Genomic DNA, 57,671 nt, shown 5'->3' with positions numbered 1-57,671 from the left:
GCCCGCTCTTAGCCCTGGGCTTCCTGGTAGATTCCGGCCATCCAGGATTCGACGTCGTCGGCCTTGCGCGGCAACGCTGCGCTGAGGTTCAGGGGACCGTCTGCGGTCATGAGGATGTCGTCTTCGATGCGGACGCCGATCCCGCGGTACTCCTCGGGAATGGCGAGGTCTTCATTCTTGAAGTAGAGCCCCGGTTCGATGGTGAAAACCATGCCTTCGGTGAGGACTCCATCGAGGTAGAGCTCCCGTTTCGCCTGCGCACAGTCGTGAACGTCCAGGCCAAGGTGGTGGCTTGTGCCGTGCGGCATCCAGCGACGGTGCTGCTGGCCCTCCGGGCTGATGGCTTCCTCCACGGACACCGGCAGCAGGCCCCATTCGGCGAGGCGTTCGGCCAGGACCGTGGTCGCAGCGGTGTGGATGTCGCGGAACTTCACGCCCGGCTGGGCAGCAGCAAATCCGGCATCGGCGGCGTCGAGCACGGCCTCGTAGACCTTGCGCTGGACATCGGTGAACGTACCCGTGGCCGGCAGCGTGCGGGTGATGTCAGCTGTGTAGAGGGAGTCTGCCTCCACACCGGCATCGAGGAGCAGGAGCTCGCCGGCGTTGACAGTTCCGGAGTTGCGGTTCCAGTGCAGCACGGTGGCGTTGTTGCCTGACGCGGCAATGGTGTCGTAGCCGAGTTCGTTGCCTTCCTCGCGGGCGCGGGCAAAAAAGGCGCCCTCCACTACACGTTCGCCCCGCTTGTGGGTCAGTGCGCGAGGGAGGGCCCGCACCACGTCGGCGAAGCCTTCCACGGTTGCTGCCACAGCGATCTTCATCTGCTCGATTTCCCACTCGTCCTTGATGAGGCGCAGCTCTGACAGTGCTTCGCTGAGCTTCTCATCCAGGGCGTCGAGTTCGCCGAGGTCGAGGTTCTCCGGGTCCTTGGCCGTGTTGTAGCGGGCGGTGTCAACCAGTGCATCAATGTTCTCGTCCACCTTGCGGACCAGTCGAATGGAGATACCGCCGATTTCCGGAGCGCCCACATTCTTGGTGATGGCCATCTCAAGCTCGGAGATGTGCGCGGTGGGGAGGCCGAGGCGGGCTTCGAATTCGGCCAGTGTGGGACGCGCACCGATCCAGAACTCGCCGGCGCGCGAGTCCGCGTAGAACTGCTCTGTATCCCGGCCAGCCAGTGGACGGAAGTAGAGGGTGGCAGTGTGGTGTCCGCCGTCGTCGCCCTTTCCTTCAGCAACAGGCTCAAGGATCAGCACGGCTTCGGGCTCGTGGTCGAGGCCCAGGCCGGTGAGGTGGGCGAACCCGGAGTGCGGGCGGAAACGGTAGTCGCAGTCGTTGGAACGGACCTTGAGCGGACCTGCCGGGATGACGAGCCGTTCGCCTTTGAACAGTTCGGAAATAGTACGACGGCGGCGTGCAGCGTGGTCTGCAACGGCGTCGCGCGCGGGTGTCACCTGCGGGGCGGGCGCCCAGTTGCTGGCCATGAAGGCCTTGAAGGCATCGGATGTGGGCCGTTGCGAGCGGTTGTTGACACGCTCTTGCAGTGGCTGGGAGGACGAGTTCTGGGTGTTTTCGGCATCGTTCACCGTTACATCGTCCCACCAGTTAGGTGAGGAGGCCAACGGCGCAACACTCCAAGGAGGCCGGCATCCCATAGGCTGGGAAAGTGAGGATAGACCTGCATGCGCACTCAAATGTTTCCGACGGAACCGAGACCCCGGCCGGCGTGATCATCTCCGCCGTCTCCGCCGGCCTGGACGCGGTGGCGTTGACTGATCACGATTCGACGGACGGCTGGGAATCTGCCGCCGCGGCTGCCCGGGAACATGGCATTGCCTTCGTTCCCGGAATGGAGATTTCCTGCCGGACCGAGCAGGGAATCAGTGTCCATTTGCTCAGTTACCTCCACGACCCGGCCCATGCGGGCTTGTTGGAGGAAATCACCAAGTCCAAGGATGCCCGACTCACCCGTGCCGAGCACATGGTGACTTTGTTGTCCGAGGATTATCCGTTGACCTGGGATGACGTCATCCACCACGTAGCTCCCGGTGCTACGGTGGGCCGCCCCCACATTGCCGATGCCCTGGTAGCCGCTGGTGTGGTTGCGGATCGCACGGAGGCCTTCACTTCCATCCTCACCTCACATTCGCGGTACTTCGTGCAGCACTATGCGCCCAACCCGGCGGTCGCCGTCGAGCTGGTCCGCGCGGCTGGCGGCGTTCCGGTTTTTGCGCATCCTGTGGCCTCGTCGAGGGGACGCATCGTGGGGGAGCAGACATACCGGGACATGATTGATGCGGGACTGCTTGGACTTGAGGTTGAACACCGCGACAACCCGGAGGAGGGCCGCACGTTCCTGCGGGGTCTGGCCGCCAAACACGGTTTGCTCATGACAGGGTCATCTGACTACCACGGAGCGGGCAAGCCCAACGTGTTGGGCGAGAACACTACCTCGCCCGAGGTCTTGTCACGCATCGAGGAGTTGGCAACAGGCAGCACGGTCGTTCGCTGATGGATCTGCAATTGCTTGCCTCCGTGATCGTCACGCTGTTCGTGATCATGGATCCACCGGGTACCGTCCCGATTTTCATGTCACTGACTGCACAGATGTCGGCCAAAGACCGGAACCGCTCCGCATTCCAGGCTCTTTTGGTGGCCACCGGTGTGATCGTAGTGTTCGCGATCTTCGGGCAGTCCATCCTGAACTACATGCACATCTCGCTGGCGGCCTTGCAGGGGGCCGGGGGGCTGCTCTTGGTGCTCATTGCGCTGCAGCTGCTGACGGGTTCCACCAGTGGCGAAGAGAATGCCGCCAAGTATAAGAACGTGGCGTTCGTGCCACTGGGCACGCCGCTCATGGCCGGCCCCGGCGCGATTGTCGCCGTCATGGTGTTCGTCCAGCAGTCCAGCCAGTTCTCCGAGTACTTGGCGGTTGGCCTAGGCATTGCTGTTGTGCTGGGCTCGCTTTACCTTGCCATGCGCTTCGCGGGCGTCGTGCAGCGGGTGCTCGGTGAAAACGGCGTGGAGCTGGTCACCAGGATCGCCGGCCTGCTGCTGTCGGCCATTGCCGTCCAGATGATCGCGGACGCCGTTCAGGCCTTCGTGAAAGGCGCTGCCTGATCCAGGCTGGTGACCGGTAGGGAGCCGGTCTGGTGGAAATCTGCCTTGCTGCCCAGCCGTTTCCGCATGACCTCGATAGCCTGTTCGTTCTGGTCTACGCACACAAAGTTGCGCCCCAGTTTGGCTGCCACGGCGCCGAGGGTCCCTGAACCCGCGAAGAAATCAAGGCACCAGTCGCCCTCGCGGCTTGATGCAGAGACAATCCTGCGAACCAGGCCTTCAGGTTTTTGGGTGGGGTAACCGGTCTTTTCGCGGCCTGTGGGCGAGACGATGGTGTGCCACCAGACGTCCGTGGGCAGCTTGCCGAGCTCGCGTTTGGCTGGAGTGACCAGGCCAGGCGCCATATACGGTTCCCGGTCCACTTCGGCGTTGTCGAAGTGATACTTGGTGGGGTTCTTGACGTACACCAGAATGTTGTCGTGCTTGGTGGGCCAGCGGTTCTTCGCGCGGGCGCCATAGTCGTAGGCCCAGATGATCTCGTTCAGGAAGCACTCCCTGCCGAAGATCGAGTCCAGCATGACCTTGGCGTAGTGGACTTCCCGGTAATCCAGATGCAGGTACAGGGTGCCGTCGTCTGCCAGCAGTCGCCACGCCTCCACAAGCTTTGGTTCAAGGAAGGACCAATAGTCGCTGAAGGCGTCGTCGTAGCTGTGCAGGGCGCCCTTGATGGTGTCGTAGGAGCGGCCCTTGAACCCGACGCGGTCGCCGTCGCCGTCCGCGTTGCGGACCATACGGGTTTCCTGGCGGCGTTGGACCCTGCCCGTGTTGAAGGGCGGGTCCACGTAAATGAGTGTGAAGGCGCCGTCCGGCAGCGTAGGGAGGAATTCCGCGTTGTCCGCGTGCACCACCAAGTTGCCGCCGTCCGGCGCCCAAACAGAATCAGTCATTGAGGTTTTTAGGCCTCGGTGCTGCCGGACTGGGCAGCTGCGGTCTCACCGGAAACAACTTCGCCGTTGCGACGACGAGTGCGGGTCCGACGCGTACGTGACGGCTTCTCCGCATTGTCCGCAGTGGCGTTGCGGGTCTCCGAAGCGCCGGCAGCGGGGGCTGACTCGCCATCAGAAGTACGACGGCGGCGCGTACGGTTGCGACCACTCTCACCCTTGGAGTCGCTGGACTCGGCGTCACTGGACCTGGCTGAGCGGCCACGGCCGCCGTCGCGCTTGCCGTCACGGCCGCCGTCGCGGCCTGAATTGCCGGAGCGGCCGTTCTTCTTGCCTGTCTCGCCCAGGTCCTCGAGGACCTCGGCGTCGACGCCCGCGAGAACGCGTTTGTTGCGCGGCAGGCGGCCCTTGGTGCCCTCGGGGATGTCAAGATCGGAGTACAGGTGCGGCGAAGAGGAGTACGTCTCAACGGGCTCGGGAACGCTGAGTCCCAGGGCCTTGTTGATCAAGCCCCAGCGAGGCATGTCGTCCCAGTCAACAAAGGTGACTGCAGTGCCCTTGTTTCCTGCGCGGCCTGTGCGGCCTACACGGTGCAGGTAGATCTTTTCGTCTTCCACGCACTGGTAGTTGATGACGTGGGTGACGTCATCGACGTCGATGCCGCGGGCAGCGACGTCGGTGGCCACCAGGACATCGACCTTGTTGTTGCGGAAGGCGCGGAGCGCCTGCTCGCGGGCACCCTGGCCAAGGTCGCCGTGGATGGCTGCAGCTGCGAAGCCGCGGTCAACGAGTTCCTCGGCAACCTTCGCGGCGGTGCGCTTGGTCTTGGTGAAGATGATAGTACGGCCACGTCCGCGCGCCTGCAGGATGCGGGCCACAACCTCGGTCTTGTCCATGCTGTGTGCACGGTAGATGAGCTGGCGGATGTCGCGCTTGGTGAGGCCTTCATCGTTCGGGTCAGCCGCCCGGATGTGGGTAGGCTGCGTCATGTACCGGCGGGCCATGGCGATGACGGGGCCGGGCATCGTTGCCGAGAAGAGGAGCGTCTGCCTGACGGCGGGGGTGCCGGCAATCAGCGTCTCGACGTCAGGGAGGAATCCGAGGTCCAGCATTTCGTCGGCTTCGTCAAGGATGACCATCTTGACGTTCTTGAGGCTCAGGTGCTTCTGCTTGTACAGATCGATCAAGCGGCCAGGTGTGCCGACTACGATTTCGACGCCCTTCTGGAGGGCGTCAACCTGCGGCTCGTACGCACGGCCGCCATAGATGGTGGCGATGCGGGCATTGCGCTTGCGCGACGCAGTCTGGAGATCGTTGGCAACCTGCACGGCGAGCTCACGCGTGGGGACGATCACCAAGGCCTGGGGTGCGCCTGGGACAGCAAGCTTTTCGTAACCGGCGTCGTCGCGGCCGGCTACGCGCTGGAGGGCGGGAATGCCGAAACCCAGTGTCTTTCCGGTACCCGTCTTGGCCTGGCCAATGATGTCGTGGCCGCTGAGGGCGACCGGCAGGGTCATTGCCTGGATGGGAAAGGGGTGCGTGATCCCGGCGTCGGCCAAGGACTCAACGATGTCGGCGCGGACGTTGAAGTCAGCGAACGACTTTTCTTCGATCTCGTGGGGCGTCTCATCCGAGATGATCGTTTCCTCGGGTTCGATTGATTCGGTTCCGGTGGAGTCCGTCAGGACTTCGTGGGTATGCAATTCACTCACAGGGAGTTTCCTTATTCATTTGGGCATTGGCGCTGCATGCTCAACGGCGGCGGCGGAGCCGTACCGGAGCACGAACGGGCGCGCAAGCAAGTCCAGTGGAAGCCGATCGCGGGCTATCTAAGTACTGGCACTGGTGACCAGTTGGTACATCTCAAGATCGCGTAGGGGCGGGCTTGTTGAGTTCAAAAATTAACTGAATCAACGACCGGGCATCCATTACTACAAGCCCAGTCTATCCTCTGGGGGCCGGAAAGCCCGGATCGCCGGATCCAAGGCTTCAAGGCAGCAGCTGGAACCGGATCTCCCGGCTGGCGATATCAGCCTTCAGCAGGCGCACCCGAACCTTGGTTCCTGACTCCATTTCTCCGTCGCACCGGGCCGTGACAGCGGGGTCTGCGATTTGCACGACGCCAAAGGGTCCGTTGCCGTTTCCATTGCCGTTTCCGTTTCCCCTGGCCGCTCCGTTGGCGGGCTTGGACCCGGAAATGACCACAGCTTCGAATTCCTGGCCTATGTGGTTGGCTACGAGCGCTGCTTCCACGGTGTCCAATGCCGCGCGCTCGAGGCGTCCTGCCAACTGATCCGAGGCCGCCATGATTTCGGGCAACGACGGGAGGGCTTCACGCGCCCACGCCGGGATGTCGTGGTCATTGCTGAGGGCTTCGCAGATCACCAGGACAAAACGATCGATGAGGCGCCGCAAGGGAGCAGTGGTGTGCGCATAGGGAGCCCCGATAGCTGCTTGGATCACATTGGCCGGAACATCACCGTCAAAGGGCGTGTAGCCTGCGCCGCGGAACAACATGCCGGCGGAATGCAGGATGGCCAGCTGTTTGGGATCGGATGCATCAAGGGTCCGCAGGTATTGGCCGTAGCTTACTTGTCCATCCCAGGGTTTGCCGAGGGCAGTGGTCTGCCGCTTGAAATGGAGCAGTGACCGATCATCAGGTGCGGGCATGGTGCGCAGGATGCCCACTTTTCCCTCGAGCATCATCTGCGCGGCGGCCATGCCTGTCATGAGGGAGATCTGCGCGTTCCAGTCCTCAACCGGCAGGGAGGGTGCCGCGGCGATTCTGTACCCGCCGCCGTCGGTCGCTTGGACTATTTCCTGTTCCGGCATGTTGAGGCTTGCGCCGCCCCGCTGCCGTTCCAGGTCGACGCGCTTAAGTCCCACTTCTTTGAGGAGTTGAAGAACGGGCGGGGCAGTTCCATCGTCGATCTGCTGTTGTGCGCCCTTGTAGCTCAGCTTGGCCCTGCTGCGCACAGTCGCCCGGGCAACGGTGACGGCCAGAACTTCAGCTTCCGCATCCAGGTCGAAATCCCAGACGAAAGCACTGCAGTCCTGCTTCGCCAACAGGCTTCCCGCGTTCTCACTGATGATCTCCGGGTGCAGGGGGATCCGCCCATCAGGGGCGTAGAACGTCTGCCCGCGTTGACGCGTTTCTGCATCAAGTGCGCCGCCAGGAGCCACGAAGGACGGCACGTCGGCGATGGCATAGAGGACCTTGTATCCGTCACCGGCCCGTTCAATGAACAAAGCCTGGTCCAGGTCGGTGGACGTTGCGGGGTCTATGGTCACAAAAGGGACGTCCCTCAGGTCCTGGGCGGGTAACTCAAGGGCCTCCACCGCTTCCCGTGCCTCTTCCACAGCTTCTGCCGGGTATTCGCCAGGGAGTTCCAGCTCCGTCCTCAAGGCGGCAAGGGCCGCGGCGAGCTGGTCCGACGAGTCGTCGACGTTAGGCGCAATCCGATGATGTGACACGAAAATCAGGTTAGCCCGAAATGGGCCGATAGTCTTGGATCATGGGCACTTCCCCGGACGCCGCAGCCTATGCCGGGCAACTCTCAGCGGAGTTGCTCGGAGCCATGGCGTATGGCGAACTGTCCGCCTTTGGCCGGCTCGCCTTGGATTCCCGCCACGCACCGACGCTGCACGACAGGTCTGTGCTCGCGAAGATCGCAGTGGGGGCCTACGGAAACTACGCCCTCCTCAACGACCGCCTGTCGGAGATGGGCCTGGACCCCGAACATGCCATGCTGCCGTTTCAGCGCTCCTTCGATCACTTCCACGAGCGCACCAAGCCGGGGGACTGGTTCGAATCCGTGATGAAGGCCTATGTCATCGATACTGTGTCATCAGACTTCTATAGGGCTGTCTCGATGTTCCTCGACCCAACAACGCAGCATTTCGTTGAGCGCGTCGCTTCCCCCGATCAGGCAACGGACGTCCTTCGCGTCCTCCTCAGGCGGGCCTTGGCAGACGACCCGCGCCTTGCTTCGCGATTGGCGCTGTGGGGCCGCCGCTTGGTGGGCGAAGCGTTGACGCAGGCGCAGCGCGTGGGTATGGAGCATCCCCTGCTGGGACCAATGTTGAAAAGCGGCGGGGACGCGCGGGCCGCGGTGAAGAAGCTGACGACGGATCTCGCCGATCAGCACGCCCGCCGGATGACTGGCCTCGGCCTGAGCGCCTAACCCGCGGCTCGCGCGGAACCTCCGACTTCCCTAGACGGTATCCAAGGCTTCCAGCAGCGATTTGGCAGCCGCCGTCGGGTCCGTTGCGGCGGTGATGGCACGGACCACCACGATCCGGCTGGCGCCCGCTTTTACAACCTGTTCAACGTTGCTGAGGTCGATGCCACCAATCGCGAACCAAGGGAGGGTCACCCCGTCTCCTGCGCGCTTGGCCGCTTCTGCGGCATATGTGACCAGGTCCAAACCGACCGCTGCGCGGCCGGGTTTGGTGGGAGTTGCCCAGACCGGGCCCACGCAGAAATAATCCAGTCCCAAGGGCCCATGGGAGGTGGCCACAGCTGCATCGATTTGTTCTGTTGCGTGGGTGGAGAGGCCTATGCCGGTGACGTTCGGCAGGAGGGTCCGGGCGGCCGTCAGGGGCAGGTCCTTTTGCCCGATGTGGAACACGGGAGCCCCGGAAATACTGGCAACATCGGCCCGGTCATTAACGGCCCAAAGCCGTCCGTGCCGTTGTGCGACGCTCCGCAGGACGGCCAACATCTCCAGTTCCTCGGCAGCTTCCAGAGTTTTGTCGCGGAGTTGGATGATGTCCACGCCGCCCTCGTAAGCGGCGTCCACAAAGTCCTCAAAATCGCCCTGCTCCTTACGGGCATCTGTGCACAGGTAGAGGCGGGCGGAGGCAAGAGCGTCAGGCTGTGTCATGGGAACCAGAGTAGTTCCTCTAAACTGGGCACGTACTGCGGGAGCCGCGACATTCGTCATATGACCGTCCGGCTGAGAGGGCTTCAGCGCCGACCGCTTGACCTGATCCGGCTAGTACCGGCGTAGGGAAGGAAACGAATGGCAGATCCCCGCCATACCCGCCTCCAGGCAGACGTTGCCATCATTGGCGGCGGCGTCATCGGCCTCGGCATCGCCCACGAAGTCCGGCGATTGGGCCGTTCAGTGGCCCTGATCGACCCAGCACCCGCTTCCGGTGCGTCTTTCGCAGCGGCCGGCATGCTTGCCCCCGTCAGCGAACTCCATTACCAGGAAGAAGACCTTCTTGACTTAATGCTTGAGTCTTCCCGGCTGTGGCCCTCCTTTGTGGACGGCCTGCAACGAGGCGCAGAGGACAGCGGATACCGCACGACGCCGACCCTCGCGGTGGGTGCCGACGCCGCCGACCGTAGGGCGCTAGCAGACCTAAGGTCGGTCCAGCTTGCGGCTGGCCTGGGAGTCGAACCTCTCGCTCTGCGTGACGCGAGGCAACGGGAGCCGCTCCTCAGCCCCCAGATCTCCTGTGCTTTTGACATTCCGGCCGACCACCAGGTCGATCCGAGGAAACTCGCGGCATGCCTCTTGGCAGGACTGGCAGCCCATTCGCCCCGTGATGGTTCCTGGGTGTCGGGAGCCGATGACGGATTCGCCATTGCTTCCAGGGCGCGCGGTTTGTTGTGGGAAGGCGGCCGTGTCACAGGCGTGGCATTGGAGTCCGGAGTCAGCGTCCTCGCCGGAGAAACCGTGGTGGCCAATGGGCTGGGGGCGTCCCAACTCTCCGGTCTCCCTGATGGCCTCAGGCTTCCCGTCAGGCCGGTCTACGGCGATATCCTCCGGCTTCGCGTCCCCGACCACCTGCGGCCACTGGTCACATCGACGATTCGTGGGATGGTTCGTGGCGTGCCTGTCTACATCGTGCCCCGGGACGACGGAACTGTGGTGATAGGAGCCACGCAACGCGAAGACGGGTTGTCAGCCTCTTCCGATGCAGTCTCGGCGGGTGGCGTGTACCAACTGCTGAGGGACGCCCAAGTATTGGTCCCCGCAGTGGCTGAACTCGAACTTCTTGAAGCAACAGCCCGCGCCCGCCCCGGGACGCCGGACAACGCTCCACTGCTCGGACGGGTCGGTGCTTCCAGTGGCGACATCGGCGGCCTGGTGATCGCCACCGGGTTCTTCCGCCACGGAGTCCTCCTGACTCCCGTGGCCGCCAAGATCGTCGGGGAACTCATTGTTGGTGGCTCAGCCGACCCCCGATGGATCCCCTTCATGCCCCATCGCTTCGCGGGCAACGCACCTGTTGCCCGAACACTCAAACCAGCAGCACGAACCACCACCAAGGAAACAGCATGAACATCAAAGTGAACGGAACCGACCACGCAGTCTCTGACGACGCATCCGTCAGTACCCTCGTCACCGCCGTCACCGGTCGCGCCTTGGACCCTCGCGGACAAGCAGCCGACGGCGGCAAGCTGGGAGTCGCTGTCGCACGCAATTCCGAGGTGGTGCCGCGCAGCCAATGGGCCGTGACGGCACTCGCCGACGGAGACGAACTCGAACTCGTAACTGCAGTCCAGGGAGGCTAATCATGACAACAGCAAATGTTGACGTCCGCACCGACGCGCTGGTGATCGACGGCGTCGAATTTGGTTCCCGCCTCATCATGGGTACCGGAGGCGCGCCGAGCCTCGACGGCCTGGGATCAGCGCTCCTCGCTTCGGGGACCGAGCTCACCACAGTGGCGATGCGCCGCTATTCGCCCGCCGAAACAGGCTCCCTCTTCCAGCTCCTGGTGGACCACAACATCCGCGTGTTGCCCAATACTGCTGGTTGTTTCACGGCCAAGGACGCCGTGATGACTGCTGAACTGGCTCGGGAGGCCCTTGAGACCGATTGGGTGAAGCTGGAAGTCATCGCGGACGAGCACACACTCCTTCCCGACGCCGTGGAACTGGTGGATGCAACGGAACAACTCGTACATCGCGGCTTCAAGGTATTCGCCTACACCAATGACGATCCCGTCTTGGCGCTGAGGCTCGAGAACCTTGGCGCCACAGCCGTCATGCCCTTGGGATCGCCCATCGGGACCGGCCTTGGCATCCTGAATCCGCACAACATTGAGCTCATAGTGTCCAGGGCCTCCGTGCCCGTGGTCCTCGATGCGGGGATCGGCACGGCCTCCGATGCTGCCCTCGCCATGGAACTGGGGTGCGACGCCGTCCTGCTTGCCACCGCCGTCACACGGGCGCAAAACCCGGTGCAGATGGGCGAGGCCTTCAAACACGCGGTGATCGCCGGTAGGCTGGCCAAGCAGGCGGGCCGGATTCCGCGGCGGGAGCACGCGCTCGCATCCTCGGCGATGGAGGGCCGGGCAGAGTTCCTCTGATGAAGGAGCAGTCATGGCAGGCACGGAAGACCAATTGACTGAAGCAGCCATCAACGATGCCCTCGGGGATCTTCCGGACTGGAAGTACCAGGGTGGCCTGGTGACTGTCTACAAAACCTCGACGGCGGCGGACGCGCTTGCGCTCATCGCCGCGGTTGGAGGGATCGCTGAGGATCAAAATCATCATCCGGACCTGGAATGGCGCTACAACAGGGTTTTCCTCCGCTACGTATCCCACGATGCGGGCGGCCAAGTGACCAAACGTGACGTTGCCGCTGCCTCCGCTGTGAGCGAAGCGGCCGCAAGGATAGGTGCAGCCGCGCAGCCTGAGCGGTATCCGGCGTCGTAAAGTCGCTTAAGCAGTTGTGACCGCCACCTCCAAGTGACGGTCACAATTACTAACGCCTAAAGCCGCAGGGCCTTGGTGAGCGCCGCAGTATCGTGCTTCGTTCGGGTCCGGCCCAGGAAGAGCACCACGGCAACCGCCGCGGCAGTCCCGAGCACAATTGGCAGGACCCACGGAATCCATGTCGCCCCCGGCTGGTAGCCCAATCCGGCGCTGATGAATGCGATCCAGCTCAGGGTACCGACAGCTGCTGAGACGCCGGCCGGCAGCGCGATCCCGTACTTGCCGTGCCGCTTGTCGTTGGCCCACACGATGAATCCGGTGGCAATGGTGGCCAGGACCACCACGACGAGAGAAAGCATGAAAACTCCTTAGCGGACGACGAGACGTGAAGAAAGGGCTAGAGGGCGCCGAAGCCTACGCGGCGAACTTCCTCGGCGCCGATCTCCACGTAACCCAGGACGTTGCCCGGAACGATGATCTGGCGGCCCTTTTCGTCCGTGAGGCGGAGTTCGGAGCCCTTGGTCACGGCCTCGGCCACGATCTTGGCAACCGCGTCGGCATCCAAAGCGGATTCGAGCACGATCTCACGGCCAACGTTCTGAATGCCGATCTTTACTTCCACAGCAAGGCCTCCAAGCCAATCAAGGGTTAAGTCAGTCCTCTATTTGTAGCCTAGGACTCTTTGGGGAAGCGACTGATTCCGCGCCAAGCTAAACGATAGATCAGATCGCTGGCCACATCGAGGTCCAGGTTTCCATCCGTTTCAAGCCAATAACGGGCGCTGACCTGCGCCATTCCGGCCAAACCACGCCCGAGGAGCTGTGCTTCAAGCGGGGGCAGCTTGGTGTCCTCGGCAATCACGTGGGCCACGGCGTCCGCGAACGTTTTGTTGAAAGTCTCCAAACGCGAGCTGACGTCGGGGTCGTTAATGAGGTCCGACTCGAATACCAGGCGGTGGGCTTGGTCGTCGTCGGCGATGAACCTGTAGTAGGCGCGCATGACGGCCTTGACGCGTTCCTTGTTGTCCGTGGTGGAGTTCAAGGCGTCGAGCATCAGCTGCGTCAAGGTTGCCAAGTGGCTGTCCAGGAGGGCCATATACAGCTCACGCTTGGACGGGAAGTGCTGGTAAAGCACTGGTTTGCTCACATGTGCGGCTTCTGCGATTTCGTCCATGGCCGCACCGTGGAAACCGTTGGAGACAAAAACTTCCAATGCCGCGTTCAACAGCTGTGCGCGGCGCTCGTCCCGCGGCAACCTTGGTGAACGCGTTGTACCCGCCCGTTCCAGCTTGGCCGGTGCTCCATCGTTTGCCCGTGTGCCGTCAGCCACAGTCTGCCGCCTTTCCTTTGCAGTTATGACTACTCTACCGGGGGGTAATATGACCGGGCGGCATCTGCAGGCATACATTGGGGTATGGCCTCAATTGTTGCTGCCCACACTGCTGCGCCCGCTGTCCTGCCGCCCCTGGTCGAACCTGCCGCCCAACTCACTCCCGCCGAGGTGGAGCGGTACTCCCGGCACCTCATCATTCCTGAAATTGGCGCACTGGGCCAACGCAGGCTTAAGAATGCCAAAGTCCTCGTCATCGGCGCCGGAGGCCTCGGGTCCCCGGCACTGCTGTACCTGGCCGCCGCTGGCGTGGGCACCCTTGGCATCGTGGACGACGACGTGGTGGACCTCAGCAATCTGCAGCGACAGGTCATCCATGGTGTGAAGGACGTGGGTACGCCCAAGATCGAATCCGCACGCAATGCCATTGCCGAGCTCAATCCCTTGGTCAACGTGGTCCTGCATGACATGCGGCTGGACTCTTCCAACGCGCTGGAGCTGTTTGCGCAATATGACCTCATCCTGGACGGCGCCGACAACTTCGCCACGCGATACTTGGTGAACGACGCCGCTGCCATCCTCGGTAAGCCCTATGTCTGGGGCTCCATCTTCCGTTTTGACGGCCAAGTGAGCGTCTTCTGGGCCGAACACGGGCCTACATACAGGGATCTCTACCCTGAAGCGCCTCCCGCGGGGTCTGTGCCGTCCTGTGGCGAGGGCGGGGTGTTCGGCATGCTGTGCGCAGCGGTTGGATCGCTCATGGTGACCGAGGCCGTGAAGCTGATCACCGGCGTCGGGCGTTCATTGCTGGGCCGTGTGGCGCTCTTTGATGCTCTTGGCGGCAGCTGGCGCGAGATCAAGGTCTCCAAGGATCCGGAAGCCGAACCCATCACTGAACTGACCGACTACGAAGCCTTCTGCGGCGTGACGCCACCGGCGGCCACGGATCAGGCGCACACTGTTACCGCCAAGGACCTCGCCGGGATGCTTGCCGAACGGGAGCTGGGGGAGCGGGACTTCGAACTCGTGGATGTCCGTGAGTCCGGCGAGCACAGCATCGTGAGCATCGATGGCTCGCGCCTCATTCCACAGGGCCGCATTCTCTCCGGCGAGGCGTGGGTAGAGCTGCCGCAGGACAGGGACATAGTGTTCCACTGCAAGGCCGGGACGCGCTCGGCCGCAGTCCTGGAAGCGGCGCAGAAAGCGGGCTATACCCGCGTCAGCCATCTCGACGGCGGTATCCTCGCCTGGGTGCGGGATGTGGAGCCGCAGAAGCCCGTCTACTAGACGGTAGGGTGGGCGCCCACCTAACCGCGCCGCAGCTGACCAGCGGGCGGCGACTTGGCGGCTAGGCGCTTTCGGAGCGGAGTTGCTCGTGGTCCACCGGACACTCGGCGGACGGGGCTACGGCCTGGGGCTGTTCCACCTGGATGCCGTAGAGGGCTTCGAGCGCGGCAACGTAGTCGTCCTGCTGGCCGTTTGCTGCCAGTTCACGCGCCCGGACGGTGGGGATGTGCAGCAGCTGCTTGACCATCCGGCGCAGGGCGAACTCCACCTCTTCCGCAGCGGCAGTACAACCGTGACGGGCGCGGACTTTTTCCATTTCCGCGTCAAGGACGTTCATGGTGTGGCGGCGGAGCGCCACGATGGCGGTGTCCACCGAGCGGGCTTCGCGTTCGGACTCGAACGACGTGGCAGCGCCGTTGACGATTGCGCTGGCCTGCGAGAGTGACTCCGCTTGTTCCTGCGGAGCAGCGAGCCGAACGGATTCGAGCGTCAGGAGCTCAACGCCGTCGAGTTCGCCCACTGCGGGATCAAAATCATGGGTGAGAGCGAGGTCGATCGCAATCAAAGGCTTGCCCGAATTTGCCCGGACACGGGCAAGGTCTTCCGCCTCCACCCGGTTGTCGGAGCCGCTGCAGCCGATCATGACGTCAGCTGCGGCAACAGCAGCGGGAAGAGTGTCGGCATCGAGTGCTGTCCCACCGCGGGTCGCGACGAAGCCTTCAGCACGGCCGGACGAAGAATAAACGGAAACATCCGTGCAGCCGCGCTCACGGAGAAGCGACATGGTAGCGCCGGCGTAGGCCCCGGTTCCGAAGACGACCACTTTCTTGGTGGACCAATCGTCGTTCTCGGCGAGGTCGGTGGCCAGGTCCAATGCGACAGAGACGATCGAAAGCCCACGGGAGCCGAGGGCAGTTTGCGCACCAACATCCTTGGCGGTCTTGGATGCTGCCTGGAAGAGACGCACGAGGCCGGAGCTGGCGGTGCCTTCCTGCTGGGCAGTGATCAGCGCCCGGCGAACCTGGCCTGCAATTTCACGCTCACCCACTACGGCTGAATCCAGTCCGGCGCTCACAGCGAAGAGGTGCCGGGTGACATCCGGGCCAGTGTGCGTGGCAAAGGAGCGGGAGACGAGTTGCTCATTGAGGCCGCTGAGCTCGCTGATCTGTGAAACGAGGGCGGAACGGGCTGCCTCAAGGTCTGCGCCGTTGGCAGTTTCGCCGTAAACCTCGTAGCGGTTGCACGTGGCCAGGACCACGGCTCCGGAGACCACGGAGGAGTCTGTCAGGGCTGCCGAGGCAAGCTCAGAGGAACCGTTGCTCAACTGAGCGACAGTTTCGAGGTCGATGTCGGCGTGTGTAGCCACCAATGAGAAAAGAACCACAGCACCCCAATCATAGCTTTTTCGTAGCCCGGTAGAACAATGTGGCGCCGTGGTGATCCACACGCAGGCGAGTGATCCCGGCCACAACGGCCCGGGCGGGGCGCGACGTGACAGCTTGTCGTTATCTTTTGCCCCGGATTTTCGGCACAATCGAAGGCATGACTTCTAGCGCGGCAGCATCCAACAGTACGGCCTCCAACGCCCCGGCGGGAACCCTCGACGCCAACCACCCGCTGAAAGACGGTCGGACCTCGGACTCACCGCTGATCACGGCATACCGCGGCGGCACGCCCTCCCGCCGGCCGGTATGGTTCATGCGCCAGGCCGGCCGTTCCCTTCCGGAGTACCTCAAGGTACGCGAGGGCGTGGCCATGCTGGACTCCTGCCTCCGCCCGGAACTCGCCGCCGAGATTACCCTCCAACCTGTTCGCCGCCACGATGTGGACGCCGCCATTTTCTTCTCCGACATCGTCATTCCGCTGAAGCTGGCGGGCGTCGGTGTGGACATCGTCCCCGGTGTGGGACCTGTCCTGGAAAAGCCGGTCCGGACAGCTGCTGACGTTGCCGCGCTGCCCACGTTGACGTGGGAAGCGCTGGAGCCCATCCGGGAAGCCGTTCGCCTGACGGTTGCCGAACTGGGAAGGACGCCCCTTATCGGCTTTGCCGGCGCACCATTCACCCTCGCTGCTTACATGGTTGAAGGGAAGCCTTCGCGTGACCACCTCGGCCCGCGGACCATGATGCACGCGGATCCCGAGACCTGGGCCGCGCTGGCCAACTGGGCTGCCGATACCTCCGGTATGTTCCTCCAGGCCCAACTTGAGGCGGGCGCCTCGGCAGCGCAGCTCTTCGACTCGTGGGCAGGATCGCTGGGCCTGACTGACTACACCAAATACGTGGCGCCGGCATCCACCCGCGCGCTTGACCACGTACGCGGACTCGGGGCGCCGCTGATCCACTTCGGCACCGGCACCTCCGAACTGCTGGTTGCCATGCGCGACGTTGGAGTGGACGTCGTGGGCGTGGATTACCGGCTGCCCTTGGACGAGGCCAACCGTCGGCTCGGTGGCACCGTGCCGCTGCAGGGCAACATCGACCCCGCTCTTCTGTCTGCCCCGTGGGAGGTCCTTGAAGCCCACGTCCGCGAAGTCATCGCCGCCGGTTCCCACGCCCCGGGCCACGTACTGAACCTCGGTCACGGCGTTCCCCCCGAAACGGACCCCACAGTCCTGACGAGCGTCGTGGAGCTCATTCACTCCATCCCCGCGGAGTAGGGACAATGCGCGGGGGACACGCGACGTCCAAGGCAACAGCTCCAGGACCAACCGCCGTCGTAGTGGGCGGTGGCATCTCGGGCCTGATCGCCGCACGGGAACTGGCCGCGTCCGGTTCTGCGGTTACTGTCCTTGAATCAAGCCTGGCCTGGGGTGGCTGCGTGGGCAGCCATGTTGTTGCGGGGCTGCGCTTGGACAGCGGGGCGGAATCGTTCGCTACCCGGTCCACAGCTGTAGCCGACCTCGCGCGTGAGCTTGGACTGGCGGACCGGATCGTGGCTCCGCACCCGGGTGGCGCTTGGGTGCAACTGCCGGACGGCCCGCAGGAGCTCCCCAAAACTGGAGTGCTTGGAATCCCGGCGAACCCGTGGGACCCGGAGGTGCGGCGTTCTTTGGGCCTCGCCGGAGCCATCAGGGCCTCCATGGACCGCTGGCTTCCGGCCTCCGTCGGAACGTCCGCAGACGTCACCAGCGTTTCCTCCTTGGTTCGTGCCCGCATGGGCAAAAAAGTTCTTGACCGGCTTGTTTCACCCGTAGTGGGTGGCGTTCACTCGGCCGACCCAGCCCTCTTGGATGTTGACATGGTGGCCCCCGGGCTGCGCGCAGGCATCCGCGCCCAGGGCTCATTGGCTGCCGCTGTTGCGGCTCAACGCAAAACCGCCAAGGTTTCCCCGGCCGGTTCCGGCGGGGCGTCCGGAGGTTCGTCCGGACAGGCTAAGGCGGGTTCCGCGGTCGCGGGCTTGAAAGGTGGAATGAACACCCTGGTGGACGCGCTCGTGGCGGACCTGGGGGAACGTGGAGTCAGGTTGCTCTCCGGCCAGCACGCCGACGACGTCGTGAAGACGCGGGAGGGCTGGCGGGTCACTGCCGGGAATACCACGTACGACGCCGGCCGTCTGGTGGTCGCGCTTGACGGCCCGGCCGCCGTTGGGCTGCTGGAGAAGTCCTTGCCTGGGCTGTCCAGCCTCCGCCCGGCTCCCGGACCGTTGGTGAGTCTCGTGACGATGGTGGTGGACTTGCCCCAACTCGATGGCAGGCCGCGGGGGACGGGGATCCTGGTGGCACCTGAAACCCCGGGGATCAAGGCCAAGGCGCTGACGCATGCGACGGCCAAATGGGACTGGCTGGCTGACGAAGCCGGTCCCGGCACGCACGTTGTGCGTCTTTCCTACGGTCGGCGCGAAGAAGCCGGCGGGGGCGGGGATGTTGTCCTCGATGATGAATCACTGCTGGCCGCAGCTTTGGAAGATGCTTCCGCGCTGCTGACCGTTCCCATATCCCAGGCGGACATCGTTGACTGGGATGTGGTGCGGTGGGCGGGCGCCTTGCCGTTCGCCGCCGTCGGTCATAAACAGCGCGTGGCGCAAGTCCGCCAGCTGTGCGCCACGGCGGACGGCCTTACCGTGGTGGGCGGCTGGTTGGCCGGAAACGGCCTTGCCGCAGTAGTGGCTGATACGCGGTCGCAACTCGCCGCCGTACGGGCCGACTGACTGCCTGGTTTGTGATTTACATCACTTCTACGGCTTGTAGAAGTGATCCGTTTCGACTTAGGGGCTGGCACGGGGCAAACTTGAACCATGAGCCACACTTCTGCCGAATCTGTCACTAAAACTGCTGAAACCGAAGAACAGTTCTACACACTGTGGACGGTCTTCAAGCGCTCGGCCGACGTCCTGCGCAGCGGCGATGCTGCACAGGAATTCGAAGCCCTTGCGGAGAAGCTCGCGGAGGGCGGCGTGATCCTCCGGGGCAGCTACGATGTCTCGGCCATGCGCTCCGACGCTGACATCATGGTGTGGCTCCATGGGCCCAAGCCGGAGGACCTGCAATCCGCAGTCCGCGCCATCCGCCGCAGCAAGCTCTTCGCAGGAACGGACATCGTCTGGTCCGCCATGGGCGTGCACCGCGAAGCTGAGTTCTCCAAGAGCCACGTGCCCGCCTACGCCCGCGGTGTCGAGCCCAGCACCTGGCTCTGCGTCTACCCGTTTGTGCGTTCCTACGAGTGGTACCTGCTGCCCACGGACGAGCGCGGCAAGATGCTCCGCGACCATGGCCTTCTTGGACGCGAATTCCCACAGGTCATTTCCAACACAGTCTCCTCGTTTGCCTTGGGCGACTGGGAATGGATCCTCGGCCTCGAAGCACCTGAATTGGTGGACCTCGTGGACCTGATGCGTCATCTGCGGTCCACCGAAGCGCGCCACCATGTCCGCGAAGAAATCCCCTTCTACACCGGTCGCCGCGTCACGGCTGCCGAGATTGCCGAGGTCCTGGCATGACCCAGCCCGTTATCTCCACAGCACCGAACGCCGTCACTGAGCGTGGACGGCAGGAACCCAAGCAGTACGACGCCGTGCTGCTCGCATCCTTTGGTGGTCCGGAAGGCCAGGATGACGTCATTCCCTTCCTGCGCAATGTCACCCGTGGCCGCGGCATCCCGGATGAGCGCCTCGAAGAGGTCTCGCACCACTACCGCGCTTTTGGCGGGATCAGCCCCATCAACCAACAGAACCGTGAGCTGAAGGCCGCGATCGAGGCTGAACTGGCACAGCGCGGCATCGAATTGCCGGTCCTCTGGGGAAACCGGAACTGGGACCCCTACATCGCGCCTGTCCTGCAGGACGCTTACGACGCCGGACACCGCCGGATCCTGATGCTCACCACCAGCATCTACTCCTGTTACTCCAGTTGCCGCCAGTACCGCGAGGACATTGGTATCGCGCTGACCGAAACCGGTTTGGACGGCAAGCTTGAAGTGGACAAGATCCGCCAGTACTTCGACCACCCCGGCGTAGTCCAGCCGTTCCTCGAGGGAACGGCTGCCGGCTTGGAGGAGATCCGCGCGAAGCTCGCCGCGGCAGGCGAAGCGGACCCGGATTCGAAAATTCGAGTCCTGTTCGCCACCCACTCCATTCCCACCCGGGATGCAGAAGCCGCAGGCAGGTCCGAGGATGAGCCGCGCGAATTCGCAGAGGGTTCCGCCTACGCTGCACAGCACCTTGCCAACGCCAAAGCCATCATGGACGCTGTGGCACCGAACGTGGCCTGGGACCTCGTATACCAGTCCCGCTCGGGCGCGCCGCACATTCCCTGGCTGGAACCGGACATCAATGACCACCTTGAGGAGATCGCTCCGGAAGGCGTCCGCGGTGTCGTCATCGTTCCCCTTGGTTTCGTCAGCGACCATATGGAAGTTGCCTGGGACCTCGACACCGAGGCACTGGAGACCTGCAAAAACCTGAACATTGAGGCCACCCGTGTGCCCACCCCGGGTACCCACGCGGCTTTCGTGTCCGGCCTGGTGGACCTGATCTGCGAACGCACGGTCGAAAACAACATCGCCGAGCGTCCCCACGTAACGGACCTTGGACCCTGGTACGACGTCTGCCGTCCCAACTGCTGCGAGAACTTCCGCGGGGCAAAACCCGTCATCTCCGAAGTTGGCGCCGGCATCGGTATCGGCCACGACGCCTATCCCGCTCCGGAGGCTGCCAAGTGACTGTTCGCATCGGCACCAGGGCGAGCAAACTTGCCCTGACGCAGACGCAGCAAACTGCGGACCAGTTGGCTGCCGTCGGCGGCTTCCCGGTGGAGCTCGTGCACATCAAGACCGAGGGCGACGTCAAAACCGGGTCCCTTTCCCAGATGGGCGGCACAGGTGTGTTCGTTGCCGCCCTGCGGGATGCCTTGCTCGCTGAGACCTGTGATGTTGCCGTGCACTCCCTGAAGGACTTGCCGACAGGGGCCGCGCTTGGCCTGAGCGTCGCCGCAACACCCAAGCGGGTGGATGTCCGTGACGTTCTCTGCGCCCGCGACGGTATGACTCTTGCCGAGCTGCCGGGTGGTGCCAAGGTAGGCACAGGCTCGCCACGGCGTGCCGCTCAGCTTCGGGCCGCACGTCCGGACATTGAGGTACTCGATATCCGCGGGAACGTGGACACGCGCCTTGGCCGTGTCCCGGGACTGCCGGGAAACCCCACCGATGAAGTTATTCCGGGCAAGTCCTGCGACCTTGACGCCGTGGTGTTGGCCGCCGCGGGCTTGGAGCGCATGGACCGCCTGGACACTGTCAGCGAGTTCTTCGAATCGGATGTCATGTTGCCTGCCCCCGGGCAGGGAGCGCTGGCCATCGAATGCCGGACCGTCGATGCCCCGCGCTCCGAGGGTTCAACCGAAGGGTCAAACGGCGTGCTGGCTCAGGCACTTGCGGCTCTGAACGACGACGACACCCGCCTCGCTGTAACAGCCGAACGTGCCGTCCTGGCCAGGCTGGAAGCCGGTTGTGCAGCTCCCGTGGGTGCCTACGCCTTCCGCAAGGGCAGCATGCTGCACCTTGAAGCAGTGGTCTGTGCCGTGGATGGCACCAAGACTGTGCGCGAGAAGAAAGCCACCGACGGTCTCACGGAAGTCGGAGCCACGTTGCTAGGCATCGAAGTGGCGGAGCTCTTGCTCGCTGCCGGCGCCGCGGAGATCGCGGACCTTGCGGCATCCTGAGCCGCATGAACTGAACGGGCTGACCGGTCGGCGCGTCCTGATTACCAGGACCGCCGACCGTGCGCGTCCGCTGGCGTCGCTATTGAGCGGTTTGGGAGCGGAGCCACTCGTGCTGCCGCTCATCGATTTTGAGAAGGCGGGGGACCAGGCTGCCCTTGACGCCTCCTTGGACCGTTTGGTGGCCGGCGACTTCGACTGGATGGTGATCAGCAGCATCACTACAGTGCGGGTCTTGTTGGAGAAAGCTGCTCAGCGAGGCGTTGCCCTCGCGGACCTTGTCCCAGCCGGTACGAAGGTGGCCACCATCGGCCCCTCTTCCCGTCAGGTCCTTGAATCGGTTGGCCTCACCGTCGCCTTGGCGCCTGCGGAAGTCCAGTCGGCCGAGGGTTTGCTTGCTGTGTGGAAAGCGTCCAGTGGGCGGGTTTTCCTGCCTCAAGCTGACATTGCAACGCCTGGCCTGCGGGACGGCCTGGCTGCTACCGGCGCGGACGTGACCTCCGTTGTCGCCTACCACACGGTCGATTACCCTGCCCGTGCGGAACTCCGCCTAACAGCGGAACTATCGTCCGGCGTCGCGGTTTCCGCATGTGAAGTTCCGTCAACGCTCAGCCCGGAAGAGGCACACGCCGCTCTCGACGCCGGAACCCTGGACGCCGTAGTGGCTGCTTCTCCCAGCGCTGCCCGTCGCATCGCCCAATTGTTTCCGGCATTGGGCACCTGCCGCTTCGTCGCCATTGGACGTCCGACGGCGGCAGAGGCCTCGCGAATCGGCCTCACCGTTGCAGTCACAGCCAAAGAACCGACCCCGGACGGCATCGTGGCCGCCTTGGAATCTATTTTCGCCAACGAAGGGAACCCGCAATGAGCTTTCCGAACCATCGTCCCCGCCGCTTGCGCACAACTCCCGCCATGCGCAGGCTCACCGCCGAGACCCGCCTGGCACCCGCGGACCTGATCCTTCCTGCGTTCATCCGGGAGGGACTTATTGAGCCGAGCCCCATCAGTTCCATGCCGGGGGTCGTCCAGCACACCACCGAGTCCCTGAAGCGGGCGGCCGCGGAAGCCGTGGAGTTGGGCGTCGGAGGCATTATGCTGTTCGGCGTGCCCGCGGTACGGGACGCGCAAGGCACCGCTTCGCTGGATCCTGAGGGCGTCCTGAACAAGGCCATTCGTGACGTCAAGGCCGAGGTCGGCGATGACCTGGTGATCATGGGCGATGTTTGCCTCGACGAATTCACGGACCACGGCCACTGCGGCGTCCTCGATTCCGATGGCTATGTGGACAACGACGCCACGCTGGAGATCTATGGCCGGATGGCAGTCGCCCAGGCCGATGCCGGAGCCCACGTGCTGGGGCCCTCGGGAATGATGGACGGCCAGATCGCGGTCATCCGTCAAGCACTGGAGGAATCCGGACACAAGAACACGGCCGTACTTGCCTACGCTGCCAAGTACGCGTCAGCGTTCTACGGCCCGTTCCGTGAGGCCGTGGATTCGCAGCTTAAGGGTGATCGCCGGACCTACCAAATGGACGCGTCCAACCGCCGGGAGGCCATCCTGGAAGTTGAGCTGGACCTTGAAGAAGGCGCCGACATGGTGATGGTCAAGCCTGCCATGAGTTACCTGGACATCCTGGCCGACGTCGCTGCCATGAGCCCGGTGCCGGTGTCGGCCTACCAAATCTCGGGCGAGTACGCCATGATCGAAGCGGCCGCAGCCAACGGTTGGATCGACAGGCGCGGTGCCATCACCGAATCCGTCCTCGGCATCAAGCGTGCCGGGGCCGACACCGTCCTGACCTACTGGGCCTCCGAACTGGCAGGCTGGCTGAAGGAGTCCTGATGTCCGCTGTTCCCGCAGAATCCGCTGTTCCCGCAGAATCCGCTGTTCCCGCAGAGTCCGCAGTCACGTCCGACCCCACCGCTCCCGTGGGGGCAACCGGGATCCTCCTCGGCCTGAATACTTTTGGCGACGCCGGTGTGGATGCCGATGGGAATCCGAAGGAGCATGCGCGCGTCCTGCGCGAACTGCTCCAGGAAGCAAAGCTGGCTGACGCCGTCGGAATCCATGCCTTTGGTGTGGGCGAACACCACCGCCGCGATTTCGCCGTGTCCGCGCCCGAAGTCTTCCTTGCAGCGGCCGCTGCGGTGACCTCAAGGATTCGCTTGGGGTCGGCCGTTACCGTGCTCAGCTCCGATGATCCGATCCGGGTTTTCCAGCGCTTCGCCACTGTGGATGCGTTGTCCAACGGCAGGGCAGAGGTCATGCTCGGCAGGGGTTCGTTCGTGGAGTCGTTCCCGCTGTTTGGCTTGGACCTGGCGGACTACGAAGTCCTGTTCGAGGAAAAACTGGAGCTGTTCCATAAGGTTCGAGCGCAGAAACCGGTTCATTGGGAGGGGCGCACGCGGCCCAACGTCAACGGTCTGCAGGTATACCCCAAATTGCAGCACCACTTGCTGCCGGCCTGGATTGGCGTCGGAGGTACACCTGAGTCCGTGCTGCGCTGCGCCGAATACGGGTACCCCATCATTTTCGCCATTATCGGGGGAGAGCCCCGCCGCTTCGCACCGCTGGTCAACCTGTACCGTGAGGCGATGGCCAAGTACGGCCATCCGATGCGCCAGATCGCAACGCACTCACCCGGTTTCATCGCTGACACGGACGAAGCTGCCCGGGAAGAGCTGTTCCCGCATTGGCTGGAGCAGCGCAACAGGATCGGTTCGGAACGTGGCTGGGGTCCTGGGAACCGCGGGGAGTTTGATGCCATGTGCGGCCCCGAAGGTGCCCTCTACGTTGGCTCCCCGGAAACCGTGGCGCAGAAAATCGTCCTGCTCAAGCGGAACCTTGGTGTGGACCGCTTCGACCTCAAATACAGCAATGGAACATTGCCGCATCAATCCATGATGCGCTGCATCGAGCTCTACGGCACCGAGGTAGCCCCGCGGGTTGCTGAGCTGCTGGCCACAGCATCCTAGGTGGCGGCCATGCCGCACCCTGAATCACTGAAAGAATAGGAACCATGACGTCAAACACCCCCGTGTCCGATCAACTGTTCGACCGTGCCCGGTCCCTGATGCCCGGCGGCGTGAACTCGCCGGTGCGGGCCTTCGGGTCAGTGGGTGGCACTCCGAAGTTCATGGTGTCCGCCAAGGGCGCCTACCTGACGGACGCCGACGGTAAGGAATACGTGGACCTCGTCTGCTCCTGGGGGCCGGCGCTGCTGGGCCACGCCCACCCTGCCGTGCTTGAGGCCGTTCACGCAGCTGTGGACCGCGGCCTTTCCTTCGGAGCCTCCACACCGGATGAAGCCAACCTTGCCGCGATCGTCAAGGACCGGGTGTCCGCCGTCGAACGCCTGCGGATGGTGTCCACCGGAACTGAAGCCACCATGACGGCCGTTCGCCTGGCTCGCGGTTTTACGGGCCGCAACCTGATCATCAAGTTCGCCGGTTGCTACCACGGGCACTTGGACGGCCTGTTGGCGGCTGCAGGATCCGGCGTTGCCACGTTGGCTCTGCCCGGTTCTGCCGGCGTTACGGAAGCCACCGCAGCTGAGACCCTGGTTCTGCCTTACAACGATCTCGCTGCGGTTGAGGCTGCCTTCACTGCCCACGGCCAAAACATCGCTGCCGTCATCACGGAAGCGGCTCCGGCGAACATGGGCGTCGTCACCCCCGGCGAAGGCTTCAACGCGGGCCTTTCCCGCATTACCAAGGAACATGGTGCGCTCCTCATCCTCGACGAAGTCCTCACCGGCTTCCGCACCGGCTACGCCGGCTACTGGGGATTGACCGGCCGCCAGGAAGGATGGGCTCCGGACCTGCTCACCTTCGGCAAGGTCATCGGCGGCGGAATGCCGACGGCGGCACTCGGCGGGCGTGCCGACGTCATGGACTACCTCGCTCCCGTAGGACCGGTTTACCAGGCCGGCACGCTGTCCGGAAACCCCGTGGCCATGGCCGCAGGTGTGGCAACGCTGACCCACGCAACTCCTGAGGTATACGCCTATGTTGATGCCCGTTCACTGGAGCTCTCCGCTGCGCTCTCCTCGGCCCTTGACGACGCGGGCGTGGACCACTCCATCCAGCGGGCGGGCAACCTCTTCTCGCTTGCGTTTGGTACCTCTGCCCACGGCGTGCACAACTACGACGACGCCCAGCGGCAGGAAAGTTTCCGATACGCGCCGTTCTTCCACTCGATGCTGGACTCCGGCGTTTACCTTCCGCCGTCGGTCTTCGAAGCCTGGTTCCTGTCCGCTGCCCACGACGACGCTGCGATGAACCGTATTATCGACGCCCTACCGGCAGCAGCAAAGGCTGCGGCGGCCGCTAGCGCCTAGTCTTTGGTGATGCCCCGGGCGACTGCTAGAAGCAATTGTCCGGGGCATTGTTGCGTCCGATCGGGGTAGGCTCGTAGGTGGAAACCCACCCCCAACGAATTCACGGTTTACCATGCGCAAGTCCCCGTCCATTGCATCACTGAGTGTCAGCATCGCCACCGCTGGAGTGCTGTTGGCTGCGGCTGTCGGCTGTTCCAGTGGCCCGGAAAGTTCCGGCCAAAGCTCGGGGGAGGGGACGCCGTCGGCGGCTGTTTCTTCGCCTTCCGGAACGCCCACTCCCACATCCCCGCCCGCGTTAGCTACCAAGTCAGCGGTTCCTTCCCCGCCCCCTTCCGTTTCGCCTGTGCCGGCGTCGAGCTCGCCGTCAGCCGCGGAGCAGCAGCTCGGCGCACTTAGCCTTGAGCAGCGGGTGGGACAACTGTTCATGGTGGCGGCCAAGGCCGGCGGCCCCGAACCGGGAACCATGGAAGCGCTGACCAAATATCACGCCGGGAACGTTTACCTCAGCGGACGCAGCAAGGCCGGAACTGTCCCGACGGCGTCCCTTGTGTCTTCGCTGACAGGCACGGTCTCAACTGCCACCACTGGCGGGGTGCCCCTTTTTGTGGCCACCGACCAAGAGGGTGGATACGTCCAGGTTCTCTCCGGTCCGGGGTTCTCCACGATTCCTACGGCTCTGGTCCAGGCGTCCTCCGGGGCGGCAAAACTCCGCGCGGATGCTGCTGCGTGGGGTAAGGAACTTAGCAGCGTAGGCATCAACGTGAACCTCGCGCCGGTCCTGGACACAGTGACCAGCCCACAGTTCGCACCCTCCAATGCGCCCATCGGCCATTTCCAGCGGGAGTACGGCTACGACCCAGCCAACGTCTCGTTGCTGGGCAATGCTTTTGCCGATGGTATGAAGGACGCTGGCGTGGCCCCGGTAGTGAAGCACTTCCCAGGGCTTGGCAGGGTTGTTCCCAACACGGACGTCACAAGCGATGTCCGTGACACGGCCACCACACGGAACGATCCCGCACTGGAGCCTTTCCACACGGCCATCAAGTCGGGTGCCCAGTGGGTCATGGTTTCGAATGCCTACTACGACAAGATCGACGCCGCCAACATTGCGCCGTTCTCATCGACCGTGATGGAGGCGATGCTCCGTGCTGACGCCGGCTTCACGGGAATAGTCCTCTCGGATGACCTCTGCAGTGCGACCCAGCTGGAAGCATGGTCCGATGCCGAGCGTGCCCTGAACTTCTTCGCCGCAGGTGGAACCATGCTGGTGTGTGCCGATCCCGCGAGCATTCCGGCGATGCACCAGGCGGTGGTGCAGAAGGCCACGGCAGATCCCGCCTTCCGGGCCAAGGTGGACGCCGCCGCGCTGACGGTGCTGCGGGTCAAGGCCGGTCAATAGCGGCCCCAAGGCAGTGAGAACAGCAAAACCCCGCCTTCGCTGGGAAGGCGGGGTTCTTTGTAGCGGTGTAGTCCTGCTGGGAGGGGCCCTTAGAGGACGTCCGAAAGGAAACCCTGAAGGCGTTCCGTTTGCGGATTGGTGAATAGCTGCTCCGGAGGCCCGGATTCAACCACCACGCCGGCGTCCATGAAAGTCACGATGTCCGAGACGTTGCGGGAGAAGCCCATTTCGTGGGTTACCACCACCATGGTCATGCCTCCCTGGGCCAGGTCCGTCATGAGCGCAAGGACACCCTTCACGAGTTCCGGGTCCAGCGCGGAGGTGGCTTCGTCAAAGAACATGACCTCAGGCTTCATCGCCAGCGCGCGGGCGATCGCCACACGCTGCTGTTGTCCGCCCGAGAGGTTGGCCGGGCGGGAATCCGCCTTATGCTTCAACCCAACCAAGTCCAGCTGGGCCAGTGCCTCGTCGCGCGCCTGTTCCTTGGACATGCCGCGGAGTTTGCGCAGAGCCAGCGAGATGTTCTCGGCCACCGTCTTGTGCGGAAAAAGGTTGAACTGCTGGAAGACCATGCCTATGCGGCGACGCAGTTCGTCCGGGTTGTCCTTCAGGACCGAACGACCATCCAGCAGGATGTCGCCCTGATCCGGCTCGATGAGGCGGTTCATCACACGGAGCAGCGTTGACTTGCCCGAGCCTGACGGGCCGATCACGGAGGCCGTGGTGCCCTTCTCGACGTGCAGGTCGATGCCCCGCAACACGTGGTTGCTGCCGAACGACAAGTGGATGTTTTTCGCTGTCAACGTTCCTGATGCGAATTCACTCATGCCTGCGCTCCTTTTCCTACGACTGCCGCTGCCTCGTCCGGTTCCTTCTTCTCGGGGCGTCCAGCGCGCATGCGGGCGTCAATGAAGTTCACGAAGTGCGTGAGCGGGATGGTGAGCGCCAGATAGAAGATGGCCGCTGCCACGTACGGAGACAGGTTCCCGCTGTTCGCGGCGGCGTCCTTGCCGATCTGGAAGATTTCACGCTCAGTTGCCAGGAGGCCCAACATGAAGACCAGCGACGATTCCTTGATCAACGCGATGAACTGATTGACCAACGCAGGAAGAACGCGGCGGATGCCTTGCGGTACTACCACCAGGCGCATGGATGAGCCGTAGCTGAAGCCCAAAGCACGGGTGGCCTCCAACTGGCCCTTGTCCACGCTCTGGATTCCTGAACGGAAAATCTCGCCGATGTACGCACCGGACATCAAGGACAGCGCTGCTATGGCCATGGGGTACGGGCTGGTGGAGCCCGTCAGTTCGCGAATAATCGGGCCGAAACCGAATCCGATCACCAAGATGGTCAGCACCGGAGGGAGCCCGCGGAGAATGTCCGTGTAAATGCGGGCTACCCACCGTGCTGCTGCATTCCGGGAAATCCCCATCAGGGCGAGCAACATCCCGAGCGCGGTCCCGATGATGCCCGAGACGACAGCCAGGACGATGGTGTTGGGCAGGCCGACGGCGAACATCTTGGGGATGACTTCGCCCATTGCCTCCCAGTCAAAGAAGGTCTCGGCTAGTTGATTGAGGATATCCATGGAACGCCCTGGTTACTTGGCGGGGAGCTGGACGGCCTTGCTGCCCGGCTTCCAGCCCTGGGGGGTCTGCTCGGCGGCAGTCGGACGGTCCTTGTACCACTCGGCCGTGAGCTTGGCCCAGGTGCCGTCGGCAATGACGGCGTCCAAGCCGGAGTTCAGGGCGTCGATCAGCGGCTGGTTATCCTTGTTCACGGCGTACGCGGTGAAGTTCTGGGTGTTGACAACCTTCTCGGCGATCTTGGTGTTGTCGCCGTCTTTGACCTGGCCTTCGGCCTGCTGCGAAGGAGCAACCCACGCGTCGATCTGGCCGTTCTTCACGTTGCCGTAGACCGTGTTGTAGTCAGGGAAACGGACAGGTTCGATCTTGAGGGTGTTCGTCATGTAGTCATCCTGGACGGTGCCCTGGACAACGCCGATGCGGAGGCCTTCCTTGACGTCGGCGAAGCCGGTGACCTTGGAGTCGCTCTTGGTCACAATGGCCATGTAGCCAAAGTCGTAGCCATTGGTGAAGCCGACCGTCTTGCGGCGGGCGTCCGTGGTGGAGATTGAGGAGGATCCGACGTCGAACTGCTTGTTGCCCACCTGGGACAGGAGCGCTGAGAAGTCGGTCGACGCGAACTCGACCTTGAGGCCCAGCTTGTCACCGATGGCGCGCAGGAGTTCGTTGTCGTAGCCGGTGAACTTACCGGAAGGATCAATAAAGATGTTCGGCGGGGCGTCGGAAAGGGTGCCCACGCGCAATGTGCCGTCGGTGATGAGGCCCAGCTTGGACTTGTCGATCTTGTCCAGCGGCGTCACGTCGGCAGTGGTGAACGTGTCCAGCGACTTCTGGTCGCTGCCGGCCAGGGCATCGGTAGGCGTACCGCTGGGCTCGGAGGTTCCTCCGCCGCATGCTGCCAGGGAAATCACCAGGGCTGCAGCCACGGGGGCAACAGACAGCCACTTAGGGGCTTTGAATTTCATGAAGAAATCTCTTTCATCGGGTCACGGAGACGTTTCGCGGTGGGCGGGGAATGCGGCAGCAATACGAAGGTTGGCTGCCCTAGCAGACTTCAACCCGCCAAACTTAATTATGTCACCAGCCCGCCAGCGCGCGGTGAATCGAAGAAATGACTGTCCACCCTCGGTTCTGCCGAATAAAGTTCCCGTCCGGAGTGCGTTGAACTCCGGACTATTCCGAAGGCGGAGCCTCGTATGGAATCCGCGCGCGGCCAACCCCGGATTTGGGGTTCCCGAAAGTTGCTGTGACTTGCGTCGCAAAAGGGGGCGGGCGCCTCCTCTCGGGGCTAGAAGCCGCCCCGGCTTGCGTCTTCGGGCGGAAGGACCGGCCACTCGCCCTCGATGACAGCAGTGGGCTTACTGCGCCGCAAGTACTGCTGGAAATCAGCGGCCTGGGATGCGGCCCAGTCTACTTGTAGCTGGTGCAGCGTGGACGCCGGCATCTGCAGCTTGGGGAATTTGCCGGCCATGGCATCCAATACCCGGAGCGTAGCGAGAGCGTCCGCAGCGGAAGTATGCGCGTTCGTCAGGTCCACGCCGTATTCCTCGCACAAAGCGGTAAGGGTGCGCTTTCCCTTGCGGTAACGGTCCACCTGCTTGTTCATGACATAGGGGTCAAGCACGGGGAATCGGCTGAGTTGGGGAACTCCGTAACGGGCGGACTCGGCCGCCAACACCGTGAAATCGTAGCTGGCGTTGAAAGCAATGACGGGGGTGCCGTCGTCGAACAGTCCTTGGAGTACCCCAGCCACCTCGCGCGTAACCTCTGCGGCCGGGCGGCCTTCTGCACGGGCTTTCTCTGTGGTGACGCCGTGCACCTCGCTGGCTTCGGGCGGGATTTCAACACCGGGATCTGCCAACCACTCGTGCTCTGCGATGAGCTCCCCGTGGGCATCCACGACGGTGATGGAAGCGGTGACGATCCGCGCTGACCGTGAGTTTTTCCCGGTGGTCTCGAGGTCGAATGCGGCGCGGGAGAGGGTGTTCCAGGAGCTCATGTCTTCAAGCTACCGGCTGGGTCCGACACTATTCGGGCACGACACTCCTGCCGTTACGCTGAACACATGCGGATGGAGTATGTGACGGCGGTTCTGGCCGTCGTGGACCTTGTTCCATCGGGTTCGGCGGTTGCCTACGGTGACGTCGCAGAGCTTTTGGGAGCCGGTGGGCCGCGGCAGGTCGGTGCCGTGATGAGCCATTATGGCAGCTCGGTCGCCTGGTGGCGCGTCCTACGGGCCAGCGGGGAAGCGCCTCCAGGTCATGAAGTCGCCGCCCTGCAGCATTACTTGGCGGAAGCCACCCCGCTGCATGGCGCATACGAGGCCTTCCTGAGGACGGGCGAGGGCCGTTGGCGCGTCGACCTGGCAGCGGCCCGATGGACCCCTGCCGACACCGATTTCGACCTACTGGATGTGATCTCGGACCAGTTGGAGCGTCGACTCCATAAATTGTCGGTGCCCGATGATGAAATGACTGTGTGACCGCGACTCCTGCCAAAACCCGCCAAGCACCGGCAGCCCTCCGCCTGCTCCCGCCGCGTGAGACCCACTACGCGGCTCCTGTCTTGTCTCCGGACCAGAGCGCAGTCGTTTCCCTCCCACAGGGGAGCGGCCCTGTCCTCGTGCCCGGGGGCCCGGGAACGGGTAAATCAACGGTGTTGGTGGAATCCGCAGTCCGCCGCGTCCGTGAGGACGGCTTGGACCCGGAACACATCCTCGTTCTTGCTCCCGGGCGCCACGCCGCGGCAGCTTTGCGTGACACGTTCACAGGACGGCTGGACCGCAGTCTCAGTACGACGCCGGCACGCACCTGGGCGTCCTACGCCTTCGACGTTATCCGGCGGGCAAAGGCGGAAGGCATATTGCCGCTGACGCGGCCACCGAAGCTTCTGTCTGGCCCCGAACAGGACCTCATCATCAAGGAATTGCTGGAAGGCCACACCCGTCCGGGATTCCAGCTGCCTTGGCCCGAGGATCTGGCAGCGGCACTTCCCACCCGAGGCTTCCGTCACGAGATCCGGCAGTTGTTCGATCGCATCATCGAATCGGGGCGCACCGCAGAGGACCTGGTTGGGCTGGCCTACGAATGCGGAAGGCCTGATTGGATGGCGGCTGCCGAACTGTACAGCGAGTACCGGGATGTCTTGGACCTCCGCATGCCTGAGGCCTTTGACCCTGCTGGAATCATCACCACGGCGCGTCAGGTTTTCCAGGACTCGCCGGCCTTCCTGGCTGCCGAGAGGGAACGACTCCAGCTCATCCTCGTGGACGACGCCCAGGAATCGAATCCTGCCGTGTTCGAGCTCCTCGCCGACATCGGCGAAGGCAAAGACGTCGTGGTGACCTACTCACCGGATACCGTCGTGCAAGGCTTCCGCGGCGCACGCCCGGACCTGGTGTCGGAGCTGCCGACACTGCTGGGCGGCACACAGCAATTGGTTCTCGAACGCCCACTGTCGGTTACCCACAGGCACGCGCCTGAGGTAGCTGAGGCGTGGATCCGGGTCGCGAGCCATATCTCGCAGCGCTCGGGTGGCCAGTTGGCCAGGCAAATGGAACAACCACAACATCCGGAAGGCATGCATCGCGCATCTGCCCGGGATGGTCGGGTGGAGGGCCATGTGCTGCCGTCAGCCGTCCACGAGTTGAGGTACGTTGCACAACGCATCCTCGAAGCTCAACTGCGGGAATCGCGGGAGTTCAGCGACATCGCGGTGATCGTCCGGAACGGCGGGCAAATTTCCCAGTTACAGCGGTACCTGAGCGGCCAAGGTATACCGGTACGTGTTCCAGTGGCAGACTCGGCTGTCCGTGACGAGGTTGCGGTGCGTCCGCTGTTGGAGGCCTTTGCCATTGTGCTGGACCCGGCAAAGCTGACGCCGGAGACTGCTGTTTCCCTCCTAACCTCCCGCATCGGCGGAGCCACGGCCATTGAACTGCGCAGGCTCCGCCAGTCCCTGCGCCGCGAGGAACTCCTGGGCGGTGGTGGCCGCTCCAGTGACGCTTTGCTGGTTGAGGCCCTGCTTCAGCCCGGCGCTCTGGCGTCGCTGGGCATTGAAGGCAGTTCTGCCCGTCGGCTCGCCCGCATGTTCGCAGCCGGTTCCGCTGCCGCCGCGGAACCGGGTGCCAACGCGGAATCTGTCCTGTGGGCTTTGTGGCACGCCACCGGCCTGTCTTCCCGCTGGGCAGAAATGGCACTTGAAGGAGGCAACGCCGGGGCGCGTGCCGACCGGGACCTTGACGCGATGATGGCGCTGTTCCATACAGCGGAACGCTTCGTGGACCAACTGCCCGGTTCTGGTCCCGAACAGTTCCTGGACTACTTGTTGAACCAGGAGCTTCCCATGGACACCCTTGCCGCACGAGCACAGCTGGAGGCCTGTGTGGAGATCATGACGCCAGCAAGTGCGGCTGGGCGGGAATGGCCGGTGGTGATCGTCGCGGGGCTCCAGGAAGGCGTATGGCCCAACACCCGATTGCGTGGAGAGCTGCTGGGCAGCACTGTCTATGCCGACGCAGTAGAGCATGGAGTGGACTACGCCCTTCGGCGTGGGCCCCTGAGCAGGCTCCGGGACATTCGTTACGACGAACTCCGGAGTTTTTCGACCGCCGTATCCCGAGCCCGTGAAGTATTAATCTGCACCGCGGTCTCTTCTGAGGATGAGCAACCCTCGGCTTTCCTGGACTATGTGTCTCCCCTGCGTTCCGGTGAATACAAGCGCGACTACACTCCTGTTGACCGACCCATGACATTGAGGGCACTGGTTGCGGAACTACGGCAGCACGTTCAGGCGGAAGAGGCCGGTAGCGGCGACACCCGCAGCGCGGAAGAGGCCGCCCGGATATTGGCCAGGCTCGCCAGCACGAACCCACCCGTTCCGGGTGCACATCCGGACACGTGGTGGGGTTTGGCGGCGCTGAGCTCCCAGGAAGCCGTGGTGCCGCCGGGCGGTACCGTCTCCGTCTCGCCTTCCAAAGTGGAGGCCGTGCACAAGTCGCCGTTGGACTGGTTCGTCCAAGCAGCCGGAGGGGAGGCTGCCACCGACTTCGCACGCAGCCTTGGCACCTTGGTCCACAGCATCGCGCAGGAGCTTCCCGATGCTTCAGGAGCCGAGTACGTCGCTGAGCTCGTACGCCGCTGGCCCACTTTGGGCATGAAGGACAACTGGGAAGGAAAGCTGGATTTCCAGCGGGCGGAACTGATGGTTCGGAAGTTGGCCCAGTATGTGCTCATCATGCGCGGCGACGGAAGAAGCTTGCTGTCCGTGGAGCATGACTTTGAAGTTCAGCTACCTGATGTCAACGTGGATGCCGGCGGTATCAGTGGTCCTCATGCTCCTGAAGAGGAAGTCACGCGCCATGCGGTACTTCGCGGTCAGGTTGATCGCCTCGAGATAGATTCGGAGGGAAGGCTCGTAATCGTCGACCTCAAAACCGGTAAGCGCCAACCTGGCAAAGCCGAGGTTGCCATGCACCCACAACTGGGTGCCTACCAGGCCGCCGTCCTCAGAGGTGCCTTCCAGGACGCCGGAAGCGGGGACGAAACGACCGACGTCGGTTCCCCTGCGGCGTCTACGAACGGCTTTGTTCCGGGCGGCGCAGTGCTGGCCCAACTTGGGACCAAGACCAAGAGTCCCGCGGTACAGCAGCAGGACGCGTTGGATCCCGCGGACAACTGGGCGGAGGGGTTGGTGAATGAGGCGGCCGCGCTGATGGCCGGTGCGACCTTCGAAGCACGGCACGATCCCGGCAAGGGAGGCCACGGCGGACATGGATGCCGTCTACCGGACGTTTGCCCGTTGTGCGCCAGAGGAAAGCAGGTCACCGAATGACAACCGAGCTCCTGGACGGCATTGCTTCCGGCCCCTTGGGCGTGGAGGCAGTTCCCGAGCCAAGGTTCTCTCCTTCGGAGCTCGCCAACATCCTTGGCGAGAAGAACCACCCTACGCCTGAGCAGGCCGCCATCATTGCCTCGCCCCTCTCTCCGCGCCTGGTGATAGCCGGGGCAGGTTCAGGTAAGACGGCCACCATGGCGGACCGCGTGGTATGGCTGGTGGCCAACGGGTGGGTGCGTCCCGAAGAAGTCCTTGGTGTGACGTTCACGCGAAAGGCTGCCGGCGAGCTTGCGAGCCGGATACGGTCCAAACTGGCCACGCTCCAGCGGATAGCGTCGGCGGACGACGGCAGCCTGGGCTTCCCGGAGGGACTTCTCGGCGCAGACGACCTCGAACCCAAAGTGTCCACCTACCACTCCTATGCAAGCGGCATCGTGTCTGATTACGGCCTGCGGTTGGGCATCGAGCGGGACGTCGTGTTGCTGGGAGGCGCACAGTCCTGGCAGCTGGCCAGCGAAGTCGTGGAAGCATATGACGGCGACTACGAGCACTTCACTGCCGCCAAATCAACGCTCGTCAATGCAGTCATCCAGCTGGCCGGGGAGTGCGCAGAGCACCTTCAGAATCCCGGGGAAGTGCGGGAATGGGTTCTGGAGCGCGTTCACGCTTTTGAACAGCTCCCTTACGTAGCCGGTGCCAGGAAGAACCCGACGCAGGCCGCGGGAGAACTTGCGGCCATGCTGAGGACACGCGCCAGTGTTGCCGACATGGTGGTCCGCTACCAGGAAGCGAAGCGTCAGCGCGGTGTCCTTGATTTCGGCGACCTCGTGGCGCTCGCAGCCCGAATTGCGAGTGATATTCCGCTCGCTGCCACCACTGAACGTGCCCGTTACAAAGTAGTGCTCCTGGATGAATTCCAGGACACCTCCCACGCGCAGCTTGTTCTGTTCTCCCGTCTTTTCGGTCAAGGCCACGCAGTTACTGCGGTAGGCGACCCCAACCAATCGATATACGGCTTTAGAGGCGCTTCCGCGGGCCAGCTCTTCCACTTTGTGCAGGAGTTCCCCGTCCGCCAGGCGGACCCGTCCGGCCACGCCGAATCCTACGTCGTTGCTCCCACCTCCTATCTGACCACCGCGTGGCGGAACGGCAGGAACATCCTCCGGGCCGCCAACACCATCGCAGCGCCCTTAAACAGGTCGGCGGCCCTGGACGGCCCGGCAGGGGAGAGGGAAACAGCGAGTAATGTCTCAGTCCCCGCGTTGGTTCCAAGCCCGGGTGCGGTGGATGGAAGTGTGGTGATCGGTCGCTTCGGCACGGATGAAGACGAAGCCGCAGTGATAGCCCGCGATGTCCGTCGCTACCAACGGACTGTTTTCGAGGAAGAGAAGGACGGCACTCCGGTCAAACCCACCATGGCGGTCCTCTGCCGCCGACGGGCGCAGATGGAGTGCCTCCGCCGCGAGTTCGAGCTCCAGGGGATTCCCTATGAGATCGTTGGACTTGGCGGCCTGCTGGACACACCGGAGATCGTGGATCTGGTGGCGACCTTGCGGGTCCTGGCCGATCCAGGACGTTCCGATGCCCTGATGAGGTTGTTGGCCGGGGCGCGGTGGAGGATTGGTCCGGCCGACTTGATGGCTTTCAGCGACTGGTCCCGCTTCTTGGCTCGCCGACGGTCGGCTCCGGAAGCACAGCCTGATTCCTTTGATGACAACGAAGAACCGTCAGGGAAGGTGATTGAAAGCGACATCACGGATGCCGCAAGCCTCGTGGAGGCCCTTGACTTCCTTCCTCGGCCAGGCTGGACGTCCGGTCATGGGAGGAGCCTGAGCGCTGCTGCCCTGGATCGGCTGACCCGTCTTGCTTCGGAGCTGCGCTCCCTGAGGAGCTACATTGGCGACGACCTCACCACACTCCTTGGCGAAGTGGAACGTGCGATGCTCCTGGACATCGAAGTGGCGGCCAAGCCAGGAATCAGCATCCATCAGGCGCGCCGCAACTTGGATGCTTTCCAGGATGCGGCGGCCGGGTTCCTGCAGACGTCGCAGCGCATTGACCTGTTGGCCTTCTTGTCGTGGCTGGAGGCTGCAGCTTCAGAGGAAGGCGGCTTGGATGTAGCCCCGGTCGAGACGAATCGCGAAGCGGTGCAATTGCTGACCGTCCACGCCTCGAAAGGCTTGGAATGGGACGTTGTTTTTGTCCCGGGCCTCAACGCTGGTTCGTTCCCCAGCAACCGGGATTCGCGGTGGAGTACCGGAGCCGCGGCCTTGCCGTGGCCCTTACGGGGCGATCGCGCCGACCTTCCCCAGTGGGATCTCGATCAGCCTGACCAAAAGGGATGGTTGGACGCAGAGAAGGACTTCAAATCCGAAGTCCAGCACCACGGTGAGGCCGAGGAGAGGAGACTCGCCTACGTCGCTTACACCCGCGCGAAGTTCGTCCTGTGGGCTTCCAGCGCTGCCTGGAATGGTTCCCGATCGGGAATGGCCGGCATGTCTGCCTTCCTCTCCGAACTGGCGCCGCTTGCCGGTGTTGCTGGAGAGGACAATGACGCCGGCCGGCCGCAGCCGGTCTACAGTCCGCAGTCAGCCGGCAGCGCGGTGGTCCATGCCGAATCAGTGGCTGAAGAGGCACTGCCTGAGGAAAGCCCTTTGACCGCAGTGCTCGAGGTTGCCCAATTCCCCTACGACCCCTTGGAGGGACCGTCAGATCCACGGACCGGCGCTCGGCTGAGGCTGACTCCGGGCAGGCGGCTTGCGATGGATCGCGCCGCAGCCATGGTCCGTGGATACATCGAGGAACCCCGCCCGGCCCCTTCAGATGAATTGACTGGTGTCGCCGGGAAATGGTCCCAGGAGGCTGAACTACTGCTGGATCGCCAACGGCAACTCAAGACCATTCAAGATGTCCACCTGCCCACCCACATTTCTGCCTCACTCTTCGTTGACCTCGGAGCTGACCCTGCCGCCGTCCTGTCCCAGCTGCGGCGGCCCGTTCCCCGCGAACCGGGCATCTCAGCGCGCAAAGGTACGGCATTCCATGCATGGGTCGAGGAGTACTTTGGCACTACCGGCATGCTGGACCTTGATGAAGCGCCGGGTTCGGACTCCCACATCGACGAGGCCTACGGCTTGGATGACATGGTGGCAGCGTTCAAGCAGTCTGAGTGGGCCCAGCGCGCTCCGGCGTTCGTCGAAGTACCTGTGGAAACGCGGATTGGTGACGTCGTAGTCCGTGGGCGCATCGACGCCGTGTTCCGGGATGCTGATGGCCGCTGGCAGCTTATCGACTGGAAGACCGGGCGACGTCCCGCTGGTCGGCAGCTGGCGACCCGGGCGGTGCAGCTGGCCGTGTACCGGCTGGCTTGGGCACGACTTAAGGATGTACCCCTCGAGGACGTCAGTGCCGCGTTCTACTATGTGGCCGACGACGCCGTTGTGCGTCCGCACGATCTTGGCAGCGCCGAGGAACTGGAGCTGATAGTAGCGAAGGCCTTGAAGAACAGCGCGGACCAGTAGGAACGCCCTGGAACCCGGGAAGGAGCTGGGTTCCGGCTTCTACGAACGTTCAGCCGCGTGAAGCGGCGTGACGCTGACAACACTGATAGCGGCAGTAGAGGTGTCGTCGTGTGATGTCGTGCCGGAGCCGCTTTCTTCGGAGCTTTCTGACTCTTCGGCGTCGGGAATCGCCGCCACACTGACTGCAGGCTTGTCGGCCCGTGAATCCGCTGCCCTCAGCTGAGTAACTTCGCGTTCGGCAGCTTCGTTCCCGACGGCCTCGTCCTCAGCGGCCTGTGCAGCTTCTTCGTCGCGGCGCACTTGCTCGTCGATGTCGTCGGCGAGTGCCTGAAGCATGGACTCTGCTTCTGCCGTCATGCTCTGGTGCCCTGCCGCCATTGCCTTGACCAGATATTGGGCAAGGGCGAACTCGGCCAGCAATGCGGCCCGACGGAGAAGGTGTGCGTCGGGGATCTCGCGGCGGGCTTGGGTGTAGTGGCTCAAAACGGCCTCAACAAACGAGGCTTCGTTGGATGCCACTAACCAGGCGAAATCATCTGCAGGATCACCGATCCGGAGATCGGTCCAACCCGTTAGGGCGGTCACCGTGTCATCCTGCACCATCAGGTTGTCTTCGTGAAGGTCGCCGTGGACCACTGAGGGATTAAAACGCCAAAGGGCAACGTCTTCGAGCGCGTGCTCCCAACGACGCAGCAGGGTGGCCGGAATCTTCCCGGTGGTTGCCGCTTGGTCCAGTTCATTGAGTTTGCGTTGCCGGAACTCATTGGCCGAGTAACTGGGAAGGTCCGCATTGGTGACCAGGGTCAGTGGCAAGTCATGAATTGCTGCCAGTGCTGCGCCGACTTCCTTGGCCAAGGCGGGACTTCCGGCTGACAGTTCGTCGATGGAGAGCACGGAGCCCTGCAGATGGGCGTACACGAACGTCGTCAAAGCACCTTGCCTCACCGTGCCGGCGATGGTGGGCACATGAAAAGGCAGTTCAGCGCGGATGGCGGGCGCGAAGGCCCGCAGGACCATGAACTCGGTTTCCAGCCTCGTGCTGGCCTCCGGATGGCGCGGTGAACGGACTCGCCAGCGTTTGCCTTCCGCGTCCAGCAGCAAAGCCGAGTCGAAGTCGGCGTCGTCGTCGGGGGAATAGGCTGCGGCCGTTGGCGACAGGCCGGGCACCGCCGCTGTTGCTATGGCGGCCAGTTCGAGCGGTGTTCTTCTCACGTTCTCCACGGTAGATTGAGTGCGGCCTGTGGCCATGATGTAGTACGGCGAGTCTTCAGATCCGCAGCAAATGCGCAGGAAATGTGGAGCAAAACATAGCTTAAGTGCCCAAGCGGGCAACCCTATAGGGTGGTGTCCACAACAGGGGACCCTTCCAAATGTTCTTTGTCGGTACTAGTCAGTACGGTAGATACATGAGTCAAACGGAGTCGCCGGCGCTTGCCAACCACCTGATGGAGACTGTTCTTCCCGTCCGTCCTGCCATGGTGGATCGCGGCTCGAGCGTGCGTATGAAGCCTGGCATGGTTGAGGATCTCATCGCCTCCGGCACGGCCAAAGCCATGATCATTTCGCGGCGCCAGGCATTGGTGACTGCTGATGGTCTGTGGTTCGGAGACGCTGCGCCGCTCTGGAACGCTCTTAATGGGTCGGAAGGTGGCACTGTTGCCGCCATCTACCTGGGCACCACTTTGACGTCGTCCTCCTTGCCGGCGGGTACGTCCGTTGTGCTGTTCACAGTTGCCGAACCGCCAGCGCCCGGCACTGCCACGGTGCCGGTGGATGCTGAGTGGGCCGGTTTTCGGGATGTAGCGGCGCGCCTGGACGCGAAGGACACCGCTTTGTTCATCGAGGCCAGCGCAATCTCCAACTGGCATGCAACCCATACACATTGCCCGCAGTGCGGCACGCCCACGGATATCGAGGCCGGCGGCTGGGTCAGGCGTTGTCCCAAGGACAACTCAGAGCATTACCCGCGCACGGATCCTGCCATCATTGTCACGGTGGTTGGCCCGGATGGCCGGCTCCTGCTCGGCGGCGGAGGGCCCGTCGATGCCAAGAACTACTCCACGCTGGCAGGATTCGTTGAGCCCGGTGAATCGCTGGAGCAGGCTGTCGTCCGGGAAATCGGTGAAGAAGTGGGTGTCCGCGTGACGGCCTGCCAGTATCTCGGTTCGCAATCCTGGCCATTCCCCGCTTCCCTCATGTTGGGATTTACCGCAAGGACAGACGACGCCGTTGCCCGGCCCGACGGCGTAGAGGTCACCCGGGCGCGGTGGTTCAGCCGTGAAGAGCTGCAGGAAGCCGTGTTGAGCGGTGAAATCACCATCTCAACGCGCCTGTCCATCGCGCGTTCTTTGATTGAGCATTGGTATGGCGGCGTCATCGAAGACCTGCAGCCGTGACTGAAGGGATTTTCGACGGCGGTGGCTCACTTGAGGAGCGCATCCTCGGCGGGCTGGACGAAGAACAGCGGGAAGTAGCCAGTACCTTGACGGGTCCCATGTGCGTCCTCGCAGGGGCAGGCACGGGAAAAACACGTGCCATCACCCATCGCATTGCCTACGGCGTTCACTCGGGGGTCTACAGCCCCCAGAGGCTGCTGGCCGTGACCTTTACTGCCCGGGCCGCAGCTGAGATGCGCAGCAGGCTTCGGGATCTTGGCGTCGCCAACGTTCAAGCCCGCACTTTCCACGCCGCCGCATTGAGGCAATTACAGTTCTTTTGGCCGCAGGCAATTGGCGGTACGTTGCCCAATCTGCTGGACCACAAAGCCAACATGATCGCCGAGGCCTCCCGCAGGCTTCGCCTCAGCACCGACCGCGCATCCATCAGGGACCTGGCAGCCGAGATTGAGTGGGCCAAGGTGTCCATGCTGACTCCCGCTAATTACCTGGAGAATGCACAAGGTCGTGGAACTCCCGGAGGGTTCGACCTCACCGCGGTCTCCCGGGTGTTCCAAGCCTATGAGGACATCAAAACGGACCGCAACGTCATCGACTTCGAAGACGTCCTGCTCATAACTGTGGGGATCCTCCAGGAGGATCCGAAAGTGGCGGCAACAGTCCGGGAGCAATACCGCCATTTCGTGGTGGACGAGTACCAGGACGTTTCACCGCTGCAACAGCGGCTTTTGGATTTGTGGCTCGGCGGCCGGAACGAGTTGTGCGTGGTGGGCGATGCCAGCCAAACCATTTACTCCTTCACTGGCGCCTCACCCAAGCATCTTCTCGGGTTCAAAGGGCAGTTCCCCGGAGCGACCGTCGTCAAGCTCATTCGTGACTATAGGTCCACCCCACAAGTGGTGAAGTTGGCCAACGACCTCTTAGGTTCCCGCCGAAGCGGTGGGCCGGTGGCAGATGCCGCGTGGGCTTCGCCCCTCAAGCTCGTCGCCCAGCGGCCCTCTGGTCCGGAACCACGGTTCATGGAGTGCCCGGACGACGAAGCCGAAGCAGCTGTGGTGGCAGGCAGAATTCAGGAGCTGCTCAACAGTGGTGTCAAAGCCAGTGAGATCGCCATCCTGTTCCGCACCAACGGTCAGTCTGAAGCGTACGAGCAAGCCCTGGCCTCTGCCGGGATTGGCTACCAGCTCCGGGGAGGCGAACGGTTCTTCGCGCGCAAGGAAGTCCGCGACGCGATCCTCCAATTGCGGGCGGCAACCCGCGCCGTGGCGGAGGGGCCCCAGGAGCCCTTGGGCCAGATCGTGCGGGACATCGTTGCCTCACTTGGTTACACGGAGGCCGCCCCCCACAACGGCGGAGCACTGCGCGAGCGTTGGGAATCGTTGGCAGCCCTGGTCGCCTTGGCAGACGAGCTTGCTTCCAGCCGCGGGGAGTCCTTCACCTTGGCTGAGTTCGTCAACGAGCTTCAAGAGCGCTCGGTCGCGCAGCACGCACCCACTGTTCAAGGTGTCACTCTTGCTTCCCTCCACGCCGCCAAGGGCTTGGAATGGGATGCAGTGTTCCTGGTGGGTCTTAGCGAGGGCCTGATGCCCATTTCGTTCGCAGATACCCCCGAGGATGTAGACGAAGAACGCAGGCTGCTTTATGTCGGCATCACGCGGGCAAGGGAGCACCTGAATCTCTCATGGTCTACAGCCCGAACACCGGGTGGCCGGGCCAACCGCAAGCCGTCCCGGTTCCTCGACGGACTTCGCCCCAATTCCGTGGCTTCCGCCAACGCGCGCAGCAAGACAGGTCCCACGCGACGGAAAGCTGCCGCCCCGGCGTCGTGCAAGGTATGCGGAAGCATGCTCGCAAGTGGAGCCGAACGGAAGGTGGGACGGTGCAACCAGTGCCCGCCTACCTACGAGGAACAGACCTTCGATGCGTTAAGGCAGTGGCGCAGGGACGAGGCCCAATCGGCCGACGTCCCGGCGTACGTTGTCTTCACGGACGCTACGCTGACGGCCATCGCGGAGGCTAAGCCTTCATCGCTTGAGGAACTGGCCGGCCTTGCGGGGATCGGACCATCCAAGCTCGAACGCTACGGCGAAGCTGTCCTGGCCGTGCTCGCTGAGAGCAGTGATCTGTGATGACCCGCCGATCTTCCTCCGACACCGGCATCCCGCACATCACCGACGACGGCGCTCCCGTTGTGGTGCGTAGATCAGCCAGGCGGCGGCGAACCGTTGCCGCTTTCTGGGAAGACGGCAATGCCGTGGTCGCCATTCCTGCCAGCTTCACCAAGTCCCAGGAACAGGAGTGGGTCCGGCGGATGCTGGTCAAGCTGAAGAAGCAGGGGGAGCGGCAAACGGGTGCTGGCAGGCGTCGTCCTGCCACGGACCAGGCCCTCGCCAAGCATGCCGAGCACCTTTCAGAGACGTACCTTGGCGGGCGGGCGGTCCCGACGTCGGTCCGCTGGGTAGCCAACCAGAACTCCCGGTGGGGTTCGGCAACTCCTGCGGATGGCACCATCCGGCTGTCCAACAAGCTTCAGACCATGCCGCAATGGGTGATTGACTACGTCCTGGTCCACGAGCTCGCGCACCTGCTGGTGGCGGGGCACAATGCCGAATTCTGGAAATTGGTCGAGGGATACCCCGAGACGCAGCGCGCAAAGGCCTTCCTCGAAGGTGTTGCTTTTGCCACGTCCCGGGGACTCCCGGCAAATTCAGGCTCCGAGGATCCTGGCGATTCGGCTGTGGACCTGACTGACTAGAACCGTCAGGTGCCTGACTGCGCGGCTTCTCTTAGCCGCAGCTGCCCCGTAACTGCACCTGTACTTACCAGCCCAACTGCTTAACAGCCCAACGGCCGCCATGAGATGGCGGCCGTTGGGCTGTGTTTCTGTGGGGGCCTGCTTACTTGCTCGGCGCCTCGGGGTCGGTGTCATCCGTTGCCGATTCGTCACCGGAACCGTTCTCCGCTGAGTCTGCCTTGGAATCCGGGTCTTCGGCTTCATCGGCCTTGGTGGAGTCGTAGCCGCCGCTCAGAAGCTTCTGCAGCGCGTCATCAACCTCGCTGTCACTTGCCTCGGCCAGGCGCCGACGTTCGGAGAAGCCCTTGGGATCGTCGAGGTCCTCACCGGTGGGCAGGAGATCCGGGTGGTGCCAGATCGCGTCGCGGCCGGCGATGCCGCGTTCTTCCTTCAGGGTTGCCCACAGTGTTGCTGCCTCCCGGAGCCTGCGGGGGCGAAGTTCCAGGCCGACGAGGGACGAGAATGCGTGCTCGGCCGGTCCGCCTGTGGCGCGACGACGACGCACTGTTTCGCGCAGCGCTGTCGCTGACGGCAGCACCTTGTCAGTAGCTTCGGCGGTGAGCTCGTCCACCCAGCCCTCCACCAAGGCAAGAGCCGTTTCGAGCTTCTCCAACGCGGCCGTCTGGACCGGCGTGCGTTCCGGTGTGAAGACTCCCTGGGACAGTGCTTCCTGGATACCCTCGGGGTTGCTCGGGTCGAGGTCCCGGGCCAGGTCCTCAATGCGGGACATATCGATGTGAATGCCACGGGCGTATGCTTCGATGGCTCCGAGGAGGTGGCCTCGCAACCATGGGACTTGGACAAACAGCCGCGCGTGGGCGGCTTCACGGACGGCAAGGAAGAGTCGAACGTCGTTCTCGGGGAGGCTGAGGCCTTCCCCGAACTTGGCCACGTTTGCCGGCAGCAGCGCCATTTCAAGGTCTGCCAGGGGGACGCCGATGTCGGTGGAGCTGACCACCTCGGCTGAGAGGGCACCGATGGCCTGTCCCAGTTGCATGCCGAAGATCGCTCCGCCCATGTTCTGCAGCATGGACGAGGCACCGCCCATCATGGACTTCATTTCTTCGGGCATTTGCTGGGTGAGGGCGTTGGATAAGGCATTGGCGATGCTGTTGGCCACCGGCTCGGTCAGGCGCTTCCACGTCCCCAAGGTCGCTTCAACCCATTCGGCCCTTGACCATGCCCTACCAATCAGGCCGGTTGCCGAGAGATCAGTAACCGGGTCCAGCCAAAGTTCAGCAAGCCTGAGCGCTTCGTCGATCTCCCTGGCCTGTTGGGCGTTGACCGAGGGATCGCTGCCGGCAGCGGCGACGCGCCGTGCATTCTCGTGGGCGAGCTGCCAATTCACGGGGCCTTCAGATGTGGAACTCATCATCGCCTGTACCTGGGCGAACATCTGTTGAAGGAGTTGGGGGTCGTTGGGCAGGCCTGCGGCCTTGGCCAGCTCGGCGGGATCGATGTTGCCCATGCCCTGGCCGCCCATCAGGTTCTGGAGCATTTCTGCCAGCGGATCCTTGGGGGTTTCGTCGTCGTTGGACGGATTGTTGGGGTTGGAAGTCATGGTGCCGCCGATCGTCGAACTGGCTGGTGATCTCTTTCACCGTACCGCGCGGCCGGAAGGCTGTCTGCCCGGAGGAGGTGACGTTCGCTGTAGGCAAAGCAGTCCTGCAACGTCATACCGCGTAGTGTTGATGTTTGGTATGTGCCGCCGCCGCGTTCGGCGGCAGGAGCCATGGATCCGGTCACCCAAATAACCGGCATAGAGAGGCCTCAATGCTTACTTCGCCCAGCCCCGAGGGCTCATTGGACCCGCGTCAAACGCCCGACGCCGATTCCACCTCCACGCCGCCGGCACCGCCGCGTGACGGTCGCTACATGCTGATGGTGATCTCTGGTCTCCTCGCACTTGGCCTCGGCATCGGGGCAGCAGCGTTGCCGGTTCCATATGTCATAGAGTCTGCGGGTCCTACCTTCAATACCCTGGGCAAGGACGGCGACAAGCCTGTCATCAGCATTACTGGCCGTGAGTCATTTCCAGCGAATGGCAACCTTGACCTGACCACCGTGGTCATGATCGGCGGTCCTAAGAGTCCGGCCACTATTTTCGATGTCTTCCGCGCTTGGTTGGATCCCTCCAAAGCCATATATCCCGAGGAACTCATCTATCCCAAGGGCACTACCGCCGAGCAGACAGTGCAACAAGGCGAAATTGCCATGGAGACATCGCAGGAGAATGCGGTTGCAGCAGCCTTGCGTGAACTTGAGATCCCTTTTGAGCAACGGCTGAACGTCGCGGGTCTATCCGACCCTTCGCCATCCGTCGGAAAAATCCAGGAAGGTGACAGGCTGGTCTCCATCAACGGCAAGGCGATAACGTCCATGAGCGTGGTCCAGGCCGAACTGGCTGCAGGCGCCGGCGCCCCGGTCGTCGTCGGCGTGGACAGGAATGGCACTGCGGTTTCCGAAACGATAACCCCCACCAAGAACCAGTCGGACCGTTACGTTCTGGGTGTGCTGCTCGCCAGCGACTTCACGTTCCCGTTCGATGTCAGCATTTCCTTGGATAATGTTGGCGGACCCAGCGCAGGCATGATGTTTGCCCTGGGGATCGTGGACAACCTCACGCCGGGTGACCTCACCGGCGGCAAACACGTGGCGGGCACTGGCACGATCACCGCCGATGGCGCAGTTGGCCCCATCGGGGGCATTGCCCAAAAAATGATTGGCGCCCGTCACCAGGGTGCCACCATGTTCCTGGCGCCGGCATCCAACTGTGCCGACGTCGTGGGCCACGTTCCGGACGGTCTTCAGGTTGTCAAAGTGGAAACTTTGGCCGACGCCACCTCCGCCGTAGAGCGGCTCGGATCCGGTCAGGACACGGGGAGCCTTCCCACCTGCACAAACAACTAGACTGACGGTGGAACTTAGCTTCACCGCCACTCGTGGCATAGATGACGGCCCCTGCCATATCCCAGCGGCAGGGAAAGTCAACACGCGCACACCGACTGTTCACTGACACCAATGAGGTACAGAGTTTGTCCCGTCCCGCCAGCTCCAACCCGCCCGGAAGATCACCGCTGAGACGAGGTGCCCTGACGCCGACGCTCATTGTCGTGGCAGTGGCCGTCGTCGGGTTCATTTTCTTCGCCAATGTGTGGACTGACGTCCTGTGGTACCAGCAGCTTGGCTTCTTCGAAGTTTATATCCGCGAAAACCTCGCCAGGATCATTACGTTCCTCATCGGTTTCGCCATGATGTTTGCCGCTGTGTTCTTCGCCATCAGGATCGCCTACCGCTCCCGGCCCGTCTACGCTCCTGATGCTGAGGCCCGGGACAACCTCAACCGGTACCAGGCACAGCTTGAGCCTGTCCGCCGGGTCGTCATGATCGGCCTGCCCATACTGTTCGGGCTCTTTGCCGGCAGTGCGGCAGCCAGCCAGTGGCAGAAAGCCCTGTTGTTCTTCAACCAGGAGCCCTTCGGGCAGACCGACCCGTTGTTCAACATGGATATCAGCTTCTACCTGATGACCCTGCCGTTCCTGGGTTTTGTCACCGGATTCTTGATCAGCATCGCCGTTGTTGCCGGTATTGCGGGTATCCTGACGCACTACCTCTACGGCAGCATCCGCCTCATGGAACGCGGCATCTTCACAAGCCGGGCAGCGCAGATCCATATTGCCGTCACCGGCGCTCTTTTCCTGGTCCTGCTGGGGATTAATTTCTGGCTGGACAGGTACACAACTGTCCAGAGCAACTCGGGCCGTTGGGCCGGAGCCCTCTACACGGATGTAAATGCCGTTGTACCCACCAAGGCGATCCTTGCCGTCGCCGCGGGTCTCGTTGCCATCCTGTTCATCATTGCCGCGATCATTGGTCGCTGGCGCCTTCCGGTGATAGGTACGGCGATGTTGGTCATCACGGCCATCCTGGCCGGCGGTGTTTATCCGTGGGTTATTCAGCAGTTCCAGGTTCGTCCGTCGGAGAACACCTTGGAAAAGGAGTTCATTGATCGAAATATCAAGATGACGCGGGCTGCGTACGGTCTGGACAAGATCGATGTGTCGGCTTACAACGCCACCACCACGGCGACTACCGGAGCCTTGGCAGCGGACGCGCAGACTACTGCCAATATTCGCCTCCTTGACCCGAATCTGATTTCCTCGGCGTTTGCTCAGCTTGAGCAGTACCGCCCGTACTACCAGTTCCCGCAAACCCTGAATGTTGACCGCTACATGGTTGACGGCAAAGTCCAGGACACCGTCATCGCGGTTCGCGAACTGAACCCGGATGGCCTCAGCGCCAACCAGCAGACCTGGGTCAACAGGCACATCGTCTACACACATGGTTATGGCGTCGTGGCAGCCAAGGGCAACAAGTTCACGGCAGATGGCAAGCCCGAGTTCCTGCAGTCGGGCATTCCATCCAACGGCGTCCTCGGTAACGACAACACCTACGAGCCCCGTATCTACTTCGGTGAAAACTCTCCCGAATACTCCATCGTCGGAGCGCCGGATGGTGCCCCGAACCGCGAGCAGGACCGGCCAGCCGGCCGTGAAGGCGGCGGCGAAACGCAGTACACCTTCAGCGGTAACGGTGGACCAAACGTCGGCAACTGGCTCAATAGAATCCTCTATTCCATCAAGTTCCAGTCTTCGGACCTGTTGCTTTCCGATGGCGTCAATGCGGAATCCCAGATTCTCTACGAACGCAATCCGCGTGAACGCGTGGAGAAGCTCGCCCCGTACCTGACGGTGGACGGAAATGCCTACCCGGCGGTAGTTGACGGACGCGTGAAGTGGATCGTGGATGGTTACACCACCAGCCAGTACTTCCCGTACTCTCAACCGCAGCAGTTGCAGAACGCCACTGTGGACTCGCAAACCAGTGCCGGACGTACCGTTGCTCTGCCGAACAGCTCGGTGAACTACATCCGCAACTCGGTCAAGGCCACCGTGGATGCCTATGACGGTTCCGTCAATCTCTACGCATGGGATGACCAGGACCCCATCCTGAAGGCATGGCAAAAGGTCTTCCCGACGGTCATCAAGCCCTACTCGGAAATGTCCGGCGACCTCATGAGCCACGTCAGGTACCCCGAGGACCTCTTCAAGGTCCAGCGTGAACTGCTCGGCCGCTACCACGTAACCGACCCGGACAGCTTCTACCAGAACAACGACGCCTGGAGCGTTCCGAACGATCCCACCGTTTCGGAAGCCGTCAAACAGCCTCCGTTCTACATGTCGCTGCAGATGCCTGACCAGGAGAAGCCGGCGTTCCAGCTGACCTCATCCTTCATTCCTCAAACGGTCAACGGCAGTGCCCGGAACATTCTGTACGGCTTCCTCGCGGCTGACTCGGACGCCGGAAACGTCAAGGGCGTCAAGGGGGAGAGTTACGGAAAGCTGCGGCTCCTGGAGCTCCCCACCGATACCCAGGTCCCTGGTCCCGGACAGGCGCAAAACAAGTTCAACTCTGACCCCACTGTGTCCCAGGCGCTAAACCTTCTGCGACAGGGCGCATCTGATGTATTGAACGGAAACCTGTTGACGCTTCCCGTTGGTGGGGGCCTGCTCTATGTGCAGCCTGTCTACTTGAAGTCCACCGGTGAGACGTCGTACCCGACGTTGCAGCGCGTGCTCGTGGCCTTCGGTGACAAGATCGGCTTCGCGCCCACATTGGATGAAGCGCTGGACCAGTTGTTCGGCGGCGACTCCGGTGCTACTGCCGGTGACTCGGATAACAACGGCCAGACGCCCACCACGCCTCCTGGCACTACTACGCCGCCCGCTGGTCCCACTGACGCCAAGGCTGATCTCAAGGCAGCCCTTGATGAGGCCAACAAGGCAATTCAGGATGGCCAGGCGGCATTGGCCAAGGGCGACTTCGCCGGCTACGGTGCGCAGCAGACCAAGTTGTCTGAAGCCCTGCAGAAGGCGATCGATGCTCAGGCCCGTTTGGATGCCACTCCGGCTCCAACCGCGACGCCGGGAGCCACTCCCAGCGCTACACCGTCGCCGACGCCAAGCAGCTAGTTCTGTCAAGACGTGAAAGGCCGGCGCCTCCTCCCTTCCGGGGTGGGCGCCGGCCTTTTCCGTTGGCGAGACGCACATCACGTCGCCACGATTTGGTCTGCCATTCACCGGACGGTAATGTTGTTCTTGCGACGCGGGGTGGAGCAGTTCGGTAGCTCGCTGGGCTCATAACCCAGAGGTCACAGGTTCAAATCCTGTCCCCGCAACTGGAGAAAAGGTCCGGATCAGTAGACACTGATCCGGACCTTTTGTTTTGACCCGGTGCCGCCAAAGCGGCATCTTCCCCGCCTCACGCTCTCTCACGTCCCGCGGGCTTGCGTTCCACGCTCTCTCACGTCCCGCGGGCTTGCGTTCCACGCTCTCTCACGTCCCGCGGGCTTGCGCTCCACGCTCTCTCACGTCCCGCGGGCTTGCGCTCCACGCTCTCTCACGTCCCGCGGGCTTGCGCTCCACGCTCTCTCACGTCCGGGATCGCATGTGGAGGAGGCGTGGCCGGCCCAACGTGGAATCGCGTACTCACCCAAGGCGACAGCTACTGGGGGGCGATCAGGCTGGGGGAGTGATCTGTGGCACCTTGGGTGCCAAATGGTCAGAAGCACCCTGGGCGGTGCGGTAGAGTTGTTCTTGCGACGCGGGGTGGAGCAGTTCGGTAGCTCGCTGGGCTCATAACCCAGAGGTCACAGGTTCAAATCCTGTCCCCGCAACTGGAGAAAGATCCGGATCAGTGACAACTGGTCCGGATCTTTTGTTTAAGTGCGCACCGGCTCCCGGTGCTAGCATCAAACCCGGATTGCCGGGGCAAGGAATGGATGGGACGGTCCAATGGTCAATGACGACTACAAGTTTGGCCTCGAGCGTGAAGTCCTCCAGAGGGATAGCCCTGTTGCCGTGTACCAGCAGGTAGCAGACGTTCTGACGGATCAAGTCAGCCGCCTGGAGCCGGGGTCGCGGATCCCCACCGAGGAGTCCCTGATGGATGCCTACGGCATTAGCCGGACTACCGTCCGGAAGGCGATCGAAACACTTGTGATGAAGGGCCTGTTGGTCCGAAGGCAGGGCAAAGGGACGTTCGTGATGGCTCAGCGGCCCGTCAAAATGCTGAATCGCCTGGCACCGTTCATGGAGACCTTCACGGCGGCAGGCATGAAGACTGTCAAGGGACTTATCGAATACAAGTGGATGGAGAAGGACAAGTCGGTGCCAGCCAAGCTGGTTTCCGACGACAATCTCGTTCTCGTCATTCGCCGCTCCTACTCAAGTGCCGGATGGCCCTATGCCATTGCGGAGATTTTCATCCCCTCACATATTGGCCGTCACATCAGCCTCGCGGATGCCGAACGGAACTCCATCTACCAGGTCATCCAGGACAGGACGCTGAAGCCCCTCCATCGGGCGGAAATCACCGTGACCATGCACGCGCCGCCAGAGCACTTGGCAGACGCCCTCAACGTCCGTGGGTTCGCCATGGTGCCACGGCTGGAGCGGACCACCTTGGGCCCTCATGGAGAGGTCCTGGAGTGCACTGTGACCTACTTCCACCCCAAGGGATTCGAAATCCGCGCTGAAGTGGCAACCGATGTCAGTCCCGGCCAGGATTCGTCGGTTCCGTCGGCAGGTTAGGCGAAAAACGAAAAATGGGCCGGATCCCTGCGAGGATCCGGCCCATTTCTTGGTTCAACGGTACGTTGTGGGCAGTCCGCCGGGTCGGCGGTTACAGCCCGGTGAGTTCCTAGAGCTTGTCGAAGTCAGCTTCGTCTACGGTTGCGCCTGTTGATGCCGGGGCTCCCGCGCCGATGGCGGGCTTGGAACCGCCCGACTTCAAGGCTGCAAGACGGGCCTCGATCTCGGTTTGCTCTCCGAGGTCTTCGAGCTGGTTGAACTGCGCATCCAGGCTGGAGCTGGCCAGTTCCTGCTGGCCCAGGACCTTGGCCTCTTCGCGGCGGATCTTCTCTTCGAAGCGGCCTACCTCGCTGGTGGGGTCCATGATGTCGATGCTCTTGAGGGCATCGTGCACCTGGGACTGCGCGGCAGCGGTCTTGGAGCGTGCCACCAGCTCGTTGCGCTTGGCGGTGAGCTGGTTCAGCTTGTTCTTCATCTGGTCAAGCCCGGTCTTGAGCTTGTCCACTACCTCGGTCTGGGAAGCGATGCTCGGTTCTGCTGCCTTTGCCTCGGACTCCGCGGTCATCTGGCGCTGGATGGCCACCTTGGCGAGGTTGTCAAACTTCTGGGCATCAGCGGCATCACCGGCAGCGCGGTACTCATCGGCTTTCCGGGATGCCGCCAGGGCCTTGTTGCCCCAGTCCTGAGCATTCTTGACGTCTTCGTTGTAGTCCGCCTGCAGCATCCGGAGATTGCCGATGGTCTGGGCCACGGCTGATTCAGCCTCGGCAATGTTGTTCGTGTAGTCGCGGACCATCTGGTCCAGCATCTTCTGCGGGTCCTCAGCCTGGTCCAGCAAGGCGTTGATGTTTGCCTTGGCGAGCTGTGAGATCCGACCGAAAATGGACTGCTTAACCATGGTGTTGCCTTTCGTCCTGCTCAGTGGTGAGACTGAAATCAGTGATCAGTAGTTGTACCGCTTCTATGCGGGGCATGGACCCCGCTTAGTCTGTCTGGCTAGAAGCTGCCGGAGTCTCCGCCGCCAAAGTCGCCTCCGCCGCCGCCCCAGTCGCCGCCGCCACCGGAATCGCCGCCGAAGAAGCCACCGCCTCCTCCGCCGTCATTGCCGCCGCCGCCCCAGCCGCCTCCTCCGCCGTTGAGGATGGAGTTGATGAGGATGCCGCCGAGGATGGCACCGCCGAGGCCGCCGCCTCCGCCACCTCCGCCGAACATTCCGCCACGTCCGTAGCCTTGGTCGGCGTAACCGAACTGGTCGACGTCGGACTGTGCGAGTTGGGCAGCCTGCGCTGCAAGCGAATGCGCCTGCTGGGCGTAGGTCAACGCGGTGACGGGGTCATTGCGGGAGATGGAGAGCGCGTAGTCGAGGTTCCGCTGAGCCTCGGCCAACCTCGTCCGGGCCTCCGTGCCTACACCACCGCGGCGGGCTGTAATGTAGTCCGATGTTGCGCTGATCTGTGCCTGTGCGGCCATAATTGTCTGCTGCAGCGAGGCTTGGGCGCGCCGGGCCTGCTCCTGCTGATCACGGATGCCGGTCAACGACTGATCGAGCGCTTGGTGAGCTGACTCTACGCGACTCAGAGTCGCGATTGGATCGATCTTTCCGCCTTGGATCTCGGTCTTCACCTGGGCTAGAGCGGCCTCCACGCCAGCCACGGGACCTGCGAGTTCCGGGTGTTCGCCGGACTGGATCATCGCACGCGCTTGGGCAAGGTCCTGGCTGGTCTCCGCTACGGCGCCTTCCAAGGACGCGCGGGCCTCATCGAGGCTGCCCGCCGTCTTGGAGATGGCATCAATCAGCACATTGGTCTGGTGCAGGCTTTCCTCCGCCGCGCGGACTGCCACAGCTGCCAGACTGTTCTCGCCCGTAGCCAACTTTTCTTGGGCCGCGGTGACGGCGTTCTGCACGAACGCGAGTCGCTCCTTGGCTTGCAGAATGTTGTCAGAGACCTGGGTCAACGCTGATTCGGCATACTTGGCCCGCAAGCCCTCGAGTGATTGCTCTGCGCTGGCAATCTTTGCATCGGCTCCCTTGGCTCCGGCAGTCACTGCTGCCAAAGCCTGAGGGGCGTTCTTTTCAAGCTCACGCAAGGAGTCGAAGTCGGCCTTCTGATCGCGTAGGGATGCCAACGCGGCTTCTGATCGGCGAATGATTTCGCCGAGCCAGCTTCGCTGCTGCTCTTCGGTGTCAGGAATGTGGTCATCCAGCTGCTGCTGCAGCTTGAAGGACTCCGTCATGTGGCCTTTCGCCTCTTCCAAGGCCTTAGTGAAGTTGCCAATTGCAGAATCACCGTACTGCGCCTGCGCAAAGCCGAGTTCCTGCTCGCTGGATTTGATGGCGTCGTCCGCCTCGATCAACAGTGAGCCGCTCTTTTGGCGCAGTTCCGGAATGCTAAGACCGGCCAGGGGATCAAGTTCCTCACCCTGCGGGCCGTAGCTGGCGCTCACGGCCTTGGTGCTGCCCTTCTTGCGCCGGTTTCGGAGGTAGAGGTAGGTTCCGGCGCCGCCAGCCGCAACAACGCCTACTCCAACGAGTACGCCGACGCCGGCATTGCCGCTGGGCACTGTTCCGCTGCCTCCACCTGCGGCGTCGCCGATGGCAGCAGCAGTGTCGATGGCGGCCTGGGCATAGTCCTTCTTGCCGCCGGCCAGATTGGCAACGACAGCGTTCTGCGCGATGGCAGATTGTTTGGAGTAGATGGAGCTGCCCGAGTTAAGGGTGAAGTTGTATTGGCCGGCCGTCGCGATCGCCAGAACGGCGTCTGCCTTGCCCATGCCCTTGTTCTTGGCGACGGTCGCAACCCATGCAGCGGGATCGGTCGGATTCTCGAACTTATCCACCGTGACCACGTACAGGTTGTACTTGTGGTCCTTGAGCGTCTTTTGGATGGCTTCCTGGACTTCGCCTTTTCGGCCGCCTAGGACGTTGGCGTCGTCCACGATGTTTTGGCCGGACGGAATGGTCACCGGATCGGCAGCCCAAGCGGCGCCGGCCGGCAGGGCCAACATTCCAGCCAGGCCGAGAACGGCGAGTACGCGTTTAACTATTGACCGCATGTGCAACCCTTCAGCACGTCTGCGACTGGAACAAGGCGTACCAATCGTCACAGAATGCTCAGCGCCCCCACGCATGGTGTAAAGCCGCAGGTCGCTGTGGCAATTCCTCTTGATTCTATGGTGCACCCCATAGCCCGTCCACAGGGGTGAATATGCCACCAGCGAAATATAGGAGAGAGCTGGATTGTTGACCCGTTGAGGCTCTTTTTGAAAGCTGGCCCCCGACGGCGGGAACAGGGGTGGAGGCCTTTCAGGAAGCTCCCAGCGAACGTCCGCTTTTGTTCCAGTTATTGGGTACATAGTTATTGGAGACGAGGACGAAAGGAAGACCCATGACGGAGAACCCAGCGCAGGGCACCGCACCAGAGAACCGCGAGCCATCAGAGCCGCGGAATACGACGGGGGAGCAGGGCGATGCGGCCGCTACCCAGCAGCCTGCCTGGACTTCAGGACGCGAAGCCGGGACGGAAGGCACCGCTCAGCCCACCACTCCGCTGCCTGCCTTCCAATCGCCGGCAACCCAGCAGCAGTCCCAGCAACCGCAGCAGCCGCAGTACTACGGCGCTCCGCAGCAGCAGCATGATCCGGGGCACCGCCCGAGCTACCCCCAGCACCAGCCGTTCTACGGTGGTTCAAACCCCGGACCGAATGGAAATACCGGCACCCAGTTCCACAACGCACAAGGATTCCAGCATTCCCAAGGCCAAAATGGCCCCGGAATGCAGCACACCCCCGGCCACTCTTCGGCGGTAGCCAACAAGCGCAAGCCGGCATTCGGTGTCGGCACTCTTGTGGCAAGCATGCTTGCAGCGGGATTGATCGGTGGTGGTGTAGTGGCCGGAAGTAACGCGCTGTGGGATAACCCCGCCCCGGCTGCTTCCACAGGCGGGCAGTCCAGCACGGTCATCGTGAACAACAAGGACGACGTCAACGTCATTACCGCTGCGGCAGCCAAGGCATCACCCAGCGTGGTGACCATCAAGGCGACCAGCGGCAACGAGGGCGGAACGGGTTCCGGCATCATCCTTGACGACCAAGGCCACATTCTCACCAACACCCACGTCGTCACGTTGGACGGTGCTACCGCCAACGCTGCCATCGAGGTCCGGACGAGCGACGGAAAGGTCCTTAAGGCCACCGTGGTTGGCACGGATCCGTTATCAGACCTCGCTGTGATCAAGGTGAGCGACGCATCGGGCCTGGTCCCGGCTACTCTGGGTGACTCGTCCAAGATCAACGTGGGGGACACCGCCGTCGCCATCGGTTCGCCGCTGGGCCTCACGGGCACGGTGACGGACGGCATCGTATCAACGCTCAACCGCACCATTAGTGTTGCGTCGTCTGCCGTGCCGGAAGGTACGCCGGATGAGAGCCAGGGCGACGACGAAGGTTTCCAGTTCGCTCCACCTAATGGGGGCCAGAGCCAGAGTGCAGCCAATGCCGGCTCGATTGCCATAAATGTGATCCAGACCGATGCCGCCATCAACCCGGGTAACTCCGGTGGTGCCTTGGTGAACAGCAAGGGTGAAGTTATCGGCGTCAACGTGGCCATCGCTTCGGCGGGCAGCGGTACCTCCGAAACGTCCACCGGTAACATCGGCGTTGGTTTCAGTGTCCCGATCAACCACGCCAAGCGGGTCGCGCAGGAGATCATCGACACCGGCAAGGCCAGCCATGGTCAGTTTGGTGTGTCCGTTCGTTCGAAGTCCTCTTCGGGCAGCGATTCAGGCTTCTCCGTGGGGGCCGAGGTTGCGTCGGTGACGTCGGGTTCGGCAGCTGCCAAGGCTGGGCTCAAGGTTGGCGACGTCGTAACGAAGTTCGGCGATTACACCGTGAGCGATCCCAACCAATTGACCGCAGCTGTACGCGAACAGCCGGCCGGTGCCAAAGTGAAGGTCACCATTCAGCGTGGCGGCCAGACGCAAGAGGTTGAGGTCACCCTCGACGCCGCCCAGCAGTAGGCTGAGCGACAGTAAGCGGCCCAACAGCAGGCAAGAACAACGCACGACGGCGGGCGGCACCTCCTCGGTGTCGCCCGCCGTTTTGCTGTGTCCACGCGGGTGAACTGAACACGCAATGCATCGCATGTAGCTGAAACAGGACTTAACGCTGGGAGTGGTTTTCTGCGGGCAATATGCTTAGCTAGGACGAGCCCACGCGATGGGCAATTTACGGCCACGCTGCTGCGTTTGGCCGTCCACAAGCATGGAAGGCTGCTTCGAAGACAGTGGAAGAGACATTGAAGATTGTCGTTCTGGTCAAGCACGTCCCGGACGCCCAGTTCGACCGGCACATCACCGGACCTGGCAACACAACCGACCGTGAAGAGAGCATTTTGTCCGAACTGGACGAATACGCCCTCGAGGCAGCGCTCCAACTGGCGGAGGAACGCGGAGGCCCGAAGGCCGGGAACGAGGTCATTGCCTTGAGCATGGGCCCGTCCGGTGCGGTCAATGCTGTGAAGAAGTCACTCCAGATCGGCGCTTATTCCGGCGTCCACCTCAGCGATGATGCTTTGGCTGGTTCGGATGCTGCTGCTACATCGCTGGCCCTTGCCGCCGCCATCCGCCACATCTCGGCCGACGGGCGACCTGTGGATCTGGTTCTGACGGGCATGGCGTCCACGGACGGCGAGACTTCGCTCATCCCGGCCCAGCTTGCCGAGCGTTTGTCGGTCCCGCAGGTCACCTTTGCCTCAAGCCTTGAGGTGACGGGCGGCCAGGTCAGGGCCCGCCGCGACGCTGGCGCCTTCTCCGAGACGGTTGAAGCGCAACTCCCTGCAGTGGTCTCGGTGACTGACCAGATCAACGAACCACGCTATCCCAACTTCAAGGGCATCCTGGCTGCCAAGAAGAAGAAGATTGCCTCCTTGTCGCTGGCCGACATCGGTGTGGACGCCTCGCACGTAGGCCTGGCCGGCTCGTGGACAGTGGTGGAGTCCGCAGAGGCACGCCCACCGCGGACAGCAGGAACCATCATCACCGACGACGGCGACGCCGGCATCAAGCTGGTCGACTTCCTCGCCGCACAGAAGCTGCTCTAAAGGGGACTCCAACCATGGCAAATGCAATTGTTTTCATTGACAACCCGGGAGCAGCTCTCAAGAAGAGCAGCCTGGAGCTCCTGACCATCGCCCGCTCCCTGGGGGAGACCGCCGTCGCGTTCACCGGAGAGCTGCACGACGACGTCGCCGCCACCTTGGGTGCATACGGTGCCACCACGGTCTACCAGCCGTCGGTGGACGACCTCGACAACTACTTGGTGGGACCCAAGGCCGCCTACCTCGCCGCTGCCGTGGCAGCATCCGGAGCTACAACGGTACTCCTGGACAACTCGCCTGAGGGCAAGGAAATCGCGGGCAGGCTTGGCATCAAGCTCAACGCCGGCGTCATCACCGACGTCGTGGGCGTTGAGGCTGACGGCACCGCGCACAAGTCGGTTCTGGCGGGCTCCTACAACACCACCGCTAAGGCCACCACTCCGGTAACGGTTCTTTCGGTCAAGGCCAACAACGTAGAGCCTGCTCCGGCTGGTACTGCGGCAGCCCCGTCAACCTCCACGGTAGACGTTCCGGCGGACGCGATCGCGAACTCCGCACGCATCGCGGCGCGGACCGAGAAGCCCGTCAGCGGCCGGCCGGACCTCAGC

The 57,671-nt window shown here is 62.9% G+C and carries 47 protein-coding genes, 2 tRNA genes and 1 riboswitch (1 of these 50 cut by a window edge); of the genes, 32 read left to right on the top strand and 17 right to left on the bottom strand.

The window, feature by feature from the left end:
• Positions 1-8: 8 nt before the first annotated feature.
• The gene (locus tag A477_RS0108605; RefSeq protein ID WP_026005468.1) at positions 9-1,583 is read right to left on the bottom strand and encodes an aminopeptidase P family protein; all 1,575 of its coding nucleotides are present in this window, start codon (positions 1,581-1,583) and stop codon (positions 9-11) included.
• An 80-nt stretch (positions 1,584-1,663) separates the two neighbouring features.
• Between A477_RS0108605 and A477_RS0108600 the strand changes: the two genes are divergently transcribed.
• Both A477_RS0108600 and A477_RS0108595 read left to right on the top strand, forming a co-directional pair.
• The gene (locus A477_RS0108600) at positions 1,664-2,509 is read left to right on the top strand and encodes a PHP domain-containing protein (RefSeq protein WP_026005467.1); all 846 of its coding nucleotides are present in this window, start codon (positions 1,664-1,666) and stop codon (positions 2,507-2,509) included.
• The gene (locus A477_RS0108595; RefSeq protein WP_017198603.1) at positions 2,509-3,117 is read left to right on the top strand and encodes a MarC family protein; all 609 of its coding nucleotides are present in this window, start codon (positions 2,509-2,511) and stop codon (positions 3,115-3,117) included. The genes A477_RS0108600 and A477_RS0108595 overlap by 1 nt, the downstream gene beginning before the upstream one ends.
• Here the strand turns inward: A477_RS0108595 and A477_RS0108590 are convergent.
• The 3 genes from A477_RS0108590 to A477_RS0108575 form a co-directional block, all read right to left on the bottom strand.
• A complete protein-coding gene (locus tag A477_RS0108590) occupies positions 3,090-4,004 on the bottom strand; it encodes a DNA-methyltransferase (protein WP_017198602.1) in 915 nt (304 codons plus the stop codon). The genes A477_RS0108595 and A477_RS0108590 overlap by 28 nt on opposite strands.
• 8 nt (positions 4,005-4,012) lie before the next feature.
• Positions 4,013-5,713, bottom strand: coding sequence for a DEAD/DEAH box helicase (locus tag A477_RS0108585; RefSeq protein WP_017198601.1), 1,701 nt, complete (start codon positions 5,711-5,713; stop codon positions 4,013-4,015).
• A 277-nt stretch (positions 5,714-5,990) separates the two neighbouring features.
• On the bottom strand, positions 5,991-7,475 hold the full coding sequence (locus A477_RS0108575; protein WP_017198599.1) for an RNB domain-containing ribonuclease: 1,485 nt from the start codon (positions 7,473-7,475) through the stop codon (positions 5,991-5,993).
• A 41-nt stretch (positions 7,476-7,516) separates the two neighbouring features.
• Between A477_RS0108575 and A477_RS0108570 the strand changes: the two genes are divergently transcribed.
• On the top strand, positions 7,517-8,185 hold the full coding sequence (locus tag A477_RS0108570; protein ID WP_017198598.1) for a ferritin-like fold-containing protein: 669 nt from the start codon (positions 7,517-7,519) through the stop codon (positions 8,183-8,185).
• A gap of 30 nt (positions 8,186-8,215) precedes the next feature.
• Here the strand turns inward: A477_RS0108570 and thiE are convergent, their stop codons facing one another.
• Positions 8,216-8,887, bottom strand: coding sequence for a thiamine phosphate synthase (gene thiE, locus A477_RS0108565; RefSeq protein ID WP_017198597.1), 672 nt, complete (start codon positions 8,885-8,887; stop codon positions 8,216-8,218).
• 27 nt (positions 8,888-8,914) lie between these two features.
• Positions 8,915-9,033, top strand: a riboswitch (TPP riboswitch).
• Here thiE and thiO point away from each other — a divergent pair.
• The 4 genes from thiO to A477_RS0108545 all read left to right on the top strand — a co-directional run bounded on the left by thiO (position 9,026) and on the right by A477_RS0108545 (position 11,679).
• Complete coding sequence (gene thiO, locus A477_RS0108560; protein WP_017198596.1) at positions 9,026-10,297, top strand: glycine oxidase ThiO; 1,272 nt, start codon at positions 9,026-9,028, stop codon at positions 10,295-10,297. (Overlaps the previous riboswitch by 8 nt.)
• Positions 10,294-10,530 (top strand): sulfur carrier protein ThiS, encoded by a 237-nt coding sequence (gene thiS / locus A477_RS0108555; RefSeq protein WP_017198595.1) that lies wholly within the window; start codon positions 10,294-10,296, stop codon positions 10,528-10,530. Before thiO ends, thiS begins: the two co-directional genes overlap by 4 nt.
• Before the next feature lie 2 nt (positions 10,531-10,532).
• Positions 10,533-11,330: a thiazole synthase gene (locus A477_RS0108550; RefSeq protein ID WP_017198594.1), complete on the top strand. Its 798-nt coding sequence runs from the start codon at positions 10,533-10,535 to the stop codon at positions 11,328-11,330.
• A gap of 13 nt (positions 11,331-11,343) precedes the next feature.
• Positions 11,344-11,679, top strand: a complete 336-nt coding sequence (locus tag A477_RS0108545) for a 4a-hydroxytetrahydrobiopterin dehydratase (protein ID WP_026005466.1) — start codon at positions 11,344-11,346, stop codon at positions 11,677-11,679.
• A gap of 56 nt (positions 11,680-11,735) precedes the next feature.
• Here A477_RS0108545 and A477_RS0108540 read toward each other — a convergent pair whose 3' ends face one another.
• The 3 genes from A477_RS0108540 to A477_RS0108530 are packed head-to-tail and all read right to left on the bottom strand — an operon-like array spanning position 11,736 to position 13,086.
• A complete protein-coding gene (locus A477_RS0108540; protein WP_017198593.1) occupies positions 11,736-12,038 on the bottom strand; it encodes a hypothetical protein in 303 nt (100 codons plus the stop codon).
• Positions 12,039-12,076: 38 nt separating this feature from the next.
• A complete protein-coding gene (locus A477_RS0108535; protein ID WP_011775412.1) occupies positions 12,077-12,301 on the bottom strand; it encodes a DUF3107 domain-containing protein in 225 nt (74 codons plus the stop codon).
• A 50-nt stretch (positions 12,302-12,351) separates the two neighbouring features.
• A complete protein-coding gene (locus A477_RS0108530; protein WP_017198592.1) occupies positions 12,352-13,086 on the bottom strand; it encodes a TetR/AcrR family transcriptional regulator in 735 nt (244 codons plus the stop codon).
• A 6-nt stretch (positions 13,087-13,092) separates the two neighbouring features.
• Here A477_RS0108530 and moeB point away from each other — a divergent pair, with 6 nt between their 5' ends.
• The gene (gene moeB, locus A477_RS0108525) at positions 13,093-14,295 is read left to right on the top strand and encodes a molybdopterin-synthase adenylyltransferase MoeB (protein ID WP_017198591.1); all 1,203 of its coding nucleotides are present in this window, start codon (positions 13,093-13,095) and stop codon (positions 14,293-14,295) included.
• Positions 14,296-14,356: 61 nt separating this feature from the next.
• Here the strand turns inward: moeB and A477_RS0108520 are convergent, their stop codons facing one another.
• Positions 14,357-15,679, bottom strand: coding sequence for a glutamyl-tRNA reductase (locus A477_RS0108520; protein WP_017198590.1), 1,323 nt, complete (start codon positions 15,677-15,679; stop codon positions 14,357-14,359).
• Between the two features lie 158 nt (positions 15,680-15,837).
• On the opposite strand from A477_RS0108520, the gene hemE reads away from it, so the two are divergent.
• From hemE to A477_RS0108470, 10 genes are all read left to right on the top strand, one after another.
• Complete coding sequence (hemE, locus tag A477_RS0108515; RefSeq protein ID WP_026005465.1) at positions 15,838-16,953, top strand: uroporphyrinogen decarboxylase; 1,116 nt, start codon at positions 15,838-15,840, stop codon at positions 16,951-16,953.
• Between the two features lie 5 nt (positions 16,954-16,958).
• Positions 16,959-18,443, top strand: a complete 1,485-nt coding sequence (hemG, locus tag A477_RS0108510; RefSeq protein WP_017198588.1) for a protoporphyrinogen oxidase — start codon at positions 16,959-16,961, stop codon at positions 18,441-18,443.
• Between the two features lie 87 nt (positions 18,444-18,530).
• Positions 18,531-19,232 (top strand): hydrogen peroxide-dependent heme synthase, encoded by a 702-nt coding sequence (gene hemQ / locus A477_RS0108505; RefSeq protein WP_017198587.1) that lies wholly within the window; start codon positions 18,531-18,533, stop codon positions 19,230-19,232.
• Positions 19,229-20,452 carry a ferrochelatase gene (locus A477_RS0108500; protein ID WP_017198586.1) on the top strand — a complete coding sequence of 408 codons (1,224 nt, stop codon included), beginning with the start codon at positions 19,229-19,231 and terminating at the stop codon, positions 20,450-20,452. The genes hemQ and A477_RS0108500 overlap by 4 nt, the downstream gene beginning before the upstream one ends.
• A complete protein-coding gene (gene hemC, locus A477_RS0108495) occupies positions 20,449-21,447 on the top strand; it encodes a hydroxymethylbilane synthase (protein ID WP_017198585.1) in 999 nt (332 codons plus the stop codon). Before A477_RS0108500 ends, hemC begins: the two co-directional genes overlap by 4 nt.
• Positions 21,434-22,312, top strand: coding sequence for a uroporphyrinogen-III synthase (locus tag A477_RS0108490; RefSeq protein WP_017198584.1), 879 nt, complete (start codon positions 21,434-21,436; stop codon positions 22,310-22,312). Before hemC ends, A477_RS0108490 begins: the two co-directional genes overlap by 14 nt.
• Positions 22,309-23,289, top strand: a complete 981-nt coding sequence (gene hemB, locus A477_RS0108485) for a porphobilinogen synthase (protein ID WP_017198583.1) — start codon at positions 22,309-22,311, stop codon at positions 23,287-23,289. Before A477_RS0108490 ends, hemB begins: the two co-directional genes overlap by 4 nt.
• The gene (locus A477_RS0108480) at positions 23,289-24,422 is read left to right on the top strand and encodes an LLM class flavin-dependent oxidoreductase (RefSeq protein ID WP_017198582.1); all 1,134 of its coding nucleotides are present in this window, start codon (positions 23,289-23,291) and stop codon (positions 24,420-24,422) included. The genes hemB and A477_RS0108480 overlap by 1 nt, the downstream gene beginning before the upstream one ends.
• A gap of 44 nt (positions 24,423-24,466) precedes the next feature.
• A complete protein-coding gene (hemL, locus tag A477_RS0108475; RefSeq protein WP_017198581.1) occupies positions 24,467-25,786 on the top strand; it encodes a glutamate-1-semialdehyde 2,1-aminomutase in 1,320 nt (439 codons plus the stop codon).
• 112 nt (positions 25,787-25,898) lie between these two features.
• Positions 25,899-27,185, top strand: coding sequence for a glycoside hydrolase family 3 N-terminal domain-containing protein (locus A477_RS0108470; RefSeq protein WP_083848034.1), 1,287 nt, complete (start codon positions 25,899-25,901; stop codon positions 27,183-27,185).
• A gap of 89 nt (positions 27,186-27,274) precedes the next feature.
• Here the strand turns inward: A477_RS0108470 and A477_RS0108465 are convergent, their stop codons facing one another.
• From A477_RS0108465 to A477_RS0108450, 4 genes are all read right to left on the bottom strand, one after another.
• Positions 27,275-28,012, bottom strand: coding sequence for an amino acid ABC transporter ATP-binding protein (locus A477_RS0108465; protein ID WP_017198579.1), 738 nt, complete (start codon positions 28,010-28,012; stop codon positions 27,275-27,277).
• Positions 28,009-28,773: an amino acid ABC transporter permease gene (locus A477_RS0108460; protein WP_017198578.1), complete on the bottom strand. Its 765-nt coding sequence runs from the start codon at positions 28,771-28,773 to the stop codon at positions 28,009-28,011. The genes A477_RS0108465 and A477_RS0108460 overlap by 4 nt, the downstream gene beginning before the upstream one ends.
• 12 nt (positions 28,774-28,785) lie before the next feature.
• Complete coding sequence (locus tag A477_RS0108455) at positions 28,786-29,736, bottom strand: ABC transporter substrate-binding protein (protein WP_026005464.1); 951 nt, start codon at positions 29,734-29,736, stop codon at positions 28,786-28,788.
• A 323-nt stretch (positions 29,737-30,059) separates the two neighbouring features.
• A complete protein-coding gene (locus tag A477_RS0108450; RefSeq protein ID WP_017198577.1) occupies positions 30,060-30,770 on the bottom strand; it encodes a 3'-5' exonuclease in 711 nt (236 codons plus the stop codon).
• Positions 30,771-30,836: 66 nt separating this feature from the next.
• Between A477_RS0108450 and A477_RS0108445 the strand changes: the two genes are divergently transcribed.
• From A477_RS0108445 to A477_RS0108435, 3 genes are read left to right on the top strand one after another with little or no spacing between them, the layout of a single operon-like run.
• Positions 30,837-31,253 carry an MGMT family protein gene (locus A477_RS0108445; RefSeq protein WP_017198576.1) on the top strand — a complete coding sequence of 139 codons (417 nt, stop codon included), beginning with the start codon at positions 30,837-30,839 and terminating at the stop codon, positions 31,251-31,253.
• A complete protein-coding gene (locus tag A477_RS0108440) occupies positions 31,250-34,603 on the top strand; it encodes an ATP-dependent helicase (protein WP_017198575.1) in 3,354 nt (1,117 codons plus the stop codon). The genes A477_RS0108445 and A477_RS0108440 overlap by 4 nt, the downstream gene beginning before the upstream one ends.
• Entirely contained in the window at positions 34,600-38,127 is a 3,528-nt protein-coding gene (locus A477_RS0108435) for an ATP-dependent helicase (RefSeq protein WP_017198574.1), read from the top strand. Before A477_RS0108440 ends, A477_RS0108435 begins: the two co-directional genes overlap by 4 nt.
• 39 nt (positions 38,128-38,166) lie before the next feature.
• Here the strand turns inward: A477_RS0108435 and A477_RS0108430 are convergent, their stop codons facing one another.
• Positions 38,167-39,339, bottom strand: coding sequence for a macrolide 2'-phosphotransferase (locus tag A477_RS0108430; protein ID WP_044568576.1), 1,173 nt, complete (start codon positions 39,337-39,339; stop codon positions 38,167-38,169).
• 194 nt (positions 39,340-39,533) lie between these two features.
• On the opposite strand from A477_RS0108430, the gene nudC reads away from it, so the two are divergent.
• From nudC to A477_RS0108415, 3 genes are read left to right on the top strand one after another with little or no spacing between them, the layout of a single operon-like run.
• Positions 39,534-40,523: an NAD(+) diphosphatase gene (nudC, locus tag A477_RS0108425; protein ID WP_017198572.1), complete on the top strand. Its 990-nt coding sequence runs from the start codon at positions 39,534-39,536 to the stop codon at positions 40,521-40,523.
• Positions 40,520-42,652 carry an ATP-dependent DNA helicase UvrD2 gene (locus A477_RS0108420; RefSeq protein ID WP_017198571.1) on the top strand — a complete coding sequence of 711 codons (2,133 nt, stop codon included), beginning with the start codon at positions 40,520-40,522 and terminating at the stop codon, positions 42,650-42,652. Before nudC ends, A477_RS0108420 begins: the two co-directional genes overlap by 4 nt.
• On the top strand, positions 42,652-43,278 hold the full coding sequence (locus A477_RS0108415; RefSeq protein ID WP_017198570.1) for a M48 metallopeptidase family protein: 627 nt from the start codon (positions 42,652-42,654) through the stop codon (positions 43,276-43,278). The genes A477_RS0108420 and A477_RS0108415 overlap by 1 nt, the downstream gene beginning before the upstream one ends.
• Positions 43,279-43,420: 142 nt before the next feature.
• On the opposite strand, the gene A477_RS0108410 is transcribed toward A477_RS0108415, so the two are convergent.
• Positions 43,421-44,878: a zinc-dependent metalloprotease gene (locus tag A477_RS0108410; protein WP_017198569.1), complete on the bottom strand. Its 1,458-nt coding sequence runs from the start codon at positions 44,876-44,878 to the stop codon at positions 43,421-43,423.
• A 212-nt stretch (positions 44,879-45,090) separates the two neighbouring features.
• Here A477_RS0108410 and A477_RS0108405 point away from each other — a divergent pair, with 212 nt between their 5' ends.
• The 5 genes from A477_RS0108405 (at position 45,091) to A477_RS0108385 (ending at position 50,969) form a co-directional block, all read left to right on the top strand.
• Positions 45,091-46,227 carry a YlbL family protein gene (locus A477_RS0108405; protein ID WP_017198568.1) on the top strand — a complete coding sequence of 379 codons (1,137 nt, stop codon included), beginning with the start codon at positions 45,091-45,093 and terminating at the stop codon, positions 46,225-46,227.
• Positions 46,228-46,352: 125 nt separating this feature from the next.
• Positions 46,353-49,349 carry a UPF0182 family membrane protein gene (locus A477_RS0108400; RefSeq protein WP_026005462.1) on the top strand — a complete coding sequence of 999 codons (2,997 nt, stop codon included), beginning with the start codon at positions 46,353-46,355 and terminating at the stop codon, positions 49,347-49,349.
• A gap of 132 nt (positions 49,350-49,481) precedes the next feature.
• Positions 49,482-49,555: transfer RNA gene (locus A477_RS0108395), tRNA-Met, on the top strand.
• 424 nt (positions 49,556-49,979) lie between these two features.
• Positions 49,980-50,053: transfer RNA gene (locus A477_RS0108390), tRNA-Met, on the top strand.
• A 118-nt stretch (positions 50,054-50,171) separates the two neighbouring features.
• Positions 50,172-50,969, top strand: a complete 798-nt coding sequence (locus A477_RS0108385) for a GntR family transcriptional regulator (protein ID WP_017198566.1) — start codon at positions 50,172-50,174, stop codon at positions 50,967-50,969.
• 109 nt (positions 50,970-51,078) lie between these two features.
• Here A477_RS0108385 and A477_RS0108380 read toward each other — a convergent pair whose 3' ends face one another.
• Positions 51,079-51,867, bottom strand: coding sequence for a PspA/IM30 family protein (locus tag A477_RS0108380; protein ID WP_017198565.1), 789 nt, complete (start codon positions 51,865-51,867; stop codon positions 51,079-51,081).
• Between the two features lie 98 nt (positions 51,868-51,965).
• Positions 51,966-54,023: a TPM domain-containing protein gene (locus A477_RS0108375; RefSeq protein WP_026005461.1), complete on the bottom strand. Its 2,058-nt coding sequence runs from the start codon at positions 54,021-54,023 to the stop codon at positions 51,966-51,968.
• Between the two features lie 332 nt (positions 54,024-54,355).
• Between A477_RS0108375 and A477_RS0108370 the strand changes: the two genes are divergently transcribed.
• The 3 genes from A477_RS0108370 to A477_RS0108360 all read left to right on the top strand — a co-directional run.
• Positions 54,356-55,984 carry a S1C family serine protease gene (locus A477_RS0108370; protein WP_026005460.1) on the top strand — a complete coding sequence of 543 codons (1,629 nt, stop codon included), beginning with the start codon at positions 54,356-54,358 and terminating at the stop codon, positions 55,982-55,984.
• A 278-nt stretch (positions 55,985-56,262) separates the two neighbouring features.
• The gene (locus A477_RS0108365) at positions 56,263-57,066 is read left to right on the top strand and encodes an electron transfer flavoprotein subunit beta/FixA family protein (protein WP_044568573.1); all 804 of its coding nucleotides are present in this window, start codon (positions 56,263-56,265) and stop codon (positions 57,064-57,066) included.
• A 14-nt stretch (positions 57,067-57,080) separates the two neighbouring features.
• Positions 57,081-57,671: the 5' portion of an electron transfer flavoprotein subunit alpha/FixB family protein gene (locus tag A477_RS0108360; protein ID WP_017198561.1), read on the top strand. The gene runs 363 nt beyond the window's last position; only the first 591 of its 954 coding nucleotides appear in the window; it begins with the start codon at positions 57,081-57,083; the stop codon falls past the right edge of the window.

Origin of the sequence: Arthrobacter sp. M2012083 (assembly GCF_000281065.1) — a bacterium.
In the GTDB taxonomy this organism is placed as follows: Bacteria; Actinomycetota; Actinomycetes; order Actinomycetales; family Micrococcaceae; genus Arthrobacter.
The sequence above is the reverse complement of the archived record's forward strand: the minus strand, read 5'-3'. Positions and strand labels throughout refer to the sequence as shown.

What these genes read in the sequence shown, in the direction of transcription:
- A477_RS0108545 (WP_026005466.1), top strand. Translation starts at nt 11,344, where the DNA reads ATGGCAGGCACGGAAGACCAATTGACTGAAGCAGCCATCAACGATGCC.
- hemL (WP_017198581.1), top strand. Translation starts at nt 24,467, where the DNA reads ATGACGTCAAACACCCCCGTGTCCGATCAACTGTTCGACCGTGCCCGG.
- A477_RS0108385 (WP_017198566.1), top strand. Translation starts at nt 50,172, where the DNA reads ATGGTCAATGACGACTACAAGTTTGGCCTCGAGCGTGAAGTCCTCCAG.
- A477_RS0108370 (WP_026005460.1), top strand. Translation starts at nt 54,356, where the DNA reads ATGACGGAGAACCCAGCGCAGGGCACCGCACCAGAGAACCGCGAGCCA.
- A477_RS0108550 (WP_017198594.1), top strand. Translation starts at nt 10,533, where the DNA reads ATGACAACAGCAAATGTTGACGTCCGCACCGACGCGCTGGTGATCGAC.
- A477_RS0108465 (WP_017198579.1), bottom strand. Translation starts at nt 28,012, where the DNA reads ATGAGTGAATTCGCATCAGGAACGTTGACAGCGAAAAACATCCACTTG.
- A477_RS0108595 (WP_017198603.1), top strand. Translation starts at nt 2,509, where the DNA reads ATGGATCTGCAATTGCTTGCCTCCGTGATCGTCACGCTGTTCGTGATC.
- thiS (WP_017198595.1), top strand. Translation starts at nt 10,294, where the DNA reads ATGAACATCAAAGTGAACGGAACCGACCACGCAGTCTCTGACGACGCA.
- A477_RS0108380 (WP_017198565.1), bottom strand. Translation starts at nt 51,867, where the DNA reads ATGGTTAAGCAGTCCATTTTCGGTCGGATCTCACAGCTCGCCAAGGCA.
- hemB (WP_017198583.1), top strand. Translation starts at nt 22,309, where the DNA reads ATGAGCTTTCCGAACCATCGTCCCCGCCGCTTGCGCACAACTCCCGCC.
- A477_RS0108405 (WP_017198568.1), top strand. Translation starts at nt 45,091, where the DNA reads ATGCTTACTTCGCCCAGCCCCGAGGGCTCATTGGACCCGCGTCAAACG.
- hemQ (WP_017198587.1), top strand. Translation starts at nt 18,531, where the DNA reads ATGAGCCACACTTCTGCCGAATCTGTCACTAAAACTGCTGAAACCGAA.
- A477_RS0108450 (WP_017198577.1), bottom strand. Translation starts at nt 30,770, where the DNA reads ATGAGCTCCTGGAACACCCTCTCCCGCGCCGCATTCGACCTCGAGACC.
- A477_RS0108570 (WP_017198598.1), top strand. Translation starts at nt 7,517, where the DNA reads ATGGGCACTTCCCCGGACGCCGCAGCCTATGCCGGGCAACTCTCAGCG.
- nudC (WP_017198572.1), top strand. Translation starts at nt 39,534, where the DNA reads ATGAGTCAAACGGAGTCGCCGGCGCTTGCCAACCACCTGATGGAGACT.
- A477_RS0108530 (WP_017198592.1), bottom strand. Translation starts at nt 13,086, where the DNA reads ATGTATGCCTGCAGATGCCGCCCGGTCATATTACCCCCCGGTAGAGTA.
- A477_RS0108410 (WP_017198569.1), bottom strand. Translation starts at nt 44,878, where the DNA reads ATGACTTCCAACCCCAACAATCCGTCCAACGACGACGAAACCCCCAAG.
- A477_RS0108590 (WP_017198602.1), bottom strand. Translation starts at nt 4,004, where the DNA reads ATGACTGATTCTGTTTGGGCGCCGGACGGCGGCAACTTGGTGGTGCAC.
- A477_RS0108435 (WP_017198574.1), top strand. Translation starts at nt 34,600, where the DNA reads ATGACAACCGAGCTCCTGGACGGCATTGCTTCCGGCCCCTTGGGCGTG.
- thiE (WP_017198597.1), bottom strand. Translation starts at nt 8,887, where the DNA reads ATGACACAGCCTGACGCTCTTGCCTCCGCCCGCCTCTACCTGTGCACA.
- hemG (WP_017198588.1), top strand. Translation starts at nt 16,959, where the DNA reads ATGCGCGGGGGACACGCGACGTCCAAGGCAACAGCTCCAGGACCAACC.
- A477_RS0108375 (WP_026005461.1), bottom strand. Translation starts at nt 54,023, where the DNA reads ATGCGGTCAATAGTTAAACGCGTACTCGCCGTTCTCGGCCTGGCTGGA.
- A477_RS0108540 (WP_017198593.1), bottom strand. Translation starts at nt 12,038, where the DNA reads ATGCTTTCTCTCGTCGTGGTGGTCCTGGCCACCATTGCCACCGGATTC.
- A477_RS0108445 (WP_017198576.1), top strand. Translation starts at nt 30,837, where the DNA reads ATGCGGATGGAGTATGTGACGGCGGTTCTGGCCGTCGTGGACCTTGTT.
- A477_RS0108415 (WP_017198570.1), top strand. Translation starts at nt 42,652, where the DNA reads ATGACCCGCCGATCTTCCTCCGACACCGGCATCCCGCACATCACCGAC.
- moeB (WP_017198591.1), top strand. Translation starts at nt 13,093, where the DNA reads ATGGCCTCAATTGTTGCTGCCCACACTGCTGCGCCCGCTGTCCTGCCG.
- A477_RS0108455 (WP_026005464.1), bottom strand. Translation starts at nt 29,736, where the DNA reads ATGAAATTCAAAGCCCCTAAGTGGCTGTCTGTTGCCCCCGTGGCTGCA.
- A477_RS0108460 (WP_017198578.1), bottom strand. Translation starts at nt 28,773, where the DNA reads ATGGATATCCTCAATCAACTAGCCGAGACCTTCTTTGACTGGGAGGCA.
- hemE (WP_026005465.1), top strand. Translation starts at nt 15,838, where the DNA reads ATGACTTCTAGCGCGGCAGCATCCAACAGTACGGCCTCCAACGCCCCG.
- A477_RS0108500 (WP_017198586.1), top strand. Translation starts at nt 19,229, where the DNA reads ATGACCCAGCCCGTTATCTCCACAGCACCGAACGCCGTCACTGAGCGT.
- A477_RS0108470 (WP_083848034.1), top strand. Translation starts at nt 25,899, where the DNA reads ATGCGCAAGTCCCCGTCCATTGCATCACTGAGTGTCAGCATCGCCACC.
- A477_RS0108480 (WP_017198582.1), top strand. Translation starts at nt 23,289, where the DNA reads ATGTCCGCTGTTCCCGCAGAATCCGCTGTTCCCGCAGAATCCGCTGTT.
- thiO (WP_017198596.1), top strand. Translation starts at nt 9,026, where the DNA reads ATGGCAGATCCCCGCCATACCCGCCTCCAGGCAGACGTTGCCATCATT.